We start from the raw sequence: 54,153 nt of genomic DNA, 5'->3' as shown, positions 1-54,153 counted from the left end.
GCTTCTTCCAGTTCAGCGGCTTCCTCGCGGATCTTGGCAAAGACCGGTGTGGCATCCGGCCAGTCAAAGCCGACACGAGCGGCCTTTTTTTGCAGTTTTTGCGCACGCATGAGCGCGGGCAGACCATTGCCGGTGCCATGCAGCAGCCCCTCGTGCTCGGTGCCTTTTTCCACACGTTTGATGGCATCCCACTGCTTGAGCACCGCATCAGAAGTGGCGGCGCTCTTGTCTCCAAATACATGCGGATGACGGCGGATGAGCTTTTCCGTCAGGCCGTGCGCCATTTTGTCGAGATCAAAAGCCCCGGTCTCGCTGGCGATCTCCGCATGCAGCACGGGCTGCAGTAGGATGTCACCCAGTTCATCACAGATCTGCTCCGGATCTCCGCCCCGGATGGCGTCCGCCACTTCGTAGGCCTCCTCAATCACATGCGGGATGAGAGATGTGTGAGTCTGCTCCATGTCCCAGGGGCAGCCGCCAGGGGCGCGCAGGCGGTGCACCACGTAGCGCAGCCGGGTCATGGGATCGGGATGATTGAGCATGTCTTCCATGCTGGCAGGTAGTGCTTTGCATCAGCAAGGTCAAGGCTGCGCCGGTCAAGATCGACACAGGACGGGGCCTTTTTTCGTCCCCCCCTGTATGAGTGCTTGGCAAAACCGGCGTTTTCCCTGAATATCCTTGCAACAACCAACGCAAATCATGCCGCGTCAAATCAGCCACATCGCACCTGAGTGGTGGGACTACACCACGTTGGACAACGAACTGATCGAGGACGCCGCACGGCTGACCGAGCGCGACCTGCGGCAGCTATCCCGCCCCGGATTCAAGGTGGTGATGTATGACGCGCTGGAAGATTTTTACCTGGCTGAGGCCCTGGAGTACATCCACGCGTGGCGACAGGCCACACCGGACAATCCCGCTGGCATCTGCGGCCCCGTGGGTCCCACCGAGCAGCTGCCCATGGTGGCGCGCCTCATCAATGATCTAGGCATCTCCATCAAAGACGGCCACTTCTGGGGCATGAGCGAGTGGTATGACGAGCACACCAAGAAGGAGGTGACTCTGGAGCATCCTCTCTCCTTTGAGAAGGTGAACCGCGACCTGTGCTTTGACCGCCTGCAGCGCAAGCTCTGCATGCCGGACACCCAGCTGCATTTCCCCAAAGCAGACACCGCCGCCTACATCAAGAGCTGGCAGAGCGGCGTACGCTGCGTGGTGATGCAAGGTGGCCAGGGCGAGAGCAAACACTGGGCTTTTAATGAACCGCCAAGACGCGCCGGCAAATTCAAGAACGAACCGCCCGTACCCGCTGAATACCGCAAACTGACGACACGCCTTGTAGATCTGCACCCTGTCAGCCTGATGCAGACGGCCCGTACCTCTGCGGGCGGCAATATCAACCTGGTGCCACAGAAGGCGCTGACCGTAGGGCCCAAGGAAACCTGGATGGCTGAAAAAGTGAGCATCTGGCTGGCCGGGCAGCACGACAACGCCCTGGGCCAGCGCCTCAGCGCGCTCATGATTTCCAAGCGAATCACCGACGCCGCCGTGCCCATGTCGCTGCTGGCTGATCATCCGAACGTACAATTCAACTACTACCGCGGCGCCCTCGGCGAATGCGTGGTGGAAGAACACTAATAGACCTGTTCCAAGCTTCAACTCCGTGCTGATTCTTGCAGGATCACAGGTTCTGCTCTCTCCATTATTCCAAACTATGGTTTGCTATTCTCGCTGCGGAGCAGATAGTGGCACTGCAAGTTAACCTGATAAAGGCGAAGCTAAGCCGTTCATCAGGTTGTTTCTTTGGTGTTCTTAAATCCGATTTCGGAGCTTGGTGAGGCCTCATGCAGGCTGGCTGTAACCAAGACAACGATATGAATACCAAAATGTATGTGGGCAACCTGCCCTTCTCCGCCACCACTGACGACGTGAGTGTGCTTTTCTCTGAATTCGGTACTGTGACCGACGTCCATCTGCCCATGGACCGTGACTCCGGCCGCCCTCGTGGCTTTGCTTTTGTGACGATGGACACCCCTGAAGCCATGAATGCAGCCATGACCGCCCTCAACGGCCACGAATACGGTGGCCGCAATCTGGCCATCAATGAAGCCCGTCCGAAGGAAGAACGTCCTTCCGGCGGCTATGGTGGCGGCGGCGGTGGCCGTGGTGGTTACGGCGGCAAAGGCGGTGGCCGTGGCGGTTACGGTGGCGGTGGCGGCGGCGGTGGTCGCTACTAAATAGCCCTGGCATCCAAGCCATTTTCAGCGGCATCCTGGCAGCGGGATGCCGCTTTTTTCGTATCATGGCACGCGTCATTAGCCGCAGCACCCACCACCACCGCAGCAGCCACCTTTGTCATTGCCCCCCTTGCCCTTGCCGATGGTGTTGATGCCCAACGGGCAGTAGAGCGGACAGAAACGCACGAAGGCGGTGAGCAGCGGCACGGCACCAATGGCGCCGACCCAGCTGTGATTGACGATGCCGTAGGCGATGAGGCCGAGGCCGAAAAGGACGCGCAGGATGCGGTCTGCTGTTCCCATGTTTGGTTTCATAGTCGTTTAGTTTTGGGTTGGAGATTCAGGATGTGAATGCTTGTTGGCCATGAAGTAGAGTACCGGCACGGCCATGCGGCTGATGAAGAGGCTGGCTATCTCCCCAGCCATGAGTGCGATGGCGAGGCCCTGGAAGATGGGGTCTGCCAGAATGACCGCCGCGCCCACCACGACCGCCATGGCGGTGAGCAGCATGGGGCGGAAACGCACGGCACCGGCGTCGATCACGGCCTCGCTCAGTGGCATGCCCTCCTGGATGCGGAGCTCGATGAAATCGACGAGGATGATGGAATTGCGCACCACGATACCACCTCCTGCCATGAAGCCGATCATGCTGGTGGCGGTGAAGAAGGCATCCATGAGCCCGTGCGCAGGCAGGATGCCCACGAGAGAGAAAGGGATGGCCACCATGACGATGGCGGGCGTGATGAAGCTGCGGAACCAGCCCACCATGAGCACGTAGATAAGAATCAGGCAGGCGCCGAAGGCAGCACCGAGATCGCGAAAAACCTCGATGGTGATGTGCCACTCGCCATCCCATTTCATGGCAGGCTCGGCATCGCTGAAGGGCATGGTGGCATTGAGAATCTTGAGATCTGCGCCGCTGCCTCCGAACTCACGCGTGTCGAGCTTCTTCAGTGCCTCGTTCATCTGGAAGATGGCGTACACGGGGCTCTCCACCACTCCGGCCACATCGCCGATGACGTAGGTCACGGGCATGAGGTTCTTGTGATAGCGGCTCTTTTCCACGGTGACGTGCTCCACCTTCACCAATTCGCGCAGCGGCACCAGCGGTGCGCCGCTGGCTCCGGGCTCGGGCAGCGCATTGGCATCGCCGGAGCGCACGCGCAGCGCCAGCAAGTCTTCCGCTGTGGTCTTGGCGGAGCGTGGCAGCTCCAGGCGAATATTGACGTCCTCCTTCTCCTGCGGCTGGTGCAGCAGGTCCACGGACTCACCATCCACGGCGATCTTGAGGGTCTGTGAAATGGTGGCGGCGCTGATGCCGTGGAGAGCGGCCTTTTCCTTGTCGATGATGAAGCGCGCCTTCTGCTGGTCGGCCTCCACATACCAATCCACATCCACGACGCCGGGCGTGGCCTTGAAGATGTCCTTCACCGCACGCGCCATCTTGAGGCGGCTTTCTTCATCCGGGCCGTAGATTTCCGCCACCAGCGTCTGCAGCACGGGCGGGCCGGGCGGCACTTCGGCGATGGCCACTCGTGCGTCGTAGCGCGCGGCAATCTCCGCCACGGCAGGGCGCACACGTTTGGCGATATCGTGGCTCTGCGCCTTGCGCTCGTGCTTGCCCACCAGGTTCACCTGGATGTCAGCAACGTTGGCACCACGGCGCAGGAAGTAGTGGCGCACGAGGCCGTTGAAATTGTAGGGCGAGGCCACGCCGGTGTAGATCTGGTAGTCGGTCACCTCCGGCTCCTTGCGGATCACAGCGGCCATCTCGCGCGCCACGGCGGCGGTCTGCTCCAGGGAGGCTCCCTCCGGCATGTTCAGGATCACCTGAAACTCGCTTTTGTTGTCAAAGGGCAGCATCTTCACCTTCACCCAGCCGAGGCCCACCGTGGCCATGGCACCGAGCAGCAGCACGGTGATGCCAATGAGAAACATCCAGCGCGAACCGGTGTGGTGAATCAACGGGCCCATCATGCGGCGATAGAGCTTGGTGAAAAAATCCTCCTCATGCTCGGAGGCCAGGTGCTTATGGCCGTCGTCCACGGCCTTGCCTTCAGTCAGCTTGGAGTACTTGCCGCCCCAGCGCAGGATGCGGATGGAGGCCCAGGGCGTGACGATGAAGGCGATGAGCAATGACCAGAACATGGCCGCGCTGGCCCCGATGGGAATGGGCCGCATGTAGGGCCCCATGAGCCCGCCCACAAAGGCCATGGGGAGCACGGCGGCGATCACGGCAAAAGTGGCCAGGATGGTGGGATTTCCCACCTCTCCCACGGCCTCCACCGCGATGCTGGACCAGCTCCGACCCTTGTTCTGAGGCAGGTGGAAATGACGCACTATGTTTTCCACCACCACAATGGCGTCGTCCACCAAGATGCCGATGCTGAAGATCAGCGCAAAGAGCGTGATGCGGTTCAGCGTGAAGCCGTATAGGTAGAAGATGAGCAGCGTGAGCGCCAACGTGGCCGGAATAGCCACCGCCACGATGCCGCTCTCCCGCCAGCCGAGCGTGAGCCAGATGAGAATGGCCACGCTGAAAACCGCAATGCCCATGTGCAGCAGGAGCTCATTGGATTTCTCTGCCGCAGTTTCGCCATAGTTGCGAGTCACACTGACCTGCACGTCGGCGGGAATGATCGTGCCTTTGAGCAGGTCCACCTTGTGCAGCACCTCGTCGGCCACGCTGATGGCGTTGGCTCCAGGGCGCTTGGCGATGCTGAGCGTCACGGCGGGCTCGTCAGCACTCTTGCTGCCGTGAAAGACATACTGCGTGGGCTCCTCGCCGCCGTCGATGATCTCGGCCACCTCCCGCAAATACACGGGGCGTCCACTGAAGACGCCGATGACCACATCTCCCACCTCATGCGCGGTGCGCAGGAAAGCTCCGGTCTCCACCAGCACCTCGTTGTTTCCTGTGGTCAGGCCACCTGCGCGGAACTGGCGGTTGGCCTGCTGCAGCATGGGCACGAGACCTGCGGGGCTGAGATTGCGTGAGGCCAGTTTGACGGGGTCCAGCATCACACGCACGGCACGGCGGGAGCCGCCCAGCAGCGTGGTCTCCGCCACCAGCGGCACCTGCTTCACCGACTCCTCCACCTGCGCGGCCAGACGGCGAAGTGTGAGGTGATCATACCGCGCGCTGTGGAAGGTCAGCGCGAGAATCGGCACGTCGTCAATGCTCTTCGGTTTGATCAGCGGCGGGGAGACACCCATCGGGATGCGGTCATAGTTTGAGCGCAGCTTTTCCGTGATCTTCACCAGACTGCGCTCGGGATCCTCGCCCACCTTGAAGCGCACGATGACGAGGCTCTCGCTGTCGCGTGAGGTGCTGTAGAGATACTCCACGCCGGGCACCTCCCAGAGCAGCTTTTCCATCGGGCGCGTGGCGCGCTCCTCGATCTCATTGGCCGAGGAGCCGGGCATGGACACCAGCACATCTACCATGGGAACCTTGATCTGCGGCTCCTCCTCGCGAGGCAGCAACACCACGGCGGCGGCACCGAGGATGACTGAGGCGATGACGACCAGCGGGGTCAGCTTGGAGTCCACAAACGCAGCGGCAATGCGGCCCGCGATGCCAAGGTGGGAGGAGTTTTCGGCAGGAGTGCTCATGGCTGGATCGTCACGGGTTGGCCATCGGTGAGTTTGGCGGCGTCGTTGATCACGACCTGCGCCCCTTCCTCAAGACCAGAGAGGATCTCGATGCCGTCAGAGAGCACCTTGCCCGTCTTGACTAGGCGCAGCAGTGCATGGCCGTCTTTGGCCACAAAGAGCAGCTCCATCTGGCCGCGCCTGATCACGCTGGCGGCGGGCACCAGCAGCAGCTTTGTCTCTGCCACGGGTACAGCCACGCGGCCAAACTGGCCGGTGCGAAGACCCTCGGCACTTGGGAGATCCAGCTTGACCAGAAATGTTCGGCTCACAGGATCGGCCACCGGGGCGATCTCGCTCACCACGGCCTCCAGCGGCTGTGGCAGCGTGGCGATGCGCACCTGCATTTTTGCGCCCATGCTTACGCGGTCCAGCATGGCCTCTGGCAGGTCGGCTTCAAAACGCAGCGAGGTGGGAGCCTCGATCTCCAGCAGCGGCTTGCCCGGCATGGCCAAGTCGCCCACGTCTGCCAGCTTGCGTGTGATGACACCGTCAAACGGGGCCGTCACGCGGGCGTATCCGGCCATGGTCTCGGCCTCGCTCACGCTGGCGGTGGCCACCTTCACGCGAGCATCGGCGGCGTCAAAGTCCTGCCTCGCAGTGGCCTTGCTCTCGATGAGCTGCTTCTGGCGGGAGAAGTCGCTCTGCGCCTGCTCCAGCATGGCCTTGGCCTGATCCACCTTGGCCTGGATCTCCTGATTCTCCAGGCGTGCCAGCAGATCGCCCTTCTTCACCTTGGTGCCGGGGATGGCGGTGTACTCCAAGAGACGGCCGCTGATCTTGGCCTCCACCATGGCGCGGAGTTTGGAGCGCACGGTGCCCACCACCTCCTCGGCGGCGGTGTGCGGCTGCAGGCGAGCCCCCTGCACCTTCACTTTGGCTTCAGACAGTGCTGCGGCCTTGTGGCTGGCTGCTTCATGCCTGCCACAGGAGACCAGAAGCAATAGTGTGGAGAGGAGAATCCAAGGTTTCATGAGGGTCATAGGTCAGATGGGTCTGTCGTGTCATATTGAATGCAGCAGAAGAAACGGCGCTCTGCAGGTTTAGCGTTTTGCTGTGCAGGAATCTTTAAAGCCCAGCTTTTTGAAGATGGTTTCAGCCGGACAAAAGCCCGTGAAGGCGGACTGCAGGAGATTGGCCCCCACAAAAACGGCCAACCAGATCCAGTTTGGGTGCACGTAGTGGCTGAGAGCCAGACTGAGGAGGATCAGGGTGCCGGCGAGGGCGCGGATGGCGTTTTCGAGCTTCATAAGGATGCCTTGATTCGGGTTTGACTTCGGAGAGGGCTCAGCGGATAATCCATTATCAACTATATGAGTCTATACGCATATAGCAGATGCCTGCAAACCCTTTTTCAACTCATGCCTGCCGCACGCAAAAAAAACCTGCCGCCGGTTTCGGAGGAGGCCCTCGTCTTGATCGCCTCCTGGTTCCGGACCCTGGCCGAACCCAGCCGCCTGAAAATCCTGCGCGCCCTGGAGGAGGGCGAAAAGAACATCACCGAACTCGTGGAGGCAACGGGCCTGACCCAGGCCAACGTCTCGCGCCATGTGCAGTCGCTGGTGGAGGCTGGCATGGTGGGCCGCCGCCGTGAGGGGCTGACCGCCATCTGCTTCATCGCCGATCCCACGATCACCGAGCTGTGCGACAACGTCTGCACCAATCTGCTCAAGCGCCTCTCCCAGCAAATGAAGAAGCTGGGCGGAGTCTGAGACAGTCGTAACAACCACCCACCCATGATTCTGCGCAGCATGATGTGGACACTCATCACCCTCGCTGTCGTCGCGGCCCTGTGGTTCTGGTATGAGGGGAGCTGGGACCGCCGGCTCTTCTCAGCCACCCCGGGCTGCACCTGCGCCAACCTCAACGCCGGGCAGGCCAATAGCTGGCTGCAGGCGCATCCTGAGACCCAGGTGCTGGACGTGCGCTCTTCCGGCGAATACGCCGATGGAGCCCTGCCTGGAGCCGTGAACATCTCGATCGGCGATCCTGCTTTTGAAACCAAGGCCGGTGCGCTGGATAAAACCAAGCCTGTGCTGGTGTACTGTGCTGGCGGCTATCGCAGCCGCAAGGCCGTGGCCATGCTCAAAGAGCTTGGCTTCCGCAACATCCAGCACATCCACCGCGGCTACATGTCGTGGAAACCCGATGCCCAGCCATAAACCCACCGATGAAATTTCCCCGCCTTCTTCTCATTCCAGTTCTTGCCACCTTTGCCATCGCTCAAGAAGCGAGCGTGAAGCCGGGCATCAATGACAAGTTTCTCGATCCCAACCTCAAGGCCGACGAGTGGGCGCAGAAGTTTGAAACTGAAAGCCGCGAGATCTTTCATCAGCGCGAGAAGATTGTGGCCGCGCTGCGGCTGCGTCCCGGCCTGAGCGTGGCGGACATCGGCGCAGGCACGGGACTATTCACCCTTCCCTTTGCTCAGGGGGTCGGGCCCAAGGGCCATGTGTACGCCGTGGACATTGCCAAAAACTTTCTCTCTCACATCCAGGCCCGTGCCATTCAGGCTCAGGCGGCCAACGTCACCACCGTGCAGTGTACACCGCGCAGCGTGGGACTGCCGGAGGCCAGCATCGATCTCGCCTTCATCTGCGACGTGTACCACCACTTTGAGTATCCGCAGGACAGCCTGGCCAGCCTGCACAAGGCGCTGAAGCCCGGCGGCCAGCTCGTGCTCATCGACTTCAAGCGGATCCCCGGCGTGAGCAGCGACTTCGTCATGGGCCACGTGCGTGCCGGGCAGGAGGTCTTTGAAGCCGAAGTCACCGCCGCCGGTTTCGAAAAGCTGACTGAGACGACCGATGTGCTGAAGGAAAACTACTTCGTGCGTTTCAAGCGGAAGTGAGGCATCAGCCCTGCCGCGCCCACGCCAGCAGGCGCTCGGCAGGCTGAAAGCCGGATGTTTGTGAGACCAGCTTTCCGCCCTTGATTAGTGCAAAGGCGGGAATGCCCTGGATGCGGAACTGGCGGGCGATGTCCTGCTGTTCGTCGGTGTTCACTTTGACCAGGATGGCTGCGCCTGCGGCCTGCGCTGCGGCTTTGGCAAACTCCGGCGCCATCATCTGGCAGGGACCGCACCAAGGAGCCCAGAAGTCGATGACGATCGGCAGCGTGCTGCCAGACACCAGCGCGGCAAAGCTGACCGGGCCATCGATCTCCACAGGCATGGAGATGTGGGGCAGGTCCGCCTTGCAGGAGCCACAGCGGCCCTGCTGGGCAGCCTTGGTGTAGGCGATGCGGTTGGCGGTACCGCAGGCGGGACAGGGAAGAATGATGCCGCGCTCGTCGGCGGAAAGGGTGGAGCTCATGGATGACAAAATCGAGTTGGTGTTTGTTATTGCATATACGCATACACGCATATAGACGTATTTCAAGACAACATAACACATCCTCATGAGCAGACATCTTCTCATCCTCGGCGGCGGCACGGCGGGCACCATCATGGCCAACAGCCTGCGCAGGCGGCTGCCCGCCCAGGAGTGGAGCATCACGGTCGTGGACCGCTCCGAGAAGCACCTCTACCAGCCTGGGCTGCTCTTCCTGCCCTTTGGCAAGTATGAGGAGGGCGACATCATCCGCAGCACACGCGACTTCATTCCCCAGGGGGTCGAGTTTATGCAGGCGGAAGTGGATCGCATTATTCCCGAAGAGCATGCAGTCACGATCAAAGACGGGCGCACACTCAAGTACGACCTGCTCATCATCGCCACAGGCTGCCGCACCGCGCCGGAGGAGACCGCCGGCATGCTCGGCCCGAAATGGCGCGTGAACGTGCACGATTTCTACACGCTGGATGGCGCACGCGCGCTACGCGAGAAATTGAAAACCTTCCCCGGCGGCCGCGTGGTGGTGCACATCAATGAGATGCCTATCAAATGCCCTGTGGCCCCGCTGGAGTTCACCTTCCTGGCGGACACCTTTTTCCGCGAGCGCGGCATGCGCGACAAGGTCATGCTCACCTACGTGACACCACTGTCCGGTGCCTTCACCAAGCCCAAGGCCTCCAAGAAGTTGAGCCACCTGCTGGGAGACAAAGGCATCGAACTGGTGACCGAATTCGTGGCCGAAAAGGTGGATCAGGAAAACAACAAGCTCGTGTGCTTTGACGGCCGCGAGGTGCCCTACGACCTCCTCGTGACCACGCCCACCAACATGGGAGACGAAGCCGTGCGCCGCTCCGCGCTGGGGGATGATCTCGACTTCATCGCCACGAACAAGCACACGCTGCAATCCATCGAGTACAAGGACGTGTTTGTGATCGGAGACGCCACCAATCTCCCGGCCTCGAAGGCGGGCTCGGTGGCCCACTTTGAAAGCGAGACGCTGGCGGACAACATCATTCGACACATCGCCGGAGAGCCGCTCAAGGAGGAGTTTGACGGCCACTCGAACTGCTTCATCGAGTCCGGCAACGGCAAGGCGCTGCTGATCGACTTCAACCACGAGTACGAGCCGCACGAAGGCGGCTTCCCCTTCGCCTTTGGCCCCATGCGCCTGCTGGAGGAGAGCCGCCTCAACCACTGGGGCAAGCTGGCCTTCCGCCACATCTACTGGAACGTGCTGCTGCGCGCCTGGCCGCTGCCGGGCATCAGCCGGCAGAAAAAGAAACCCGTCGAATCTTGAAAACCATCCCGTACAACGATCATGAAAAAGAACATCGCAGGAACTGAAGTGGACGTGAATGAGGAGGGCTACCTCACCGACATGTCCCAATGGAACGAAGCCATCGCCGCCGCCATTGCCGCGGAGGAAGGAGTGGGCGCGCTGACAGACGCGCATATGAAAGTGGTGCGCTACCTGCGAGAGCAGCAAGCCAAAGGTGCCGCGCTGACCATCCGCAGCATGGGCAAGAGCGGCGTGGTCACCACCAAGGAGCTCTACGATCTCTTTCCCGGCGGCCCGCTGAAGAAGTCCTCCAAGATTGCCGGCATCCCCAAACCCGTCGGCTGCATTTAACCCCTCACATACTCCGCACTTATGAGCACCCCTGACGACAAACAACCGGTGAAGAAGATCTGCATCATCGTGAGCCGTGGCTCGCTGGATGGCATCTACCCGGCGCTGATCATGGCCAATGGCGCACGCATGGAGGGCATCGAGGCCTCCTTGTTCTTCACCTTCTTTGGACTCAACGGCTTGGCCAACAAGACGCTGGATCACATGAAGGTCTCCACCGTGGGCAATGCCGCGCTGAACATGGCCATGCCCATGCTGGGCATGCCGATGACGATGCCCTTCCCCACCTGGATGGGCGCGCTGCCGGGTGTCTCCGCCTTTGCCACAAGCCTGATGAACAGGGAGATGGAGAAACTGGACATCCCGCCCGTGCGCGAATTCCTGGAGCTCATCTCCGACTCCGGCGGCAAGATCTTCGCCTGCAAGCTGGCCATGGACATGTTCAAGCTCAAAAAGGAAGACCTGATGGACCGCGTAGACGGCGTGCTGACCGTGGGGCAGTTCTACGAAGAGTCAGCGGGCGCAGGCACGCACATTTTGTTTACGTGATCAGCATCAGGCTTTGGGGGCAGCTGTCATTTTGTGACAGGTGCAGTTGCCCCAGCGATAGAGGCGCAGCCTGTGCAGCAGCGCTTTGATCTCCGCCTTGCCGCCGCCGATCAAAACCTCTGGCAGCGTAAGTCCGAAGACCGCGAGGCTCACGGACGGCTCCAGCGCCACGACGCAGTGCCAGGTCTGCTTGGGCACAAAAAGCGCATCCCCTGCCTCCACGCGTGCATAGAGGCCTTTCGTCTTGGCAAAATCCTCCCGCATTTGCGGCTGCTCCGCGAGCTTAGAAATGTTGATATCACTGAGAGTGGCACCCCAGTCGAACTTCTTCGAAGGGTGCATATGCGGCGTGTTCTCCGGCGGGAAGAGCAGGAACTCCTTCACCCCCGCCACCTGGCAAAACCAGTTGTCTGGAAAATCGTAATGCAGGCCGGTGACGGTGTTTGAGGGACCGATGAAAACATACTTCCAGGTCATGCGCCAGCCGGGCCAGAGAGTGCGGATGGCAAAGTCCTTTTTCATTTCCGGGAACTCCCGCAAAATGTCCCACTGAGCGAGATAGATGCGGTTCGGGGTGAAGCTCCGCAAATGGTCCCAGTTCAGGTGAAAGCGATCGCCTGGTTTGAGTCCTTTCCAAATACGATCCGGACACAATCCGGTGCCACCATCCCACTCCGCACGAATTTTGCGCGCCAGGTCATCCAGCTCTCGCAGGTAGGGAGCCACGGGAAGATCGAGCGGCTCTTTGGTCACCCCCTGCTCGACCAGACCATTTTGGAAACTTGAGATGACTTCAGAGCCATCGGGCCGCTTGAGTTCTGCCAGTCTGGCAAAGGTCCACTTATCCCAGGCAGGCCAGGATTTCACCGCCCCCTTCACCAGCAGAGGAGTCTTGCGCGGCTGAAATCCGCCCTGCCGCGCCAAGTCTGCCGCAGAGATGGTTTCAACCAGTTGGAATTCGGGACCTTGATAGTTGGTCATGGCATTGCGAGTCAATAGTTCCACAGCACCACGGGAAAGCTGTCTTTCACCTTCACATCCGCCTTGGTGCGGAGAAGTTCCTCCAGCTGTTTGGCCCACTCAGTGATGGCAAAGTGCGCCTGCCCTGAGGGAAAGAACTCCTGAATGGGCAGGATCAAAACGGTCTTTCCGATCTCCTTGTCAGCAAACTCGAAAAAAGACTTCCCTGACTTTGGCTCAATCATGCGCCCTTCAATGGCAATGACGCCCCGCGTTCCTTTCAGAGTTACGGCAGCCACTCCGTCAAACGTGACCCAGTCCACGACTTCGCGCACGGCGAAGCCCGTGTAGGTGTTTGGCACCCATTCCAGCAGTGAAAGCTCTAGGGTCACGGCCTCCTTGCCAGGCTCGTCCACCACAGTAAAGCGCGGGTTTTTTGAATCCTTGAACACCTGAATGAATTTTTTGCGCGTGTACTTGGCGAGCGTGGGCAGGTTGCGGTCGCGGCGCCATGATCCGTATTCGATCTTCGGAATGATCCCCTCCATTGGCCGCACGTGACTGTGCTGCACGGGAGCGATGTAGATTTTTTTGACCTTTTCGAGAGTGGCGACCATCTTTTTGTCCGGGTCCCACCAGTTTCCGAGAAACGGAGAACGTTCGCGCACTTCCCTCAGATTCCCGGCGTGCTCTAGGAAGGTCGAAGGCTTGACCTCGACGGCTGCCACCACGCTTTTGGCGGTGCGGCAGGATGCAAGTGCCAGTGCCAGCAGCATCATCGTGCCTTTGCAAAGGCGACATAGGTCGGCGCTCACAGTCCGTCCTCCTTGGTCTCCACGTCCCTTGCGGCACAAACCGCGCGCCAGTGGAACAGCAGCAGGATGAGGCAGGCCAGACCGCCCAACAACCAGCCGCTGTAGTCATGGAATTTTTCCAGCAGGGGCTGGATGGACATGCCAAACAAATAACCCGCGCAGAGGAGAGTCCCGGCCCACAGCCCGGCAGACAGCACATCCAGCACCAGAAAGCGCAGGGCCAGCAGCTTTGTCATGCCCAGGGTGAAGGGCACGATCATGCTCAGGCCAGGAAAATACTGGAAGCTGAAGATGATCGCCGTCTGGTGTCCTTCCACTCGTCTGCGCACCGATTCAAAACGCGCTCGCATTCCCGGGAAGCGTTGCAGCACCCTGCCACCCATCAGCCGGCCTAAGTAGAAACAGAACTGGTCCGAAATGACGGTGCCAAGCAGAGCGGCGAGCAAAGCCGCCACCGGCGGCAGCAGGCCCTGGCGGATGGCCAGACCCGCCACGAGCACGACTCCTTCTCCTTCAAAAATGGTACCGATGACCAGAGCCAGCAGGCCATAGTCCTGGATGAAGCCTGAAGTGTTCATGCCGCCTCAGACAAAATCGATCATCGCCTGGGCGTAGATGTTTACTTCTTTGCAGGTCTCCAGGCACACCGCCAGATAGTCTGAAAACTTTGGTGGTGGCGGGGCTCCTTCCTTGAGCAGTCGTTCATTGTCAAAGGTGGCGTTCAGCGCCGCAAATCCGCCGTAGAGCCGGATGGCCATCTGCATGAAGCGGCGATTACATTCCCCGAAGATTTCATGGAAGCTTGCTTTGCGGGCAACCGCCTCTTCCACGGTGCCACTGTAGAACTCCTTGTCCGCTCCGGTGCCCGCCGCTTTGACAAAGGCAGCGTCGATTTCCGCGAAGGTCGAGCTGTGGGAGGGGCCTGAACCCACGTGATAAATGGAATGCTTCAGCTTTCGTGCGGCCACTAGATGCAGCACTGCACGTGCGGCATAGTCCACCGGCACCACATCGATCATGCCATCCAGAGGCGAAGTCGTCATCCGGAGCGCGTGGCTCATACGAAAGGCCCAGAAGATGCTTCCGGAGGGGCGGCAGCCGAGCTTGGTATGTCCAGCGATGATGGTCGGCCGGACGATGACGAAAGGCAGGCCTTCCATCTCCTTCATCAGCCGCCGTTCGGCCTCGGCCTTGCTCTCGGTATAAGGCACAAGGTGCTGACCGTTGATGCTCAGGCTCACATCCTCCTCCACCACGCTTGGCGGCTTGTCTCCGCAGATCATTGCCGTGCTGATGTGCATGAAGCGCTTCAAGCCCGAAGCACGCTTCAGATGGCGTGCGAATTCCAGCGTGCCGTCCACGTTCACCCGCCAGACGTTGGGATCTTTTCCAAAGGAGGTGATGCCAGCGCAGTTCACCACATGTGTCACGTGCTTCAGCCTTTCGTCATCTGCAAAGGCGTGCACATTGGCAAGATCTCCGCAGAGAACGTTCTTGATCGTCAACTGCTGGAGGCGCGTGGAAGGCACATCAAACCGCTCCAAGGAGCGCCGGACACGCGCAAGACCTTCCTCAGGACTGCACGCGCGCGCCATGAGGAGGAGCTTCCCAGGAAAAGCCGTGTTCAAGAGTTCTGCCACGACAGCACCACCCAAAAAGCCCGTCACGCCGGTGATCAAAAACACATCCGAGTTCACAACAGAGGCAAGATTTGGAAAAGGCACGGTAGCGGCGGGTTTTTCCACCCGTCCCGCGGATTCCATGACGACTTCTTCCGCGAATGGAGTCTTGCGCCCCTCTGAATTGCTCATCCTCGGGTTCACCGAAAACTGGGTCCGGAAACGGTTGGAGGCCACGGCGAGACCCAGGGAATCTTTGTTAAAAAGGGTATCAGGAATCATGAAAGAACCGCTGGAGTTGGAAGTGCGCGCTTGGGTTAAAGCACTCTAAAGGAATCGAAGGGATGGTTGCAGAGGTCGGCTGTTTGTGGGTTAAGCAGGCCTTGGGTATTCAAAGAAAAAGAACGAGCTGCGCGCAAGCTTAAACATCTCTATTTCAATGAATTACAACCTGTCTAGCGCCTATTTTTCAACAGCCCCTAGCCGACCGCAGATTCACAATACCCCATCCAAATTAAGCACGATCACTCAATTTAAATAGTATATAATCTTATTCAATCAGGACATTAGCCCCAACAAGAGTCATGCCTAACATGAAGGAACAGCCATCACTTACCACTGTAGGCTAGAGACCGATGCACGCTCAGCGTTGCGGCTCTCTTTGACGATGTGGCCGTCTGAAAGATGGAGGACTCGATCAGCCATGGCGGACATGGCCGCATTATGGGTGATGACGATGGTCAGGGTACCGAGTTCGCGGTTGATGCGCTCGATGGCCTCCAGCACGGTGATGCCGGTGTTCACATCCAGAGCGCCGGTGGGTTCGTCGCACAGGAGCACCTCGGGCTTTTTGGCGATGGCGCGGGCGATGGCTACGCGCTGCTGCTCACCGCCGCTGAGCTGGGAGGGGAAATGGTCCAAGCGGTGGCTCAGGCCCACACGGTCCAGCGCGTCCTCTGGCTTCATGGGGTCTGGGGCGATGTCTGTGATGAGGGCCACGTTTTCCCGCGCGGTAAGGCTGGGGATGAGATTGTAAAATTGGAAGACGAAGCCTACGCAGTTACGGCGAAACTGGGTCAGCGTGCGCTCCCCGCCGCCTGAGAGGTCCCAGCCCTTGTAGTGCAGGCTGCCGGAAGTGGGGATGTCCAGCCCGCCGAGGATGTTGAGCAGTGTGGACTTGCCACTGCCAGAAGCACCCAGCAGCACAGCCAGCTCCCCAGTGTGAAAGTCCAGGTCCACCCCCTGCAGTGCCACCACGTTGAGGTCTCCGGTGTGGTACACCTTGCGCAGTCCACGGGCCGCAAAGATGGGCGGCGGGCTGGCTGGGCTTAGGCTGGGCTTCTGGGGGGAGGGTGACATCCAGAGCACCTTGCACCGGCTCAGGGATTCTGCCAACACGATGATCGGTGGTTGCGTCTGGCGCTCATCGCGCAAGATTGGCCGATGCCCATTCTGGTCAGCGATGAAGCCCCCGACATTCACACGTCGAGGGTCAAGCTCCCCACCCGCGAACGCAAAAGCGGGCGGACTCTCGTCATTGGAGATATCCACGGCTGCTCCACCGCGCTAGACCTGCTGCTCCAGGAACTGGCCCCCCGGAGCGATGACACCATTGTGACTCTGGGAGACTACGTGGACCGCGGACCGGACACCCGAGGCGTTTTGCACACCCTGCTGGACCTGGAAAGCCACTGCCAGCTCATTCCCATCCTGGGAAATCATGAGATCCTCATGCTGGATGCCCGCCAGAGCTTGGTGGACTCCGGATCCTGGTATGGCGTAGGCGGCCGGCAGACGATGCAGTCCTACGGCTGCATGGACACGCCGGACTGGAGCGCCATCCCTGAGGAGCACTGGGAATTCCTCAGCAAGCGCCTGCAGCGCTGGCACATGAATGACACCCACATCTTTGCCCATGCCAATGTGAACGCCATGCTGCCCATGCCTGACCAGAGCGACGACTGGCTCTTCTGGCGGCGGTTTGACGACTCCCATCCGCATTTTTCCGGCAAGACCATGATCTGCGGCCACACCGCGCAGAAAAACGGGCTGCCTCTCATCCTGCCCGGCCGCATCTGCATCGACACCTGGGCCTACGGCGAAGGCTGGCTCACCTGCCTGGAGACTGAGACTGGTGCGATCCTCCAGACCAATCAGCGCGGTGAGGCACGGCGCTACAGCACCGAAGAGGTGCGCATGCTCACCGAGAAGGAGTGACCATCCCCCGCCATGACACGCGCGCGCTGGATTCTCTCTGCTGCCTCCCTCTTCGCGCTCTGGCTGCTAGGAGCACTGGTCTTGCTACCCGTCATGCAGCGCACGCTTGAGGCCGCTGCAAAGGATACACTTTCCAAGCAGACTGAGCTGAAAGACCGTCTGGGAGCGCTGCAAGTGACCTTTGACGGCCAGCAGGCACACCTGCGCGGCAGCGTGCGCACCGCACAAGACCGCAACCGCATCGAGGCCGCAGTGAGAGACTTGGTGCGTGCCCCTGCACCGCTTTCCGGTGGCCTGGGCCTGCACCTTAATCCCGTGGGCGGCGTGCGCAGCGAGATCGAGATCGTGCCCTATGCGCCCGGCTGGCTGCTGCTGGCCGCCAACGGACCCCGTGCCCGCCTGCTGGGCACCGCCGCGAACGCCTACGAGGCCCGGGATCTGGCACGGAGCGTGCAGGACCAGTGGGACACCCGGGGCGGCTCCACTGAAGGCATGCCCGGCACCGATGCCGAGGTCCATGACGAGGCGGCCAGCGTCTCCACTACGCTGCGAGGCATCCCTGCACCGTCCACAGGTGCACAGGCCTGGCTGGCACGCATCGGCCAAGGCTGGCGCCAGCTGGCGCTGCAAAGCGCAGACGCCACCCTGCTGTCCCAAGCCCGTGATGCGGGGGTGAGCGAGGAGGAGTGGAAGAAGCAAGTGCTGCCCGCCCTGGAGGAACTGCGCGCCCTGCACCTCAAAGAGCAGCGTGCCGAATTGGATGCCGAACGCTTTGTGCGTCTGCCTCCGGGCCATCTTTTTCTGGCAGCACGAGGCCAGGAGATCATTCTACGGGGGGAAGTGGGCAGCGAGGCCATGAAGCGCACTGTTTTGGAGGAAGCACTGCAGGCTTTCTCCCCACGTCGTCTGCATGACCAGATCCGTGTCACCACAGATCGGCGGCCCAGCGGTGAGTTTGGCCCCATCACGACGGCCCTGCTGCCAGAGAAGGACAAGCCCGGTGGCAAGACCTGCTTTCTGGGCCTGGCAGGCGACGCCTGGAAGCCAGTGGAATGGCAGATCGCCGTGAAGGAACAGACCTGGAAAAATGACCTGCCAGGCATGCTGGATCTTCGGGAGTTACAAGCCGACAGCGCCGTGGTCAGCAGCTGGCTGGATGGCACTGGCGGCACCTCTCCCAGCCAGCCTCAGGCGATGCAGCCCGCCTTTCTGAGCCTGGCAGTGTTTGGCAGCCGCGTCATTCTCTCCGGTCAAGTGGCCGAGGCAGCAGCCCAAGCCCTGTGCGTGGATGCCGTGCGCCGCGCCTACAGCCCGCCGTTTCTGGTGATGAGCGACTCCTTCCGCGTGCATGGCGACTGTGCGGCCTCCAGAGGCATCCTGAACACGCTGAAGAGCCTGCCGCCAGCACCCAAAGCCGGAAGCGCAGGCATTTTTGCCATCGCGCGTCCGGGTGGAGACTGGGAGATTATGCTGGTGACGCAGGATCTGGTGGAGGCGGGCGGCATCGCGCGCGCTGGCAAAGTCCCCGCTGGCATTCCTGCTGCCGTCGTTGAAGAACTCTCCGCCGAGGCCGTAGAAGAGCTGCGCCTGCACCTGGCCCACCCTGAATTTCCCTGATGTCCTCCTTCCTCTGGCTGCTGCTCTACCTCGCCCCGCTGCTCGGTCTCACCGCCGCGCTCTTCGGGTGGTTTGGCTGGCATTGGCGTGGCAGCGATCTGCTCAAGAGCATCCAAGATCTCACCGCCAAGCTCGAAGAGGCCCAGAAAGCCCTGCGCACAGCGGAGGCAGAAGCCCAGGCTGCTACCGCCGCTGAGCCGACGCCGCAGCAGGCTCCAAACACCACCGAGCAGCAGGCCCTGCACGATGATCTCAAGGCAGCTCAGAATGAAATCCGGCTGCAGCAGGACGCTGCCGCCAAGGCCCGCGAAGCTGCACGCGCACTGGAAACCGAAAGCGCACGCCTGCTCTCTGATCTGGAGCATCTGCGTGCAGCCCAGAGCAGCACACAATCAGAGCTGGCCACAGCCAAAGTGGAACTGGCGGCCAGCAGGGCGGAGCACACAGCCGCGCAGCAAGCGCTCGCTACGGCCGAGGCAGAGCTGACGCAGTTGCGGAGCGTACCACCTGCAGCGGCCCCAGAGCCCCAGGCCAAGCGCAAACGCAGCCCTGCGGCCAAACCGAAAGCCGCAGCGCCTGCCGCCAATCTTGGAGAAAAAATCGCCGCGCTGGAAAACCAGCTCTCAGCGCAGCAAGCCAGCCTGACAACGCTGACTCAGGAGCGCGACGATTGCCAGCACCGCATTCGTTCGCTTGAGGAAAAGACACCGCCAGATGCCGCCGGCCTACGCCAGGCACGCCGCAGTCTGGCAGACAGCGAGAAGCGTCTGGCCGCAGCCACCGCCGAGGTTGACAGCCTTCAGACTCAGACCCGCGTGCTGCGCCGTATCGAGGAAAGCGCCGCTGTCAGCAGTTCCGTGCCTGACGACGACCTCACCCAGATCAAGGGCATCAAAAAAGTCATCAGCGAGCAGCTCTACTCCCACGGCATCCGCACCTGGAGGCAGATCGCGCTTTGGAATGAAGAAGAACTGCGTGCCTTCAGCGAGCTGCTGGCCTTTAAAAATCGCGCCACCCGCGAACAATGGCAGGAGCAGGCCCGCGCACTTCACGAGGCCGCATACGGCCCTCTGACCTGATCTGCCTTTCCGAGCAATGTCCCACGTCTTTCGTCTCTCCGCGCTGCTGCTTTTATTCACCCTGGCCTCCTGCGTGAACGTCGGCACGCCTGCCCAGCGGCAGCAGAGGGCTCACGAACTCAGCACCGCGCTGCAGCAGCTCTCCCCCACCGTCAGTGCCCGGGAGGCCGACAGGTTGGCCAGCACCGCCATCGAGGAATCAGCCAAACTTTCCGCCGACTTCAACCCGCTGTGCTACCCCTGGCTGAACAACGGCCTGGTGAACACCGGTCTGCGCAAGCGCGGGCTCTGCTACCAGTGGCGGGACGATCTCTTCCCGCATCTGTTTCTCCTCCACCCCAAGACCATGGAGCTGCATCTCACGGCATCCAAGCGCGACACCTGGATGGAGCATCATGGCATCATCGTCACCGCCAAGGGGCAGCGTTTTGAAGACGGTCTTGTCATCGACCCGTGGCGTCACGGCGGCCGCCTGTGGTGGGGCCGCGTAGCCGCCGACAAAAAGCACCCCTGGAAGCCCCTGCCCTACGAGCTCACGCCCATGGTGCTGCGCCCGCTGCTGATGCCAGATCTGTATCCGACCAAGGAGTCCGCCCAAGTCGCACCAACGAAGCGCTGAGCGCCTTTTTCAGACTCGTGCCAGATTGCAGGCCACGGTGTAGGAACGCGACACGAAGTTCCAGTTCACCACATTCCACCAGGCGTCGATGTATTTGCGGCGGTCGTTGCGGAATTTCAGGTAGTAGGAGTGCTCCCACAGGTCCAGGCAGAGGATGAAGCGGCCGCTGTGCTCTGCGGGCACGATCTCGGACATGAGAGGATTGTCCTCATTGCGCAGGGTGGTGATGACCAGCCTGCCGCCGGGGCGGAAAACCACAAAGGCCCAGCCCGAGCCAAAGTGCTTCATGGCCGCCTCGGTAAAAGCCGTCTTGAATTCACCAATGCCGCCAAAGTCTCTCACGATGGCCTCAGCCACTCGTCCCTGCGGCCCGTCAGGGCCGCTACCAGGAGGTGCCAGAAAGCGCCAGAAGGCGGTGTGATTGATGTGCGCGCCGCCATACAGGCGCAGTGCATGCTGCGTGTCCGCAGAGAGCATCTGCGGCGGGCCGCCCATGCGCACCATGCTGCGGCGCGGATCCGTGGGCACGACCAGCCGGCTGAGGTTGGGCATGAGCGTGCTCACGTTTGGCACGTTCAGGTTCAGCGGCTGCAGCGTCTCCTGCAGTTTGTCGAGGATGTCCGTGTGGTGCCTGCCGTGGTGAAGCTTCAGCGTGGCGGCATCCAGATGCGGCTCCAGCGCGTCAAAGTCAAACGCCAGCGGTTCCTGCTTCAGCGGCACGCCCAGAGGTGCTAGCACCTGCTCCTCCGCCGCGAGAAACGCCCCCGTCACAGCGGTCATGCCGGTGGAGAGAAAGGCGCGTCGGGTGACTCCGGATTTTTTCATGCAATTGCCAGTGGAATACTTCATTGAAGCCTCTAGCAGCAAGCAAGTTCCGCACCCTATGGATGCAAAATTCAGCTTACGGCTTTGTCTTCTTTGCCACTGTAGCCACGGGCTTCACTGTGATGCCTGCCGCCTCCATGACAAGATGCTGAAAGGCATCCTTAGGCTTGCCGCTATCTGGCACCAAAACGTTCTGCACCATGTAAACCGTGACGATGCCGCTCTGCGGATCGATGCAGCCATTCGTGGCAAAGGCGCCGCCGTGGCCAAAGCTGCCCACCGGCATCTGGGAGTTCACACGCTGTGTCTCAATGTTCACCTGCCAGCCGCAGGCGTAGTTCAGCATCTTGCCGCTGGCACTCACAGGCGCGGTCATGTCTTTGACGGATTTTTCCGAGAGCACGCGCACGCCGTCCAGCTCGCCGCCGTTGGCGATCATGGAATAAAAGCGCCCCATGTCCGCAGCGGTGGAAAAGAGACCGCCCGAGGGCTCCACCATGTGCGTCACGCTGGCATCGCTGGTCACAAAGGGGTTGTAGCCCGGCACCAGCTCATGCGTCTCGTCATCCATCTTGTAGGTGCGGGCGATGCGTGCGCGGTGTGCGTCGTCGGGATTGAACATCGTGTCCTTCATGCCCAGCGGTGCGAAGATTTTTGCCTGCAAAAAGGCGTCATACTTCATGCCCGAAACCAGCTCGATGATGCGTCCGGCCACGGTGGGCCCAAAGCCGTACTCGTAGGCACTGCCGGGCTGAAAGGCCAGCGGGGTCTTGAGCAGAGAGGCCACATAGGCCTTCAGCGAGATGGCTCCGTCTGACGGTGCACGGCGTGGAAAGGCGATGCCTGCCGTGTGGCTGAGCAGCATGCGCAGGGTGATGGGCTTTTCCGGTGCGCTGCCATCGGCCAGCTTTACCTTTCCCAGTTCCGGCAGCCACTTTGAGGCGGGCTCATCGAGCGAGAGTTTGCCCTCGTCCACCAGCACCATCACAGCGGAGCCATTAATGGATTTCGTCATCGACGCGATCCAGAAGAGCGCGTCTTTTTCCATCGCGCGACCTTTGGCCACATCGGCCATGCCTGCAGCATCGTGGTGCACCACTTTGCCCTTTTCCATCACCAGCGTGACGATGCCTGCCGCCTGCTTCGCCTTTACCGCAGCCTCCATCGCCGGATGAATGGCGGCCAGCTTGGCTGCGTCCAGCGCAGGGAGCAGGGCGGGAAACAGCAGGAGGGAGGAAAGCGCGGTGCAGAAGAATCGGTGCATCGCAAAACAACGCGCCAGCCGCGCCACATCTACCCGTGATTTAAAAAACGAAACCTCGGATGCGGCCCGCGCTTTTATCTTCTCCTTCGTGTGCCCAGCAGCATCGCACCACCCAGCAGCACCAGCACGGCGCCTGCGGGCTCGGGCACGAGGGCAAAGTTGTTGCCCATCACGTAGTTGGCCACATTGGCACCGATGGCCTGGCCATCGGTCACGGAGGTCATGAACTGAGTGCCGCCATACACGCCCGCCATTCCAGCTTCAGTGGCTGCCTGACTGAAGCTGGTGAAGTGGCGTGTCAGGTCGATGTGGCCGTCTCCATTGATGTCGCTGCCCAGGCTGAAGGACACACTGTCTCCCAGATAGGAGGCCAGCACGGTGGCAGCGGCCTGGCTGATGGTGGCCCCGAGGGACACATACTCCGGCAGCGAGGGCGAGGCGATGAGCGGTGCCCAGGAGGAATCCACATTCGTGCTCGAGTTGCCATCGATGTCCCCGTTGGCGATCGCTGTTTCTGGCCGCCAGAACTGCTGATCATAGCTCGTGGCCATGGCTGCGGTGCTGGCATCTGCCATGGCCACATTCAGCGTGGCCATGAGGCGCACGGTGTCTGCGGTGTTGAGCCCGGCAGTGCTGGCCACCGTCTGCGCGATCTGGTTCCACATGCCCGTGATCTTCACGGTGTTGTCCCCGGCGGCCCAGAAGTAGGCCTGATTCGTCTGGTCGGAGGTGCGTGTGGCGCTGAAGTTTGAGCCCAGGGCCTGCACCTGGTTGTAGTCTGCCGCATACTGGCTGGACTGCAGGTAGGCAGTGAGTGTGCCGCCCGGCAGCGTCGTCATGTAGGAGGCGGTGTTGGGGATGGCAAAGGCACCCACGCTGCCCCAGCCCGGCAGCACCGGAGCCGCAGCGGAGGTCTGCTGCCAGTAGCCGATGAGGCCCACCGGCGAGTAGGGCGTGCTGCTCGCAGCCGAGGAGCCGTCCGTAGCACGCCAGCTCAGGAGATTGTTTCCAATGGAAACGCCCCAGCCGATGCCGTCCGTCTTGGCATTGCCGTCTGCGATGGCACTGAGGCCGTTGTTGTAGAGGGTGGTGAAGCTGCTGCTGGAGCCCGGGTAGAGATTCTGCATCACCGTATTGGCCGCAGAAATCATCGCCGCCTGGTAATCCGCCCCCGTGGGCCCTGCGCCGGGATCTGCGTAGCCGCCGTAGCTGTAAGGCACGTAGTTGGTCTGCAGGCTCTCGATCGCGTTGTACATCGCCAGATCGAGGATCGCGAGATCATGCGCCACCTGGGGGGCCTCCATGCCGGTCATCTGGCTCAGCGCCAGGGAGTTCCAGTCCGAAACAATGTCCCCACGCACCGTCGGGACCGCCATCAATAGCAGTCCCACGGCTGCCATCGCGCTGGTAACTGGGGGGCGGAAACGCAACATCGGCTGATAGAACACCTAAGTTTACTATAATTTTTATAACCTAACAACGACTTTCTAGCCTTTTCCTCCTCAGTAATTTCAGTCCGTGGGGGGACTCATGCACCCAGAGGAAGGGTATGAGATTGAAGATCAGAGCCAAAGATTATCTCCAGTCGCGTGTCGCTGCGCACGGGTCATGCGCGATTCCCTGGCGGGTGCAGCTTTGGAGGATCGAGGAGGCCCCGGCGGCCCACCGCAAACTCCCCCGCCCCGCCACTTCCCCTTGACCTTCGGCCTGCCACCCCGACAATCCCCCCACATCACGACAGGGGCGTCCCACCGCAGGGACTGAGACAGGCCTTCCTCGGCCCGAACCCTCCGAACCTGATGCGGGTCATGCCGCCGAAGGGAGTTCGCTCGGAGGTTCATCTCAGTTCCGGCTTTTCCGCCGCCCCACCCAAGAACAAAGAACCAGGAACCAAGAACTTTCCCTATGATCGCCTCCACCGCCTCCTTCGAGCCCCATTCCTCCGAGCAACTCCCCGCCTCCACCCGCGTCTATGTCCAAGGCGAGATCCACAAGGACGTGCAGGTGCCCATGCGCGAGATCGCCCTCTCCCCCACCAAGGACTTCAATGGGCGCATCATCCAGAATGAACCCGTGCGCGTCTATGACACCTCCGGCCCCTGGGGCGACCCCGCCTACAAAGGCACCGTGGAGGAAGGCCTCCCTGCCCTGCGCAAAAACTGGATCCTCGCCCGCAACGACGTGGAAGCCTACGAAGGCCGCGCCATCGAGCCACGCGACAACGGCTACCTCACCGCGAACCACGCCGAATACGCCGCCGCCAAGCGCGAAGGCATCCTCAGCCCGCTGAAGGCCCCCATCAATGCGCAGCGCCAGCCCCTGAAGGCGAAGGCGGGCAAGGTGGTGACGCAGCTCGCCTATGCACGTGCCGGCATCATCACGCCAGAGATGGAGTTCATCGCCATCCGCGAAAACATGAAGCGCGCGAAGATCGCCGACTTCACCAACGACATCGTGCGCAACGACCTCGACAAGCAGCACGTGGGCTCCGCCCAGGTGCAGAACGAGTACACGCCGGGCATTTTCAAGCGCTTCCCGCAGCGCATCCCGAACGAGATCACGCCCGAGTTTGTGCGCAGCGAAGTGGCCGCCGGACGCGCCATCATTCCCGCGAACATCAACCACCCCGAGCTGGAGCCGATGATCATCGGCCGCAATTTCCTGGTGAAGATCAATGCCAACATCGGCAACAGCGCCGTCGCTTCCAGCATCGAGGAAGAGGTGGAGAAAATGCGCTGGGCCACCAAGTGGGGCGGCGACACCGTCATGGACCTTTCCACCGGCAAGAACATCCACGCCACGCGCGAGTGGATCCTGCGCAACAGCCCCGTGCCCATCGGCACCGTGCCCATCTATCAGGCCCTGGAAAAAGTGAACGGCAAGGCCGAGGACCTCACCTGGGAGCTCTTCCGCGACACGCTCATCGAGCAGGCGGAGCAGGGCGTCGACTACTTCACCATCCACGCCGGCGTGCTACTGCGCTTTGTGCCCATGACGGCGTCCCGCATGACCGGCATCGTCTCCCGTGGCGGCAGCATCATGGCCAAGTGGTGCCTGGCCCACCACAAGGAAAACTTCCTCTACACCCACTGGGACGACATCTGCGACATCATGGCCGCCTACGACGTCTCGTTCTCCATCGGCGACGGCCTCCGCCCCGGCTCCGTGGCCGATGCCAATGACAAGGCGCAGTTTGGCGAGCTCGAAGTGCAGGGCGAGCTGACCGAGCGCGCCTGGGCCAAGGGCGTGCAGGTCATGAACGAAGGCCCCGGCCACGTGCCCATGCACATGATCGAGGAAAACATGGCCAAGCAGCTCGAGTGGTGCCACGAGGCCCCCTTCTACACCCTCGGGCCCCTCACCACCGACATCGCCCCCGGCTACGACCACATCACCAGCGGCATCGGTGCCGCCATGATCGGCTGGTACGGCTGCGCCATGCTCTGCTACGTCACCCCCAAGGAACACCTCGGCCTGCCCAACAAGGAAGACGTCAAAGCCGGTGTCATCACCTACAAACTCGCCGCCCACGCCGCCGACCTCGCCAAAGGCCACCCCGGCGCCCAATACCGCGACAACGCCCTCAGCAAAGCGAGATTCGAGTTCCGCTGGGAAGACCAGTTCAACTTGAGCCTCGACCCCGTCACCGCCCGCTCCTTCCACGACGAAACCCTCCCCCAAGACGGCGCCAAATCCGCCCACTTCTGCAGCATGTGCGGCCCACACTTCTGCAGCATGAAGATCACCGAAGACGTCCGCAAGTACGCGGCAGAGCAGGCGATCAGCGAAGAAGAAGCCCTCGCCAAAGGGATGGCGGAGAAGAGCAAGGAGTTCGTGGAGGCGGGGGCGGAGGTTTACACCAAGGCTTAACACGCAAGGAAATATACCCCTGTAGAATTATGGCTACCAAGAAGGCAAAACTCACGCCAAAGCAGATAGAGGACATCTACGACTCAGGCCAATACAGACTCACGCAGGAGCGAAGCGATTTTCTGTTGCCCCAGATCATTGATTTCGTAAGGCAAAAAAAATGGATTAACTTGCGCCCCGAGTATCAAAGGCGTCTGGTCTGGGATCGAAGAAAGAAATCATTGTTCATTGAGTCACTGCTCATGAACATTCCGGTGCCACCAGTGTTTTTATACGAGACGGACCTCAGTCGATATGAGGTCATGGACGGACAGCAGAGATTGAATGCTATTGTCGAGTTCTATGAGAACCAACTCAAGCTGACTGGCCTCGAGACTTGGTCTGCATTAAACGGCTACACTTATCAACAATGCCCACCGAGAATTAGGAGCGGCTTGGACCGCCGCCGCATCTCGGCGAATGTTTTGCTCGCAGAAAGCGCTTCGAGTGCGAGTGAGGTGAACTTTATCAGGAGAACTGTCTTCGAACGTCTGAATACAGGAGGTCAACAGTTGAATGCACAAGAACTGCGAAACTCGCTCTACTCAGGTCCCTTCAACGAAATGTTAATCGAGTTAGCTGGAAATCGGCTATTTGATCAGATATGGGAAATTCCGCCTTACGACGAGCATTACAAGAAAGACGATGGCTTCATCAATACTGACTTGGCTGAGAACAAGCTTTTCAAGCGGATGACAGACTGTGAAATCGTTCTGCGCTTTTTCGCATTCCGTCGTCCATCAGCAATTAAAGGTTCTGTGCGCAGCATGCTGGATGACTGCATGGCGTCACACCGCGAAGCATCGAGTTCGGAGATCGACGCCATGAAATCATCGTTCATTAGCAGCCTAGATCTCGCGCACCACATTTTTGGAACGCGAACCTTTCAGGCCAAAGACATTCAAAGTGGCAAGTGGCGGCTATCCCAGCCACTTTTTGATGCGGTTATGGTCGCCTCCGAACGGCATTTAGAATCAAAAAGCCGACTTGTTTCCAATCGGACAAAAATCGTCAAGAACTTGGAAGCAGCCCTCTCCGATCCAGAGACCTATGAAATAGTTGTCGGAAGGCCAAACACGGCAGCGGCAATCAAAGAACGCCTCTCTATAGTCGACGACATATTCACAAATCATTGCTAAATGGCCTCTTCATTAGCGAGCGCTGCCATTCGCGAATTTGAGCTCACTCTCGATGAGATCGATTCCTCAGTTCGATTCGCGGCTTTGGCCAGCAAGCTTCGCCCACGGCTCAGCCCAGTTGTAAATCGCGAATATCTGCACGGCGATCTAGAGCAGTTGGTCAAAGCTTTTACCGAATTCAAGGATGTCAATACTGCGCACCTTTGTCGAGGGCTGATAGTTGTAATCTCAGGTGCTTTCGAGAAACTTGTCAGACGAATTGTCGAAGAATCTGTGATTCACATCAATTCTTCGGCTCCGAAGTTCGATGAGCTTTCTCAGAGCATCCGAGTTCAGAACATCTTTTTTACGGGGCGTGCATTGTGCTCGTTTAAGGAACCGCCGGATCATTTGTCGATCGACACCCAAAAACTCTCGGCACAGCTCGCTTCATGCAACTTGGGCGCAAGCACATTTACCCTAAACGCCGAGGCATTTGCGATGTTTATCACCAATTTGACACCTGCACATCTGAGCGAGGTTTTTCGCTCTATCGGAATCACGTTAGATTGGGATTATTTTGGCCGGATAAAGACTTTTGAGGCCATGTTTGGAACTAAAGGACCAAGAGCCACTGGGACCGCTGCATCAAATAAACTCGGAGAACTTATACGAATTCGGAATCGCATCTCCCATACAGGCGAGAACAGCTCTGGAGTTGATGAAAATACTGTAAACTCATACGTAGCCTTCTTTCGAATATTTAGTCCAAACTTGATCGATTTAGTGGAAGCCAAACTACCAAAAGTCAAACCAATTGGCCCCAAGAAAAGCTGACCTCTGGAATCATTCTACTCTGACCCGTCGACAGTTCTATCCGCAGCCCCCTTGCCTTCTCGTCACCATGACCATTTGCTGCGCCTTCGATGGGCAACAAATAAAATGACTCGCAGAGCATCGGATATCGAAATTGTTTGGACCGTCATGACGAAACGAATAGGATAATCCCATGACGCCCCCAGACTTCGAACACACCAGCATTAATCCAATAGTTTGGGAATGCCTAAAGTCACAGGGCATCGATGAAAGAATAGTCGATGCCATGAAACGAACACCCATCCAAAAGTTCTTGAGTGAACAGTCACGATTTCGACAGCCTCCAAATTCACTGAATAGTCCCAACAAATTACCAAGGTTTTATCATCCGGCTCGCGCGCTGCAAGCTCTACAAGCTCAACCGAAAAGTCGTATTCTTGAAATAGGAACATTTTTGGGATGCAATGCCGCAGTCCTGAGTGAACTGGAAGCGATAGTCTATACTGTAGAGATCGATGAGAATCTAGCAGCCACAGCACGCGAATTGCTTCACCGATTTGGTTACGGAAGCGTCTCCGTGATCAATGCAAACGGCCTGTTTGGGTTGCCTCAATTTGCGTTATATGACAGAATAATCTTCACTTGCTCTATGACTCAGCGAATCCCATTGGTTGAGAAGCAGCTAGTGGCAGGCGGTCGAATTGTTTATGCTTTACAACATCAATTCGAGCAAAGGTTGATTAGTATCGATAAAGATTTGAGTGGCAAAATGCTAAGCCCAGTTGACCACGGACCCACAGCTTTCGAACCGATAAGGGGCAACGAGAGTGCTACATGAAACCTTTGAAGCCGAGAGGTCCTCTACATTCGCAGCGTCTGCAATGGCGCGGGAAGACCACGCTCCGCACGCGAACTGTTCCCACGCCTGGGCCTAATGCGCTGACAAAAGGCCAAAGGAATTGTATTATATCCCCCCATGAACCTCCGCCTCCTCACCTTGGCCAGCCTTCTCACCGCCTCCACCTAGGCCGCGGATGCGCCGAAGTTGCCTGCCGTTACCGCTGCCAAAGAGAAGCAGATGAGCGGCGAGCTTCGCAAGCCCGCAGAGCCGACGGCGAAGAAGAAGGAGCTGCTCTTTTCCGATGACTTTGAGCGGGCGGAGCTGGGCAAGGACAAGGGGTTGGCCATTGGGGCGCCGACGTTTTCGGTGGAGAATGGCACGTGGACTCTCTCCGCACTGCGGAGACAATTCACCTTTCCCGAAGCCGCCTGACCGCGCTACTCTGACGGAGCCCTGCCCGCCAAGCCCAAGCCTCGCACGCTCGCTCCCAAACCCGCCGCCCCTGCCGCGCCGCTGCTTGCGGTGGTGCGCGATCTCATCCTCACGGCCCGCGAAGCCGTTGCCCGGACCGTCAACGCAGGTCTGACGCTCCTGTATTGGGAGATCGGCACTCGCATTCGCACAGATGTGCTGAAGGAAAAGCGTGCTGATTACGGAAAAGAGATTTTGCACACACTGAGTGCACAATTGGAGAAGGAGTTTGGCCGAGGGTTCAGTGAACGGAACCTGGCGCACATGGTCAAGCTCGCTGAGGCATTCCCGGATCGCGATATTTTGCACACGCTGTGTGCAAAATTGGGATGGAGCCACTTTCGCTCGATCATTTACCTCGACGATGAACTGAAGCGGGACTTCTACGCCGAGATGTGCCGCATGGAAAACTGGAGTGTGCGCACGTTGGTGAAAAAAATCGGCTCCATGCTCTACGAGCGCACGGCGATCTCGAAGAAGCCGGACAAGCTCATCAAGCAGGAGCTCGCCGCCCTGCGCAGCGAGGACAAGCTGACGCCCGACCTCGTCTTTCGCGATCCCTACATCCTCGACTTCCTCGGGCTGAAAGACACCTATGCCGAGAAGGACGTGGAGACGGCGATCTTGCGCGAGGTGGAGAGCTTCATCCTCGAACTCGGCATCGGCTTTGCCTTTCTGGAGCGGCAGAAGCGGATGCAGATTGATTCCAAGGACTACTACCTCGATCTGCTGTTCTACCATCGGAAACTCAAGCGGCTGGTGGCTATTGAATTGAAACTCGGCGACTTCGAGGCGGCGGACAAAGGGCAGATGGAGCTGTATCTCGGCTGGCTGAAACGCCACGCCGTCGAGCCGGGCGAAGAAGAGCCGCTGGGCATGATCCTCTGCGCGGGCAAGAACGATGAGCACGTCGAGCTGCTCGAACTCGCCAGCAGCGGCATCCACGTGGCGACTTACTGGACCCAACTGCTGCCGAAGAAGCAGCTCGAACGAAAGCTCCACCAAGCCGTCGTCCGCGCCCGGCAGCGACTCACTTTAAGCGATGGCAAAGCTGGTAAGAAGACGACCCGCAAGACTCAATAAGCTGACAAACCGCCGCGTGCCGGCGGAGAGCATTCCCATCGGCCCGGCTTTTTGCGTGTAAAGATGCTATAACCTGCTTTGGCGGGAGCGATACACGCAATAAGCCTACGATTTTTCATTCGCTTGCAGATGCGATTCATTGATAATGCAACATGAACTCATTCATCGCTGAATTCCGCCTGGTGGTGTCCGCCCTGCTTCTAATCTTGTTCACGAGTTGCACCGCGTTTCATCAGACCGTGCAGGTGTCCAGCTCGGATGCCCTGCCCGTCTCCCAGGCGGAGTCCGTAGTTCGTCAGGCGTATTCTCAAATGAAAGGGCGCCAACACGACAATCTAATCGTGTATGTCCACGGTCGTGGCGATGGCAGGACGATGGCAAAGTCCAACACCAAGATCATCCCACGACTGGAGAGCGACTACACGGCTGAGGTAGTCTCTTTCCACTGGAATGCAGCCAAAGGCTTTGCTGGATTGGGATATCCCGAAGACAACGCAAGAGCTGCAGCGCCTGACTTTGCCCGCCTCGTGGCCGCGGTCCGGAAGGTCTCACAAGAAAACGAGGCATGGAAAAAAGTACGCATCACCCTGCTTTTCCATAGCCTCGGCGCAGTGGTGGCCGAGGAATTTGCCCGCACAACCCAAGGACTGCCCGACAGCCTCTTCAGCAACGTGGTTTTGAGCTCGCCTTCGGTGACAGCCCGTGAGCACGCCACGTGGGTTTCCAAACTCGCCCCAAATCGTCTTTATGTGCTCCTAAACCCTAACGATCCTGTTCTCCGCTGGGCGGCCAAGGAAAAGTTGAGCGCCATGCTGGGGCAGCGACTGGCAGACATCACCGGAAAGCATTTCAAAACTGATCCAAGGGTGACTTACATCGATCTAGACAACCTCAAGGAAGGCCATCGATCCTTCCAGCCCAAAAGCAAGCGTGGCCACGAGCTATGGCTGTCGTTGCTGAACGGTCTTCCTCCTGCTTTGCGCAGCACTGAACGAGAACCGGCATTGGGAGCGAAGGTGTACAAGGTTGAGAACGACAGGTGACCGTCTGAGTTGATGGCCAAGGGATCGGAGCGTCAAAAGCCGCGACGTAGCGGACCAAGAACAACGGCGAATAGGCTGGCTGGGTGCCCCGGAATCTTTTGTGAAAAGCCGCAACCATCAGCAAACACTGGCGTTTACAAAAATCTCCATGCACTGCGCTTCGTAGAGTGAGAGCCATGAACGCCCCTTAGACATTGATTCATAGTCACCTGCATGAGTCCGTCCTTGTGCAGCGCCTATTCCATGCTTCTTAAGCGTCGACAGCCATGAATGGACCCGCCCCTCAATCTCCCTCTGAATACTTTTTTGAAAGGTATCCATGGAATAACAAGGGGGTGCTGTTTTTCATCGCGCTGCTGATGTCGTGCAGCGATTTCCTGGCAGGGCCGGTGGTGTTCTTTCCCTTCCTGTTTGTGATCCCCGTGACGCTGATGGCGTGGAACTGCGGCCTGCGCACGGCGCTGTGGCTGGGGGCCCTGCTGTGTCTCATCCGCTTCTGCATCCAGTATGCCTGGGGCATCCCCTACGCCTTCCATGTCGCCGTCATCAATGCCCTCCTGCGTCTGGCGATCCTTTTCTTCATCACCTATCTCTGCGGCAAGCTCTCGGAGCAGACCAAGGCCCTGCGCGCCCGCGTGCGCACGTTGGAGGGACTGCTGCCGACGTGCTCATACTGCAAAGACATCCGGGATGAGAATGGCGAGTGGCAGCAGATCGAAGAATACGTTACCTCGCGCTCGGAAGTGCAGTTTACCCATGGCATCTGCCCCAAATGCGTGCAGAAGCACTTCAGCGGGGTCATGCACCACGATGGGGCGAAGAAAGAAGCTGAGTCCCATGATGGACAAAGCTCCGAGTGAGAAAGGCTGCAGCCACAGGCTGCCCACTGCCAACGAGTGATCTAGATGGCCGCAGCGATAGGCGCGATGAAGGCATCCTTTAATCCTGGGTAAAGCCCGTCTTCGAATTGGTCGGATGAGTCCAACATAACCGAACAAGACGATAGCATGAGTGTCTCTCTGAAAAGACGAGTTACCCCACACTCTCATCCAACAATCAGCTCTAAAAAACCATGAAAACTAGCCTCATGTCTTTTGCCCTGGCCTCCATGGTCATCGGCCTGTCCAGCTGCTCCATGCCCTCTGGCATCCAGCTGGTGAGCACAACACGTGTGATCGATTCCCAGCCGGGCGTGATCGGCCCGGTCACCACCGTCAACGGAGTCGCCATTCATCAGTACAGCCCGAAGCTCTACTCGCCCTTCCTCTATGCCCACGAAAGCCTGGCGGACAACGAGTACCAGCGCGAACGCAACCTGCGCTATGAACGCAAGGGCAGTGTGCATGTGGGCCCCCTCATGGCCGCCAGCCACAGCAGAGCCTCAGCCTTGTATGAGACCAGGCAGGCCATCCCCATGCGCAAGAAATAACCCGGTGCCTGTCAGAGCAGACAGCCTCGGCAGCGGGAATCCAGCGCCGGCCAGCACCATGGCCGGCGCTTTTTTGTCAGTCGAATAAGATCGCTTCAGGCTGGCTGGCGGGCAGAGATGGGCGGTTTCAAATCGTCCTTTTCCTTCGGTTGCGCCCGCGTGCATTCGCCGCCACATCTGCACTACCATGAAGCCCATCGCCACCGCCTTGATCACCTCTGCAGCGCTGCTGCTCCTCGCCACCGGCTGCCAGAGCGGCGGAAAGTCCGAGTCAGCCCAGAAATCTGCCGCAGCCAAGGGCAATGCTGATGCCAACGGCGTGGTGACCACCGCGAGCGGCCTGCGCTACAAGATGCTCACCTCCGGCCCTGCAGGCGGCAAGTCGCCCACGCTCACCGATTCCGTGACGGTGCACTACCGCGGCACACTGACGAACGGCAGCGTCTTTGACAGCTCCTACGACCGCGGCCAGCCCGCCACCTTTGGTGTGAACCAGGTGATCCCCGGCTGGACGGAGGCGCTGCAGCTCATGAAGCCGGGCGATGTCTTCGCTCTCTACATTCCCTCCTACCTCGGCTATGGCCCCCAGTCCATGGGCACCATACCCGCCAACAGCGATCTCGTCTTCCAGGTGCAGCTGATCCAGGTGAATGGCGCGCCGTGAGATGGAGCGGGCAGTCGCCGCACTGCATGCTGCCACCTTTTACATCCCTTCCCAAAGCTTGATCGAATCGATCTGGCAGGTGCCGAAATCGACGGCCTTGAAGTCGATCTGCGCCTGACCGGTCATGTCGATGTGGCTGCTTTCAAAGAGGTGCTTTTTGCCGTCGATGCTGAGGAGAATCCTGCCTTTCTTCAGCTCAATGACGACATCGTGCCACTGGTTCAGTGCAAAGAGCGGCTGCTCCACGGGCAGGGTCTGCACGTTCTTTTTGATGGCGAGCGTGGTGGCCTTTTCCGCAAAGCTGAGTGTGTGGATGTGGTGGCCCAGATCGAAGAGCGGAAAGCCTTTCTGGTAGGCGGTGGCATCGTAGCGCACACGCATGACGCAGACGAAATTTTCCGGCACTTTCTTGAGCCAGATCACGGGCTTGAGCCCGGCGTGGGAGGGATCGCTGCTGGCCTTCTTCTTGTCCTGAAAATCCTTGGATGACGGGCTGCCAAAGAGCACGCCGTCCTTCACCACCCAGGTGGTGTTTTGCCGAACCTCCCAGAACTCCGCATTCAGCGTGCCGCTGTCAAAGGTGTCTGCATACACCGGCTTCAGCGTCTGAAACAGCTCCGGCTTGTATTCCGCATCTGCGGCATGGGCATGCGGCGAGGAGAAGGTGATGGCACAGGCAAGGGAGAGAGCGGCAAAGCGGAGGGGCGGGATCATGACAACGCTGAAACGCCGCAGGCAGCGTGGAGTTTTCTTCAAGCTGCCGGGTTGCGGTGCCGCAAGACGACTTTATGTCTGTGCCTGCACATGCCTCCTTCTACGACCGCACGCCCGCTGACCGATCTCTCCCCCGAGGAGCTGGGTGCATGGATGCAGAGCCAGGGCTTCAACACTGCGCACACGCCGCGTGTGATCCGCGGCCTGCTGGCTGCGGAGCCGCCGAAGAGCCGCGCGGGTTTCCTCCTGCCTGAAAAGCTCGATGAGCAGCTGCAATCCGCCTTTCCCATGACTGCGGCAAACCTGGCCATGCGCCAGGTGTCTGAAGACGGCACCACCAAGCTGCTGCTGCGCCTGCACGATGGCCGCACAGTGGAGTCTGTGCTGATGCCGGATTACCATGCGGACCGCGCCGCGGGCTGCATCTCCAGCCAGGTGGGCTGCGCGATGGGCTGTGATTTCTGCGCGACCACGCAGACCGGCTTTGAGCGCAATCTGAGCTCCGGAGAGATCGTGGAGCAGTTCATCCATCTGCGCCGTGAGGCACACGCCGCGGGCCGCGCGCTGCGCACCATCGTTTTCATGGGCATGGGCGAGCCGATGCTGAATCTGAAGAACGTGCTGGCTGCGTTGCGGCGCATTGCGGATCCCAAGCTGGGCGCCTTTGGCTGGCGGCAGATCACCGTCTCCACCGTAGGGATCGTGCCCGGCATCGACGAGCTGCGGCAGGCGAATCTAGGCGTGCATCTCGCGCTTTCATTGCACGCGCCGGATGATGCCACGCGCGCCGACCTGCTGCCGATGGGAAAACGCTTTGATGTGCAGGAGGTGCTGGCTGCGGTGGACCGCTATCAGCAGACCAGCGGCCGCATCACCACCATTCAATACTGCCTGCTGGATGGCGTGAATGATTCTCTGGCGCAGGCGCGGGATCTCTCGCGTCTGCTGCAAGGGCGCCGCATGCATGTAAACCTGCTGCGCTACAATGCCACTGGCCTGAGCCTGCGCGGCCGCACCTACGCGCCGAGCAGCCTGGAGCAGACGGAGGCTTTTCTCACAGAACTCCGCGCGCACGGCACCGTGGCGCACCTGCGCCGTGCGCGCGGGCCGGACATCGATGCCGCATGCGGACAGTTGCGCAAACGCGAGGCGGCGCATTCTTCTGCTAACTCATGAATCCCGTGCAAGGCTACCACCTCATCACGCCGGCTGATCTCACCTGGCGTCTGTCCAATCTCATGCGCATCCCAAACGCGGATTTTCTGGAGCGCACCGGCAGCGAGAACATGGGTGCGCGCCTCTGGCGCATGCCACCGATGAGCGCCAACACGCTGCACAAGCACATCCGCGCGGAAGAATTCTATTTTGTGCTGGAAGGCACCGGCCGCCTGCGTGTGGGGGAGGAGACGCTGACCGTGCCAAAACACGGCGGCGTGCTGGTAGGCCCAGATCAGCTGCGCCAGGTGTTTAACGACACCGCAGAGGAAGTACTCTGGCTCATCATCGGTGCGCCCGAGGAGACAGAGCTGCTGCCGGGCGCCACCAACAAGCCAGACATGAAGTTGATTTATCCAACTGATCCAACCCAGCTGCCAAAGGAGCTCGCGGGTGCTGTATGGCCGCCAAAGGATTGAGTCAAAACAGCTCGCCCTGCGCCGATGGCCTGGGCGGAGGAGCGGCAAGCGGTGAAAGCCTGCGGATGCTGCGGCCCGGCTTCATCGTGCCAAAGAGTGCGCTGCGCGGCTCTTTGAAATAAGCGGCTTCGGCTTTGGTCGCCTCACGCGTCACCATCTTGGCGATGCGGTAGGGGGCGCCGTTTTTCCCTGTGACGGGAGCTTCCAGCACAAACAAAAGATGTGCGCCATCAGGTGCCTGAGCCCAGGCGATATCATCGGTCTTCGTATCCTTCACCCCCACCTCGGCCACTTCGTCGGTCTGCGTGAGCTCATTCCCGGGCTTCTTGAGCCACCAGTCGAGCTTCTCCTCCGTGGCTGAGCCACCCCACACGCCCTCCGTTTTAGAGCCATCGGCCAGGGACAAATCCACCGGCTTGCCGGCCTTGCAGACCTTGCCTTTTTTGGTGCGGTAGATGTTGCACATAGCGGCATTGATTTACCGCCATTCCTCGCCGGGAGGAAAGAGAATTTCATCGCTGGCGAAGCCCCGTTGATTGCAGGCACATCCTGCTGCAAGCATGCCTGCGTGAATCCTCCTGCTCGTACTCCCGCCTCCGCCACGCCCATGGTCTGGATGACTCCTGCCCTGTGCAAGACCATTGAATCTGCAGGCACCACGGCGCACCGGCTGGCATCGGGCCCCGGCGGCTGGGTGGAGCGACTAGGAGATGACGTGATCATTTCCTACAAGCAGGACGCCGCGCGCGATGAGATGGCAGCCGGATTGGACGCCTGGTGCCAGAAGGCCGCATGGCAGCCTGTGCGCGTGTTTCACCGCCACATGCCGGTCAAAAATGCTGACCGTATCAGCCCCGTGCTGCACAGTGGAGATGCCACGCTGCCGCTGACGACCGTCGTCACGGAGGCGGGCATCCGCTATGGGCTGGACATCGGTGCCAGCTACAGCCACGGACTGTTTCTGGATCAACGCGTGAACCGCGCCACGCTGCGTGAACTGAAACCGAAGCGCATGCTGAACACCTTTGCCTACACGTGCAGCTTCTCCGTGGTGGGTGCTCTGGCAGGCGCAGAGACGGTGAGCGTGGACCTCTCCCGCAAGTCCTTGGATCGCGGCAGACATAACTTCACGCTCAATGAACTCGATCCCGCCAAGCACCGTTTTCTGGCGGAGGACACCAATGAGCTGTTGCCTACACTGGCCGCGCGTGGCGAGCGCTTTGACGCCATCATTCTCGATCCGCCCACCTTTTCCCGCAGCAAGACCGGCCGTCGCTGGCAGGTGGAGGACCACTTTGAAGACCTGCTGAATGCAGCGCTGGAAGTGGCGGCACCCAAATGCGCCATCCTGCTCTCCACCAACTGCACCAAGCTGGACCCTACCACTCTGGAGCGCCATGCCCGCTGGTGCGCCAAAGTGAAACGCCGCAGCGCCGAGTACATCCGCCCAGCCATGCCGCCGGACTTTCCCGCCGGCCACGGTGCGAGCACCTTGTGGATGATGGTGCGGTGATCAGCGCAGCGCCCTCAGGCTTGGACCCATCTTTTTGGCGATGGCGGTGTTTCCCGCACCATCCGGATGCACACCGTCTTTGTGCAGCGAAGCATCAGGCACGACACCAAAGAGGCTGACAAACTCGCATTGAGTTTCTGCAGCCAGCTTTTCAAAAGCCGCGCCAAGCTCGCGCAGCTTCGCCTCCCGCTCATTGGCGATGGGTTTTGTCGGTCCCAGCGCAGACTTGTTGATATTGCTGGGGCCCACGATCAGCACGGGCAACTTGGCTCCATAAACCGCACGCGCTCTTTCGATCATCGCACGCACGTTTGCCACGGCCTTGGGCACGCACTGCGACGTGATGTCTCGGGAGTCGTTCATACCCAGCGCGATCACCAATGCGTCAGCCTTTTCATTTCGCGCCAGCATCTGCTCAAACTCCGGCAGGGAATTCGTGGGCCTGCCGCCCTTGCCTTCATTGATCAGAATGAGATCTCCTGCTGACTGAGCCTGAACCTGAGTGACCCATAGCTTGGCACGCTCTTCCTGGGGCAGCGCACCGCCTGCGGTAATGGAATCACCAAACAAGATGACTCTGCGCGCTTCGGGGCTTTGTGCGAAAACGCCAAAGCTCAAGACAAACCACACAAGGAGAACACGCGGCATACGTCAGCGGGCAGGCACGAAATACTGGCCAAAGTAGCAGAAGGCACCCACGGCCAGATGGCAGCAGCAGGTGACATAAAAAGCCCCCGGCTGATCAACACGGCGGATGAGACCGCTGCGCCCCAGCGTGGTGCCGCTGAGCAGTCCCAGTCCTCCTGCTCCCAGCATGAAGACGCCAAAGTTCGCTGCCAGATGCACATTGTCCGGATTTGCCATGAGGTACGGTCACCTATTCCTTGGCTTTGTCTCCAGTCTTTTCTGTGGCTGGCTTGACCTCAGGCGACTGCTTGGCTGGACGCACAACGGGCTTGGGTCCCGAAAAGGGAATGAATCCCTGCCCGCCGGACCAGCGATCTGCTTTCGTCTTGAAGGGACGAGGTGTGCGATTGTTGATTTTCTGACTACGCATGGAGTCCCGATATATTTAAAAATGCACGCTTTGCAAAGGCTGCTTGTGCCGCAGGTGTTGCTTGAAGAAAAGGCTTGTGCTGCCGATGCTCAGTACGTCATGCCCCTTCCCTACCCCACCCTCATTCCTGGACTCCGCAGCCCCTACGATCAGGTGAACGGCCTCGTCTATTTCGGCCGTATGCTGGACAAGATCCGCCTTATGGCCGCCGGCAAACTGCCCGAGGGCTGGCAGCCCATGCGCGGCGCGGTGAAGGGCAGCTTTGACTGGCGCTGCTGTGAGTTTTTGAAAATCGACTACGCCGCTCTCGAAGCTGAAACACAGAAAGGAGGCAGCGATGAAAGCCTGCTGTCCTGGGCCTACTCGAATGGCCTCCAGCCCACCGAGCAGGAGATCGAGGTGTGGAATGCCTTCATGACCAAGCGCGGCTGGCGCGATGCTGGCACTCAGCGTCTGAACGAGCGTCTCGAAGAAATAGGCCTGCCGCCCGGAACGGTGCAGACGATGTTTGAGTTCATCGAGATTGATGAAGGCAGGCTGATTCCCGACGCGAAGTAACCGGCAAGAATCAAGCCACCGCAACCACTGCGCTCTGCATGGTGGGCGGCAGAGGATGCAGAGTGGCCTCTTTGAAGCCTGCTTCAGCGAGCATCCTCTCATACTCTGCAAACGTGTAGGCGTCGCCCTCCGGCGTGGTGCCGAGCATGACGAGGCTGAAGCCTGCGGCTGGCGGCGGGGTGACGCGGTCATCGTTGGGCACAAATTCCACGATGAGCACTTTGCCCCCCGGGCGCAGTGCGGCATGCACTCGCTTCAGAAAACGGGTGCAGTCTTCGAGATTGAAGTGATGCAGGAAGTTCGGCACCAGCACCACATCGTAGCCGCTGCCGAGATCCACAGTGAAGGCATCCCCGACGATCTTGCTGAAACGATTCGCGATGCCGGCAGCTCGGGCGTTTTCTTCGGTGACGGCCAGCACCGCCTCCCAATCCAGCGCAACGAGATGCGTGCGCGGATTTTTTAGCACCACGGCAATGCCATACGCGCCATGACTGGAGGAGATGTCCAGCACCCGTGTATCACGAGAGTCATCCAGCGTCAGCAGAGCCGCCGCGCCTTGTGAGGTGGGCACCATCATGGGCCCCATGGCCCGGGCAAACTCCACCCATGCCGGATGATCCGGCGCGGTGGTGCCGTGTTCCGTGGTGTGCAGGCGCCCCAGCCGGATGGTGGAGGCCAGATCAGAAAAAGCTTCTGTGAGTCCCGGCGCGAGAAGGAACTTCACCGCCCCGCCCATGTAGGCCGGAGACTGTGGCAGCAGAAAGACGGCGGATGAAGGCGTGAGTGAGTAGTGTCCGTCTGCCTTGGTGAGAAAGCCGAGGATCGTCAGATTATCCGCCAGGATGCGAATGCCACGCAGCGGGCACTGGCAGCGCTCCGCGATCTCAGTGGCAGTTGCCGGGGCATCGCCGATGGCGGCGAAGAGATTCAGATCCACCGCTGCTTTCAGCGCGGCAGATTTCTGAAAGGCATTGATCGTTTCAAAGAAGAGCTGCGGAGAGGGAGCGTTGTCAGGAGCGGACATGGTGGTGGTGGGGTGGCTGATACGCCCCACTAACTGACCACTTTCTTCACAAAGCAAGCTTTCAGACCGATCGCCATGCCATCCATCTTGCAGGAGATTTCGTGATCGCCGTCCACCAGCCGGATGGGTTTGGACTTGGTCCCCACCTTCAGCACTTCGCTGGATCCCTTGAGTTTCAGATCTTTGATCATGGCCACGATGTCTCCGTCGGCGAGCACGTTGCCATAGGCGTCTTTTACCACGCGCTCAGCATCCGGCTCATCCGCTGCGGCTTCTTTCGGCCATTCGTGGCCGCAGGTCATGCACTCAAAGCGGTCGGCATGGTCCAGCACGTCATTCATCTCACACATCGGGCAGGCAGGTTGGCTCATAGGCGCAAAGCAGACACGCCGAATGGCATGAACTCAAGCGCCGGTTTGACTTCGGCAATTTCCGCGCATGATCTCACAGAATAATCTCGTTTCACTGCTCCATGAAAATCCGCCTGTTTCTTTCCTCCTGCCTCCTTATCAGCGCCGCGTCCTTTGCTGCCGATGCTCCCAAGATCCCTTCCAAACCCATCGCCGAAAAGAAAGAGCTTCTTTTTTCTGACGAGATGAACAGCAGCGAGCATGACAAACGCTGGCACCGCGTGGTGGACACTTTCGCCTTTGAAAACAATGCGCTCAAAGGCACCCAGACGCGCGTAAAGGACGAGCCCTCCAAAGATGGCAAGTCCATCATCACCGCCCACGCCGCCGTGTATGGCCTGGAACTGCCCACCAAGGACAGCGTGGTGGAGGTGAAGATGCGCTTTGACGGCTGCACGATGATGGATGTGGAATTTGACGACCGCAAATACACCGCCGCGCACTACGGCCATCTCGGCCGCGCCCAGATCCGCCTGGACAAGGTGACGATCATGGATGAGCGCGAAGGCAGCCAAAACCTGATCATCAAAGAGCTGCGCAAAGACCCCGCCAAGAAGGACGAAGTGAACAAGCTCATGGCTGGCAAGAGCGCGACCTTCCCTGTGAAGCTGGAGCAGAACAAGGAATACACCGTGACGGTGGAGACTGTGGGCGATGAAATGCGCGTGAGCATTGACGGCAAAGCCGTGGCCTTCCTCAAGTCCCCCGGCATCGGCCATGAAACAAAATCCAAGATCGAGCTGGGCGTGGCCGGCCAGAGCGGCTGGTTTGACGACATCAAGGTGTGGAACGCCGCTCCTGCCAAGAAAAAGTAAGCGGGCTTTTCAACTGAAAATTCACGAAGCGCGTGGTGCTGCGGCACTCCGCGCTTTTTTCATGCCCTCCACCACGCGATACCCCAGCAGCAGAGCCAGGATGACTGCAAAGAAGCGCGGCCAGGTCACGTCCGACTTCACGATGGCCCAGTAGTGCAGCACGCCACCGATGGCGATGTAGTAGGTGAGCCGGTGCAGCTGCGCCCAGCGCTGACCGCCGAGCTTTTTGATCATGGCATTGGTGGAGGTGACCGCCAGCGGCACCATGAGCAGGAAGCTGAACATGCCTAGTGCGATGAAGGGCCGCTTGTACACATCTCCCACCACCGTCTGCAACTGCCAGTCGCGGTCATAGGCCAAGTAGGTGATCAGATGCCCCAGGCCGTAGAAGAAGGCATACAGCCCCAGCAGGCGGCGTTGTTTCAAGAGCCAGTTCCACCCACACAGCTTGCGCAGCGGCGTGACCATGAGCGTGAGCATGAGAAAGACCAGCGTCAGCACACCTGTGGTGCGGGTGATGAATTCCGCTGGATTGGTCCCCAGCCTGCCGCGCCAGCCATCGATCAGGATGAGCAGCGCCGGCAGCAGGCCATTGAAGAAAAACAGCTGACGGTGAAACGAGGTGTCTGCGCTGAGTTTCATGCCGGTTCAGAAGTATTCCTTGAGGTCCATGCCCGCGTAGAGATGCGCCACCTGCTCCGCATAGCCGTTAAACATCAAGGTGGGACGCGAGCCCATCTCGCCGATGCGCCGCTCATGCGCCTGCGACCAGCGAGGATGATCCACGGAGGGATTCACATTGGAGTAGAAACCGTATTCACCCGGATTGGCCAGGCTCCAGGTGGTGGGCGGCTCACGGTCCATGAGGGTGATCTTCACCACAGATTTGATGCTCTTGAAGCCATACTTCCACGGCACCACCAGACGGGCTGGCGCGCCGTTTTGATTGGGAAGTGTCTTTCCATACAAGCCGGTGGCCAGAAGCGTCAGCGGATGCATGGCCTCATCGAGCCGCAGGCCTTCGACATAAGGCAGATCAATGCCTGCATATACGGAGTCAGGCATCTGCTTGATGTCATGATAAGACTCAAACGCGACATGCGTGGCAGTGCTCTGCGGCTCCACCATCTTCAAAAGTTGCGACAGCGGAAAGCCCACCCACGGGATGACCATGGACCAGCCCTCCACACAACGAAATCGGTAGATGCGCTCGACGGATTCAAATTTGAGCAACTCCGCCAGATCAAAGGTGCGAGGCTTGTGCACCAGCCCACCCACCTGCACACTCCAGGGATCGGTGACGAAGTGCCGTGCCTTTTCCGCCACGGCGTGTTTGTCCGTGGAGAACTCGTAGAAATTGTTGTAGCCCGCGATGTCGTTGAAGGCGTTCACCTTTTCATCCGCTGCCAGAGAGGTCTGCACACCTGACTCTGCCACGGTAGCGATGGCCGCCCCCGTGTTACGCACCTCCGCCTGCGGACTGAAGGCACGATAGAGCCCCGCTGTGGCCAGCGTGGAGCCCGCCCAGATGGCGGACTTCATGAAGAAGCGCCGGTTGCGAAAAGTCTCCTCAGGCGTGACCTCGCTGGAGGGAATGGGGGAGCTGTCTCTCATGGCGTGTGCAGCAGGTGATGCCAGATACGAGGCACCAAAGGCAAGATTATTCCAGCAAAGCCTGCTTCAGCATGCACATTGCAGCCACCAGCCCACAGCGCTTCCGCCTCATGTCCCTCCTCGAACGCCTCTTCTCCGTCCCCGCTGTCCGCAAGGCCATCTGGCAGCTTTGGTATCCCTTTCTCACCCGGCGGCTACGCAATGAGGATGTGCTGTTTTTAAATTACGCCTTTGAAACCGAGCCGCCCGTGGGCCTGCAACTGGAGCCAGCAGACGAGCAGAACCGCGCCTGCATCCAGCTCTACCACCACGTGGCCACGCAGGTGGACCTGTGCGGCAAAGACGTGCTGGAAGTGAGCTGCGGCCACGGGGGCGGTGCCTCGTGGCTCACGCGCACACTGCATCCAGCCAGCTACACCGGTCTGGATCTGAATCCCGAAGGCATCTCCTTCTGCCAAAAGCGCCACCAGGTGGCCAGCATCCGTTTTGTGCAGGGAGATGCGCAAAAGCTCCCCTTTCCTGATGCTTCGCTGGATGCGGTGATCAATGTGGAGGCCTCTCACTGCTACCCGAATTTCCCCGGATTTCTGGCCGAGGTGGCGCGCGTGCTGCGCCCAGGGGGGCATTTGTTGTATGCCGATTTTCGCTTCAGCGACCAGTGGGCCGAGTGGGAGCAGGCAATCGACCGTGCGCCGCTCGAGATCGTGCAAACCCGCGACATCAGCGCCGAAGTACTGCGCGGCATGGAGCACAATGCTGCACGCAGCGAGGCTCTCGTGCTTCGCTGCCTCCCAAAGATGCTGCACCCTGCGGGCCGTGACTTTGCCGGCGTGCCAGGTGCACGTGTGTATGAGGCGCTCAAATCAGGCGAACTCTCCTACCGCTCCTGGTGCTTCCGCAAGGCGTGATCAGGCACCGATGGCCAGCCATTCAAACTCCACGGAGAAGACCCGTGTGGCATCCCAGGTGGTGATGACGGCCTGAAATCCCAGTTTTGTGATTTTCTGCGCCTTGATCGAGAGCCGCGCGCTCGCGCGACGGTCCACATCAAAGCCAGTAAGCCCAAGATGCACCACAGGCGGTGCCGCAAAAGGGGAGTCAAAAACCACTTCCCCCACAAAATGCCGTGCATCCATAGAATCCGGATAGACCACATCCAGCGTCCAGCCCTCAGTGAGAATTCCGACACCGACATTGGCCGAAAGCACTTTCCAGGGAACAGGAGATGAGTTCATGATGCCGACGTAGAGCAGCATCCGGGCCGGTCACCATCATCTTTGTTGTCACCAAAGAGTTTGAATAAGCAGCTTAGGCGATCACCTCCAGCAGCGCTTTCTGGATGTTGTTGCGGCCGGACTTGGGAAACGGCCGGGGCATCGGTTGGGCGTTGCCGTTTTCATCAAGGGTGCGGCAGCGTATTTCATACTTGCCCGCAGCCAGCTTGATGGGGGCAGCCACCCAGCGGCAGAGCGTGTGACGCAGCGGCCACTGTCGTGGCGTGCGAGTGGCAGCATCAAACTGCACGGGATGCAGCGGCGCGCCTTTAAAGCCCGAAATGCCGCTGCCATCAAAGGGTACGATCTGCGCATCCTGCCACGGTGCGGTGGTGAAATGCGGATCATTGGCCGGCAGCGGCGCACCTGCATCGCGCACCCAGTACTGCACCTTCTTCAGCCCCGAGATCCCCACCTGGGCGTTGCCGTGCAGTGAGAGTTCCTCTCCGGCGCGGAGCTTGTCGGGCAGATCGCCGAAACGTGCGAAGGTCTTGAGCCACGAATTGATGTCGTTGTTGCCGTTGGCGTAGGTGTCATCGGACTGGTGCGCATTGGTGAAGCCGATGCGCTGCAGCCACTTCACCGATTTGAAGCCGTAGGCCTCCGGCACGATCATGCGCACCGGGCCGCCGCGCTCACCAGTGAGAAACTCGCCATTAAGCTTGTAGCAGAGCATTACCGGCAGCTCTCCGGGTGGGTCCTCAAAGACGCGATTCATCGGCAGGTAGCATTTGAAGATCTGCTTGGGGTCCTCGTTATGATGGCCGTGATACCAGACGTGGCGCAGATTTTCCACCGGGCCGCATTCCCACAGCACATCGCGCAGCGGCACGCCCTCCCACAGGCCGTGCCCAAGAGGATCGGCCAGGTTGTTGCAGGTGATGACCTTAAGGTAGCTGACCGCCTTCGTCTTCGCGATCTCCATCAGCCGCTCAAAAGTCAGCGCGGTGCCATCACTACGCAGCATGGGGCGCTCGATCTTGGAGTTGCTGGCTGGATCGGCCATGATTTCGAGCTGCCAGGTCTCGCGCACCATGCCGATCTCCCGCAGCTTCTCAATGGGCTGCTGATAGGGCAGCGGCTTGCCGCGCTCCACATTGTAAAAGTCTCCCGATGGAGTGATGCAGCAGCCACCTTCCTCGCAGACGGGCCCGGCCTTCTTCCCGGCAGCCTGCGCCTCGGCATGGGTCAGCACTGCAGCGCCTGCAGTACCGAGCTTGAACAAATCACGGCGGGAAAGTGCTCTGGCCTTCATGCACCGGATTTAAACCCAGACCGTCGGCGAAAGACAAGCCTTCAATCCGGCAGCTTGCTGGATGCGGGCGGCCGCGAAGCGTCTTTCACCGTCACACCATTGCCTGCGTTTTCCAGGGTAGGGTCAAAGGCAAACTCAAAGATGGCACCGTCGAGCTTGTTGAGGATGTACTCCTGCATCAGTTCAACATCATCGGAAAACATGGCCTCCAGCCAGGCGCGGCTTTCGGGATCGCCGAGCTTGCCAAATCCAATGTTCAGCGTGCCATGCTCCTGCCCTTTGGCGGCCTTGATCGCCTCCATGCGCTTCTCCATCTCGCTTTGAAACTCCGGCACATCCAGCATCTGCGTAAAGCGCTCCATCATCGAAGTCATTTCCTCGTTCTTGGTCATCTCCTGGGGAGGAGCGTCTTTGTAGCGCCGGATAAAGGCATCCACCTTGCGCCTCACGGTCTCAGACACCTGCCGGGGCCGGTAGTGTTTGGGCTCGTCTGAAAGCACCGCATCCACAGGTTCAGCAGAGGCAACAGCCTTCGAAGGGGCAGCTTGGTCAGCCATTGCAGCAGGCTTGGCCCGTGTCGGCTGCCGATTAAGCCACACCAGCGCCAGGAACAACCCGGCCACCAGCAGCAGGATGTGATTCGCTCTCATGACATGATCAGTGTGGTTACTTGGCCTGGAAATAGCCGCGCTGCTTTTCACTGATGGGCAGGCCCAGCTTTTCCATGACTTTGAGCATGTCCTCCCAGACGGCGCGCTTGGCGCGGATGCCATCACCTGTTTTCTCCTCCCTCAGGATGTAGGATGGATGGTAGGTGACCATGGTGGGAATGCCGCTGGTGTTGTGAAACCGTCCGCGCAGGCCACCCACGCTGCCGGGGATGCCAAGCCCCTCTGCCGCAGTAGCCCCTAAGGCCACGATGACTTTGGGCCGGATGAGATCGATCTCCGTCAGCACAAAGGAAACGCAGGCGCGCATCTCCTCGGCGGTGGGCTTGCGGTTGCCGCTGCCCTGGTTTTCCATCGCTGGGCGGAATTTGCAGATGTTGCTGATGTAAACCTGCGAACGCTCCAAACCCATGGCCTTGAGAATAGCGGTGAGCTTCTGCCCGGCGGGCCCCACAAAGGGCTCGCGCAGTTTTTCCTCTTCCGCTCCAGGAGCCTCTCCCACCAGCATGAGGGAGGCGCACGGATCTCCCACCGCAAAGACCATGGTCTGACGCAGGCTGTTCAGGGAGCGCGCGGGCTCCCACTTCTCCGCCAGCACACGCAGCGCGGCGAGTTTCTCTTCCAGAGTGCTTCCGTCCACCTGGATCAGTCCGGCGGCGCGCCGGGGCTCTGGCGCAGGATTATCTGGAACAAGACGCTTGGCAGGCGCAGGCGTCGCTGCGGTCGCTGGCGTGGGCACGCTCTCCTGCCTGCGGGCGGCAGGCATCATGTCACTCAGCTTCGGCGCAGGCTCCTGCCCGAGCAGACGCTCCATCGTCCCTGGTCGCAGCGCGATATGCGTGCCCCCCTTGAGCTGGCGCTGCAGAAGGTGTTGTTTGAGGAGATCGGAGGCGGCGGACATGGATGGGGAATGCCCCATGAATGGCGAAACACCAGCAAATGTCGAATGAGTAAATCAGCCGCGCTTTCAGCCCCGCCCGCGGCTCAGCCGCATGTCCATCCACACCGCAAGGATGAGCACCACCCCGCGCGCGATGAATTTGCGCTCCGGCGGCACAGACATGAGCGTCATGCCATTGAGCAGGCAGGCGATGATGAGCGCGCCGAGCAGCACACCTAGCACGGTGCCCCGCCCGCCGCGCAAGCTCACGCCACCAATCACGCAGGCGGCCACCGCATCCAGCTCCATCAGATCTCCCACCGTGGTGGTGGATGAACCTGCATACGCCGTCTGCATAAAGCCCGTGATGGCCACGATGGCCCCCATGCCGCTATAGGCGGCGATCACCGTTCGCTGCATCGGCACGCCGGAGACAAAGGCAGCCTCCGAGCTGCCGCCGATGGCGTACAAGTGTCTGCCAAGCGCCGTGTGCTGCGTGACGGCATACACCACCAGCGTGACCCCGCCCAGGATGAGCGAGGGCAGCGGAATGCCGCGAAACTGACCGGTGACGAGCACAAAGAGCGCGATGGCCTGCGCGGCAATGAACAGGCGCAGAAACATCATCTCCCGGCTGTCCACGGCAAAACCATGCTCCAGCCTGCGCTTGCGTGCACTCAGCGTGGTAAAGACCAGCGCCATCACCAGACCTGCCGCCAGCAGCCATCCCAGCTGCACCGGCAGATAGTAGGTGGTGAGCAGAGAGTACAGATTGCTCTGCCCTCCGGGAGCCACGGGCACGGTGGCATTGTCAATCACCCGCCAGAAGAGCCCTTTAAAAATGAGCAGCGCCCCGAGCGTGACAATGAAAGACGGCATGCGCTCATGCACAATGAAGGCCCCCATGCCCATCCAGATGATGACACCACAGAGAAAGCCTAGCCCCAGCGCGGCAGGTGCAGGCAGGTGAAAATGAAACACCAGCACGCTGGCAATGCCGCCCAGCAGTCCCACGCCGCTGCCTGCGGAGAGATCAATGTGCCCCGGCAGGAGAATGAGCAGCATGCCCATGGCCAGCGTGGCCGTGATGGAAAGCTCCGTCACGAGCATGGATAGATTTCGCGCCCCTAGAAAGGCAGGCTCCTGCACGGCAAAGAAGACACAGATCGCGAGCAACGCGATGACGATGGGCAGTTCTCGAAAGCGGAGGTTCACGCAGGCTTAGTTTTGCTGTGACATGAAGATGCCGAGAATGATCAGCAAGATGATAATGGCGATGGTGATCTTGATCCAGCTCAGCGGATACTCGCCGGAAATCTTGCCGGTGGCTCCGTTCACAGCCACCTGATACGTCTTGGAGCCGTAGGTGTAAGTCAGCAGCCAGACCGGCAGCAGCACGTGTTTAAAGGTCAGCCCGCTGTATTCTGGAAAGATCTGCAGGTTGCGACTGGTATCTCCCGGGATCTCGGAGGTGCACTGGCTGCGCAGAATGGCATCCATGCGCTGGCGCGAGTCCTGCGCCGCCTGCACGAGATCGATCTGGTACTGCTCCACCACCCAGCCGGAGAGGTAGCCGGGATCATAGGGCAGCAAATCCGTCGTGGTGGGAAAGGGCTGCAGCTTTTCCAGCAGCGCGGGATGCACGCCTTTCGAGGCCGGGACGAGCACATCGTCAAAATCACTGCTTACATGTCCGGAAGCATACTCCCAGCGGGTATAGCGGGTGCGGTTGCCCTTGCTGTCTGTCTCATAATAATAGTAGCCCGCCTCCGCCTCCCAGGGGCACTCGGCATGGGCATCAAAGGTCCAGAACGGCAGGTAGAGGCCGTGCAGTGTATCCGTCATGGCCTTCTGACCGAGGGCGTTCGGTGCCCAGAAGTGGCTGCCATACCAGCGGCGGATGTCCTCCCGCACACGTCCCTGATCCACCTTGAAAGGAAGCTGGCTGCCGGGCCGGATGGGCGCACCCACATCATCCACAGCGATGATGGAGGGAGACCCGCAAAAGTCACAGCTCTGCGCCACCCTCTTTTCATCAAAGACGGAGATGGCATGGCAGCTCTGGCATTTCACGGTCTTGCGCACCGCCGCCCAGCCGCGCTGTTCGTCCGGGATGGAGCGCAGCGCGCTGACGAGATCGTTTTCCTCCACCAAGCTGCCGTCCTGTTTCAGTTCGGCGGGGGACACGGTGCCGCAGTAGGGACACACGAGCGACTGCTTGGCGGGCGTCCACACCGCCTCGGCACCGCAGGCCGGGCAGGCAAACTTGGAAATGGCGGTGACTTCAGGCATGGCTGCGCGTGGGGAGGGAAGCTGGCGCGATTAACCGGAAGAAACCGAAAGCTGTCCATTCCAAAAAAGCGGGTTGTTCGTTTTGGCTTGTCTTCCACCAGCCGCCCTGAAGACAATGCGCGGGCATGAAAGTTCCCCTGCTTATTCTGACCCTGGCTGCCATCACCTCCGCACAGGCCGAGGCCGTGAAAGACCGGGAAGGCGCCGTGCGCGGCGACAAGGCCCGCATGGAAAATGACCCGCGCTGGAATTGGAACGACCTGGATGGCGGCTTCCGCCTGGCCAAGACCACAGGCAAACCGCTCCTCGTGGTGCTCCGCTGTCTGCCCTGCATGTCATGCGCCGGCATTGATGCCAGCGTGCTGGAGGAGGCGTCTCTCAGCCCGCTACTTGACCAGTTTGTTTGTGTCCGCGTCATCAATGCCAACGCACTGGACCTCCACCGCTTCCAGTTTGACTACGACCTCTCCTTTTCCGCCATCATGTTTAATGGCGATGGCACCGTGTATGGCCGCTACGGCTCCTGGCAGCACCAGAAAGACCCAATGGACAAGACCACCACCGGCTTCAAAAAAGCCCTGGAGGCAGGTCTGGCCATCCACCAGGGCTACCCCGCCAACAAAAGCTCCCTGAGTGGCAAGCAGGGTGGCCCCACCCCCTATCAGACCCCAATCGAGTTCCCAGCCCTGGCCGGCAAGTACCAGAGCAAGCTCGACTGGAACGGCAAAGTGGTCGCCAGCTGTGTGCACTGCCACATGATCGGAGATGCCTACCGCGCCTATTATCGTAGCCAGAGCAAGACCGTGCCGGTGGAATGGATCTACCCCCAGCCCTCCATCGAGACGCTCGGGATCACCCTCGCCACCGATGAAGTCGCCAAAGTGGAGGCTGTGGCCGCGGACTCCCCAGCCGCCAAGGCCGGATTTCAGGCAGGAGACACCATCACCCACCTCAGCGGCCAGCCCCTTGTTTCCATCGCCGATGTGAGCTGGGTGCTGCACCGCTCTCCCGATTCAGGCCCTCTGACCGCCAAAGTCCTGCGCGCCAACAAGGAAACTGCCCTCACCCTAGACCTCCCCGCCGGATGGCGCCTACACTCGGATATTGGCAGACGAGTGGGCACCTGGCCCATGCGCGCCATGGCCTTTGGCGGCATGAAAATGGACGACATCCCCGATGAAGAGCGCGCCACCCTCGGCCTGGACAAGAGCCAGATGGCCCTGCGCGTTTTCTATGTCGGCGAGTTCGGCGAGCATGCGGCGGCCAAGAAGGAGGGCTTTAAAAAAGACGACATCATCATTCAGGTAGGCGACCTGAAACAGCGCCTGACCGAAAGCGCCCTCATCGGCGATCTCCTCCTGCACCACCTCCCCGGAGAGAAAATCCCCGCCACCGTGCTGCGCGGCCAGGAGCGCCTGGTGCTGAAACTGCCGCAGCAGTAGCCTTTTTGCCCCAGCGGACAGGCCTGCACGCCCCTAAAATCCCGGTTGCATTCCCAGGGCGGGCCTGCATTATGCCCGCCCCCTGCGAGCTGCCACATAGATCGCCGTTGGTCTCCGCGCCTGCCTCTCTTCGAGATGTGCAGGGTTCTCGCCCGGAGGTAACCCGGCACTTACCTAAACTCAAATACATGTCAGTACGTCTTGCCCGATTCGAGATGCCCAACCGCCTGGTGAAAAACGAGGCCACGGCTACCGAAACCTACGCCCAGTTCAGTGCCGAGCCCTTCGACAAAGGCTACGGTCACACCATTGGCAACTCCCTCCGCCGCGTGCTCCTCTCCTCCCTGGAAGGCGCCGCCATCACCTCCGTGAAAATCCGCGGTGCTGAGCACGAATTCACCACCCTTCCGGGTGTCCTCGAAGACGTGGTCCAGATCATCCTGAACCTCAAGAAGGTCCGCTTCAAGCACCACAGCGATGCCAAGGAGCCCCGCCTACTCTCCATCCTGGTGGAAAAAGAAGGCCCCGTGACCGCCGGAGACATCAAGGACGACAACCACTACGAAGTCATCAACAAGGACCTCGTGATCTGCACCCTCGACCGCAAGACCAAGTTTGAGTGCGAATTTGAAGTTCGCGTCGGTCGCGGCTTCTCCACCTGGGAAGAAAACAAGCGCCCCGACACCCCCATCGGCGTCATCCCGATCGACTCCATCTACAGCCCTGTCACCCGCGTGAAGTACGCTGTGGAAAACACCCGTGTGGGCCAGAACACCGACTACGACAAGCTGGTGCTCGACATCTGGACGGACGGACGCATCACACCGCAGGATGCCCTCCTGCAGTCTGCCGCCATCCTGCGCCACCACCTGGACGTGTTCGTCAACTACGACGACAAGGCCATCGAGTTCGAAGCTGCGCCGGAAGCCCAGAGCGAGGAAAACAGCGAGTTGCGCAAGCTCCTGAACATGAGCGTCAACGAGATCGAACTCTCTGTCCGCGCCGCCAACTGCCTGAACAACGCCAACATCACGAGCGTGGGCCAGCTGGCCATGAAGACCGAGGGCGAAATGCTCCGCTACCGCAACTTCGGCAAGAAGTCCCTCACCGAGATCAAGGAAAAGCTCGCCGAGCTGGGCCTGTCTCTCGGCATGAAGTTCGACCCTGCGCTGCTTGAGGCCACCCCTGGCGGTGTCTCCCTCCTGGCCCGCAGCAGCATGATCAGCGACGACGATGAAGAAGCCGATTCCCTCGACTTCAGCAAGCTGGTGGACAGCCACCTGCCCGACGCCGACGACGAAGACGAGTAATCACACACAACAGCAAGAATTTTTAGAAGTAAATTTAGGACATGAAACACGGAAGAAAAATCGTCAAACTTCAGCGCAAGCAGGACCACCGCGACGCGCTGCTCATGAATCTCACCTGCTCCCTCATCGAGCATCGCCGCATCCGCACCACGCTCGCCAAGGCCAAGGCTCTCCGCCCCTACGCGGAGAAGCTCGTCACCCTCGGCAAGCGCGGCACCCTGCATGCCCGCCGCACCGCCCTCTCCTCACTGCGTCACAAAGACATGGTGAAGAAGCTCTTCGAAGAGATCGCCGTGGCCTCCAAGGACCGCGTCGGTGGCTACACCCGCATCACCAAGCTCGGCCAGCGCCGCACCGACTCCGCCCCGATGGCCTACATCGAGTGGGTGGACGCCTACGCGCCCAAGGCTGCCGAAGCCCCCGCCCCTGAAGCCGCCGCCGAACCCGCTCCTGCGGAAGAAGCTGCCGCTCCGGCCAAGAAAAAGGCCCCTGCCAAAAAGAAGGCCGCCTCCAAGAAAAAGGAAGCCGCCGCTGAATAAGCAGCCAGAGATCCAGATCACACCCTGATCTACCCAGCGCGGGAGTCGCAAGACTCCCGCGCTTTTTTGTGTCCTGGCCCGCTCCCTGCAAACAAGAAAGCCCGAACCGACGACCACTCCCCGCACCAAATTTCTCAAATGTGATAAATTCAGCCTCTTTTTAAGAACTGAACGCCTCATGGAAAACTTTGTCACACATTTCCTGTAACGCCTGTGCGTCCCGTGGGTATAAGCAGTTGTTCCCATCGCACAGCCTCGCCAAAAAATTGATTTTTTTGCTATCCCCCGACGCGCCTTTTGATTATACATGCCTAATATTGCCATGAAGAAGCTTCACATTTCCCTACTCGCCCTTTCACTCGCGGCAGGAGCACTGCAGGCACAGGTATCGACAGATCCTGTCGGATTCACAACCATTAGCGTAGCTGGCAATGGCGGCTCTGGGCAGCCCGCATACACGTTTGCAACTTTGGGAATGTATAACGCGGTGGCTTATCAGTCCACAACCTCATCTGTGGGAGGATCTTCAACTCTCGTTGATGCAAGCGCCACTTGGGCAGACAATGCTTACAACGGAGCAAGTGGCCAAATCACGCACTACGTAGAAATCACCTCTGGCACCGGTGCAGGAACCACCTACGACATCATTGGCACAACTGCCGCCACTCAGTCCCTGACATTGAGCCAGCCTCTGCTTGCTGGGATATCAGCCGGTGCGACGTATAGAATCCGCCCACATTGGACTATCGCAGGTGTTTTCGGTGCTACCAATCAGAATGGACTCACCGGAGGCACTTCCACCACGGCAGACCAAGTGCTTGTTTGGAACTCATCCACTCAAGGCTACACAACTTATTACTACAAGACAGCAGGCTTAGGCGGAACAGGCTGGAGGTCATTCAATTCCACATCTACCGATGCCAGTGGCACTGTTCTCTACCCAGATGACGGTTTCATTATTGTTCGCAATCAATCCAACGCAACATCGATCACAATTACTGGATCTGTCAAAACAGGTCAGAGCGTTATTCCTGTGCCTTCAGGTTACACCCTCCTCGGAAATGTTTACGCAACTTCAATGACCTTGGCTAGCTCAGGATTGTACACTGGCAACTCATCAACCGGAGTCGCTGGCGGCACATCCACTACAGCAGATCAAATCCTGATTTGGAACCCAGGTGCCTCTGGCTACGACACATACTACTATAAGACATCTGGCTTGGGTGGCACCGGATGGCGCTCGTTCTCTTCCGCATCCGCAGACGCTAGCTCTACTCCCATTCCTGCGGGGGCGGCAATTTTTGTGAATCGCATTGGTGGCAGCGGCACTGGATTCAACTGGGTCGCCCCGCAACATCCA

Annotated in this window: 61 protein-coding genes and 1 riboswitch (2 of these 62 running past the window's edge); of the genes, 32 read left to right on the top strand and 29 right to left on the bottom strand. The window is 59.8% G+C overall.

Annotation, left to right across the window (positions count from 1 at the left end):
* On the bottom strand, positions 1-551 hold the 5' portion of the coding sequence (mazG, locus tag HNQ65_RS14870; protein ID WP_184340365.1) for a nucleoside triphosphate pyrophosphohydrolase. It extends 241 nt beyond the left edge of the window; the window shows 551 of its 792 coding nt (coding positions 1-551); its start codon is at positions 549-551; its stop codon lies off the left edge, out of view.
* Positions 552-699: 148 nt separating this feature from the next.
* Here mazG and HNQ65_RS14865 point away from each other — a divergent pair, with 148 nt between their 5' ends.
* Positions 700-1,638, top strand: a complete 939-nt coding sequence (locus tag HNQ65_RS14865; protein ID WP_184340364.1) for a sugar phosphate isomerase family — start codon at positions 700-702, stop codon at positions 1,636-1,638.
* Positions 1,639-1,874: 236 nt separating this feature from the next.
* Complete coding sequence (locus HNQ65_RS14860; protein WP_184340363.1) at positions 1,875-2,237, top strand: RNA recognition motif domain-containing protein; 363 nt, start codon at positions 1,875-1,877, stop codon at positions 2,235-2,237.
* A 78-nt stretch (positions 2,238-2,315) separates the two neighbouring features.
* Here the strand turns inward: HNQ65_RS14860 and HNQ65_RS14855 are convergent, their stop codons facing one another.
* From HNQ65_RS14855 to HNQ65_RS14840, 4 genes are all read right to left on the bottom strand, one after another.
* Positions 2,316-2,552 (bottom strand): YgaP family membrane protein, encoded by a 237-nt coding sequence (locus tag HNQ65_RS14855; protein ID WP_184340362.1) that lies wholly within the window; start codon positions 2,550-2,552, stop codon positions 2,316-2,318.
* A 6-nt stretch (positions 2,553-2,558) separates the two neighbouring features.
* Entirely contained in the window at positions 2,559-5,852 is a 3,294-nt protein-coding gene (locus tag HNQ65_RS14850) for an efflux RND transporter permease subunit (RefSeq protein ID WP_184340361.1), read from the bottom strand.
* The gene (locus HNQ65_RS14845) at positions 5,849-6,865 is read right to left on the bottom strand and encodes an efflux RND transporter periplasmic adaptor subunit (RefSeq protein ID WP_184340360.1); all 1,017 of its coding nucleotides are present in this window, start codon (positions 6,863-6,865) and stop codon (positions 5,849-5,851) included. The genes HNQ65_RS14850 and HNQ65_RS14845 overlap by 4 nt, the downstream gene beginning before the upstream one ends.
* A gap of 69 nt (positions 6,866-6,934) precedes the next feature.
* Positions 6,935-7,141 carry a YgaP family membrane protein gene (locus HNQ65_RS14840; protein WP_184340359.1) on the bottom strand — a complete coding sequence of 69 codons (207 nt, stop codon included), beginning with the start codon at positions 7,139-7,141 and terminating at the stop codon, positions 6,935-6,937.
* 111 nt (positions 7,142-7,252) lie between these two features.
* On the opposite strand from HNQ65_RS14840, the gene HNQ65_RS14835 reads away from it, so the two are divergent.
* From HNQ65_RS14835 to HNQ65_RS14825, 3 genes are read left to right on the top strand one after another with little or no spacing between them, the layout of a single operon-like run.
* Positions 7,253-7,603 (top strand): ArsR/SmtB family transcription factor, encoded by a 351-nt coding sequence (locus tag HNQ65_RS14835; protein ID WP_184340358.1) that lies wholly within the window; start codon positions 7,253-7,255, stop codon positions 7,601-7,603.
* A gap of 24 nt (positions 7,604-7,627) precedes the next feature.
* Positions 7,628-8,053 (top strand): rhodanese-like domain-containing protein, encoded by a 426-nt coding sequence (locus HNQ65_RS14830; protein WP_184340357.1) that lies wholly within the window; start codon positions 7,628-7,630, stop codon positions 8,051-8,053.
* Between the two features lie 8 nt (positions 8,054-8,061).
* The gene (locus HNQ65_RS14825) at positions 8,062-8,742 is read left to right on the top strand and encodes a class I SAM-dependent methyltransferase (RefSeq protein WP_184340356.1); all 681 of its coding nucleotides are present in this window, start codon (positions 8,062-8,064) and stop codon (positions 8,740-8,742) included.
* Positions 8,743-8,746: 4 nt separating this feature from the next.
* Here HNQ65_RS14825 and trxA read toward each other — a convergent pair whose 3' ends face one another.
* Positions 8,747-9,205 (bottom strand): thioredoxin, encoded by a 459-nt coding sequence (gene trxA, locus HNQ65_RS14820; protein WP_184340355.1) that lies wholly within the window; start codon positions 9,203-9,205, stop codon positions 8,747-8,749.
* 85 nt (positions 9,206-9,290) lie between these two features.
* On the opposite strand from trxA, the gene sqr reads away from it, so the two are divergent.
* Genes sqr through HNQ65_RS14805 form a run of 3 tightly spaced genes read left to right on the top strand, consistent with a single transcriptional unit; the run spans position 9,291 to position 11,402 of the window.
* Positions 9,291-10,520, top strand: a complete 1,230-nt coding sequence (gene sqr, locus HNQ65_RS14815) for a type III sulfide quinone reductase, selenoprotein subtype (RefSeq protein WP_184340354.1) — start codon at positions 9,291-9,293, stop codon at positions 10,518-10,520.
* A 21-nt stretch (positions 10,521-10,541) separates the two neighbouring features.
* Entirely contained in the window at positions 10,542-10,853 is a 312-nt protein-coding gene (locus tag HNQ65_RS14810) for a TusE/DsrC/DsvC family sulfur relay protein (protein ID WP_184340353.1), read from the top strand.
* A gap of 21 nt (positions 10,854-10,874) precedes the next feature.
* Positions 10,875-11,402, top strand: a complete 528-nt coding sequence (locus tag HNQ65_RS14805) for a DsrE/DsrF/DrsH-like family protein (protein ID WP_184340352.1) — start codon at positions 10,875-10,877, stop codon at positions 11,400-11,402.
* A gap of 6 nt (positions 11,403-11,408) precedes the next feature.
* Here HNQ65_RS14805 and HNQ65_RS14800 read toward each other — a convergent pair whose 3' ends face one another.
* The 5 genes from HNQ65_RS14800 to HNQ65_RS14780 form a co-directional block, all read right to left on the bottom strand.
* On the bottom strand, positions 11,409-12,383 hold the full coding sequence (locus HNQ65_RS14800) for a cupin-like domain-containing protein (RefSeq protein WP_184340351.1): 975 nt from the start codon (positions 12,381-12,383) through the stop codon (positions 11,409-11,411).
* A gap of 11 nt (positions 12,384-12,394) precedes the next feature.
* Positions 12,395-13,177 (bottom strand): DUF3313 family protein, encoded by a 783-nt coding sequence (locus tag HNQ65_RS14795; protein WP_184340350.1) that lies wholly within the window; start codon positions 13,175-13,177, stop codon positions 12,395-12,397.
* Positions 13,174-13,755: a DedA family protein gene (locus HNQ65_RS14790; RefSeq protein ID WP_184340349.1), complete on the bottom strand. Its 582-nt coding sequence runs from the start codon at positions 13,753-13,755 to the stop codon at positions 13,174-13,176. Before HNQ65_RS14790 ends, HNQ65_RS14795 begins: the two co-directional genes overlap by 4 nt.
* A 6-nt stretch (positions 13,756-13,761) precedes the next feature.
* Positions 13,762-15,078 (bottom strand): SDR family oxidoreductase, encoded by a 1,317-nt coding sequence (locus HNQ65_RS14785; protein ID WP_184340348.1) that lies wholly within the window; start codon positions 15,076-15,078, stop codon positions 13,762-13,764.
* Between the two features lie 330 nt (positions 15,079-15,408).
* Positions 15,409-16,155 (bottom strand): ABC transporter ATP-binding protein, encoded by a 747-nt coding sequence (locus HNQ65_RS14780; protein ID WP_184340347.1) that lies wholly within the window; start codon positions 16,153-16,155, stop codon positions 15,409-15,411.
* Between the two features lie 84 nt (positions 16,156-16,239).
* Here HNQ65_RS14780 and HNQ65_RS14775 point away from each other — a divergent pair, with 84 nt between their 5' ends.
* The 4 genes from HNQ65_RS14775 to HNQ65_RS14760 are packed head-to-tail and all read left to right on the top strand — an operon-like array spanning position 16,240 to position 20,328.
* On the top strand, positions 16,240-17,013 hold the full coding sequence (locus HNQ65_RS14775) for a metallophosphoesterase family protein (RefSeq protein WP_184340346.1): 774 nt from the start codon (positions 16,240-16,242) through the stop codon (positions 17,011-17,013).
* A 12-nt stretch (positions 17,014-17,025) separates the two neighbouring features.
* A complete protein-coding gene (locus HNQ65_RS14770; RefSeq protein ID WP_184340345.1) occupies positions 17,026-18,630 on the top strand; it encodes a BON domain-containing protein in 1,605 nt (534 codons plus the stop codon).
* The gene (locus HNQ65_RS14765; protein WP_184340344.1) at positions 18,630-19,709 is read left to right on the top strand and encodes a hypothetical protein; all 1,080 of its coding nucleotides are present in this window, start codon (positions 18,630-18,632) and stop codon (positions 19,707-19,709) included. Before HNQ65_RS14770 ends, HNQ65_RS14765 begins: the two co-directional genes overlap by 1 nt.
* A gap of 16 nt (positions 19,710-19,725) precedes the next feature.
* The gene (locus HNQ65_RS14760) at positions 19,726-20,328 is read left to right on the top strand and encodes a hypothetical protein (protein ID WP_184340343.1); all 603 of its coding nucleotides are present in this window, start codon (positions 19,726-19,728) and stop codon (positions 20,326-20,328) included.
* Positions 20,329-20,337: 9 nt separating this feature from the next.
* Here the strand turns inward: HNQ65_RS14760 and HNQ65_RS14755 are convergent, their stop codons facing one another.
* From HNQ65_RS14755 to HNQ65_RS14745, 3 genes are all read right to left on the bottom strand, one after another.
* The gene (locus tag HNQ65_RS14755) at positions 20,338-21,153 is read right to left on the bottom strand and encodes a superoxide dismutase (protein WP_184340342.1); all 816 of its coding nucleotides are present in this window, start codon (positions 21,151-21,153) and stop codon (positions 20,338-20,340) included.
* Between the two features lie 76 nt (positions 21,154-21,229).
* Positions 21,230-22,417: a serine hydrolase domain-containing protein gene (locus HNQ65_RS14750; RefSeq protein ID WP_184340341.1), complete on the bottom strand. Its 1,188-nt coding sequence runs from the start codon at positions 22,415-22,417 to the stop codon at positions 21,230-21,232.
* A 74-nt stretch (positions 22,418-22,491) separates the two neighbouring features.
* Positions 22,492-23,793: a vanadium-dependent haloperoxidase gene (locus HNQ65_RS14745; RefSeq protein WP_221306173.1), complete on the bottom strand. Its 1,302-nt coding sequence runs from the start codon at positions 23,791-23,793 to the stop codon at positions 22,492-22,494.
* Between the two features lie 353 nt (positions 23,794-24,146).
* Positions 24,147-24,258, top strand: a riboswitch (TPP riboswitch).
* Between the two features lie 64 nt (positions 24,259-24,322).
* On the opposite strand from HNQ65_RS14745, the gene thiC reads away from it, so the two are divergent.
* The 10 genes from thiC to HNQ65_RS14695 all read left to right on the top strand — a co-directional run bounded on the left by thiC (position 24,323) and on the right by HNQ65_RS14695 (position 33,791).
* The gene (gene thiC / locus HNQ65_RS14740; RefSeq protein WP_184340339.1) at positions 24,323-26,287 is read left to right on the top strand and encodes a phosphomethylpyrimidine synthase ThiC; all 1,965 of its coding nucleotides are present in this window, start codon (positions 24,323-24,325) and stop codon (positions 26,285-26,287) included.
* A gap of 29 nt (positions 26,288-26,316) precedes the next feature.
* Positions 26,317-27,465, top strand: coding sequence for a DUF262 domain-containing protein (locus HNQ65_RS14735; RefSeq protein ID WP_184340338.1), 1,149 nt, complete (start codon positions 26,317-26,319; stop codon positions 27,463-27,465).
* Entirely contained in the window at positions 27,466-28,281 is an 816-nt protein-coding gene (locus tag HNQ65_RS14730) for a HEPN domain-containing protein (RefSeq protein WP_184340337.1), read from the top strand.
* A gap of 172 nt (positions 28,282-28,453) precedes the next feature.
* Positions 28,454-29,098, top strand: coding sequence for a protein-L-isoaspartate O-methyltransferase family protein (locus tag HNQ65_RS14725; protein WP_184340336.1), 645 nt, complete (start codon positions 28,454-28,456; stop codon positions 29,096-29,098).
* 207 nt (positions 29,099-29,305) lie between these two features.
* Entirely contained in the window at positions 29,306-29,533 is a 228-nt protein-coding gene (locus tag HNQ65_RS14720) for a hypothetical protein (RefSeq protein ID WP_184340335.1), read from the top strand.
* A gap of 21 nt (positions 29,534-29,554) precedes the next feature.
* Positions 29,555-30,655, top strand: a complete 1,101-nt coding sequence (locus tag HNQ65_RS14715; protein ID WP_184340706.1) for a PDDEXK nuclease domain-containing protein — start codon at positions 29,555-29,557, stop codon at positions 30,653-30,655.
* Positions 30,656-30,807: 152 nt separating this feature from the next.
* Positions 30,808-31,698 (top strand): alpha/beta hydrolase, encoded by an 891-nt coding sequence (locus HNQ65_RS14710; RefSeq protein WP_184340334.1) that lies wholly within the window; start codon positions 30,808-30,810, stop codon positions 31,696-31,698.
* A gap of 266 nt (positions 31,699-31,964) precedes the next feature.
* Positions 31,965-32,558 (top strand): DUF4118 domain-containing protein, encoded by a 594-nt coding sequence (locus HNQ65_RS14705; protein WP_184340333.1) that lies wholly within the window; start codon positions 31,965-31,967, stop codon positions 32,556-32,558.
* A 212-nt stretch (positions 32,559-32,770) separates the two neighbouring features.
* Positions 32,771-33,127 carry a hypothetical protein gene (locus HNQ65_RS14700; protein WP_184340332.1) on the top strand — a complete coding sequence of 119 codons (357 nt, stop codon included), beginning with the start codon at positions 32,771-32,773 and terminating at the stop codon, positions 33,125-33,127.
* A gap of 187 nt (positions 33,128-33,314) precedes the next feature.
* Positions 33,315-33,791, top strand: a complete 477-nt coding sequence (locus tag HNQ65_RS14695; RefSeq protein ID WP_184340331.1) for an FKBP-type peptidyl-prolyl cis-trans isomerase — start codon at positions 33,315-33,317, stop codon at positions 33,789-33,791.
* Between the two features lie 39 nt (positions 33,792-33,830).
* On the opposite strand, the gene HNQ65_RS14690 is transcribed toward HNQ65_RS14695, so the two are convergent.
* Positions 33,831-34,505: a LamG domain-containing protein gene (locus tag HNQ65_RS14690; protein ID WP_184340330.1), complete on the bottom strand. Its 675-nt coding sequence runs from the start codon at positions 34,503-34,505 to the stop codon at positions 33,831-33,833.
* 90 nt (positions 34,506-34,595) lie between these two features.
* On the opposite strand from HNQ65_RS14690, the gene rlmN reads away from it, so the two are divergent.
* Positions 34,596-35,681, top strand: coding sequence for a 23S rRNA (adenine(2503)-C(2))-methyltransferase RlmN (rlmN, locus tag HNQ65_RS14685; protein WP_184340329.1), 1,086 nt, complete (start codon positions 34,596-34,598; stop codon positions 35,679-35,681).
* Positions 35,678-36,139, top strand: a complete 462-nt coding sequence (locus HNQ65_RS14680; RefSeq protein ID WP_184340328.1) for a cupin domain-containing protein — start codon at positions 35,678-35,680, stop codon at positions 36,137-36,139. The genes rlmN and HNQ65_RS14680 overlap by 4 nt, the downstream gene beginning before the upstream one ends.
* 1 nt (position 36,140) lies before the next feature.
* Here the strand turns inward: HNQ65_RS14680 and HNQ65_RS14675 are convergent, their stop codons facing one another.
* Positions 36,141-36,605 carry a hypothetical protein gene (locus HNQ65_RS14675; RefSeq protein ID WP_184340327.1) on the bottom strand — a complete coding sequence of 155 codons (465 nt, stop codon included), beginning with the start codon at positions 36,603-36,605 and terminating at the stop codon, positions 36,141-36,143.
* Positions 36,606-36,707: 102 nt separating this feature from the next.
* On the opposite strand from HNQ65_RS14675, the gene HNQ65_RS14670 reads away from it, so the two are divergent.
* Positions 36,708-37,652: a class I SAM-dependent methyltransferase gene (locus tag HNQ65_RS14670; protein WP_184340326.1), complete on the top strand. Its 945-nt coding sequence runs from the start codon at positions 36,708-36,710 to the stop codon at positions 37,650-37,652.
* On the opposite strand, the gene HNQ65_RS14665 is transcribed toward HNQ65_RS14670, so the two are convergent.
* From HNQ65_RS14665 to HNQ65_RS14655, 3 genes are read right to left on the bottom strand one after another with little or no spacing between them, the layout of a single operon-like run.
* A complete protein-coding gene (locus HNQ65_RS14665; RefSeq protein ID WP_184340325.1) occupies positions 37,653-38,300 on the bottom strand; it encodes an SGNH/GDSL hydrolase family protein in 648 nt (215 codons plus the stop codon). It lies immediately after the preceding gene.
* Positions 38,301-38,303: 3 nt separating this feature from the next.
* A complete protein-coding gene (locus tag HNQ65_RS14660) occupies positions 38,304-38,516 on the bottom strand; it encodes a hypothetical protein (protein ID WP_184340324.1) in 213 nt (70 codons plus the stop codon).
* 13 nt (positions 38,517-38,529) lie between these two features.
* A complete protein-coding gene (locus tag HNQ65_RS14655; RefSeq protein ID WP_184340323.1) occupies positions 38,530-38,709 on the bottom strand; it encodes a hypothetical protein in 180 nt (59 codons plus the stop codon).
* Between the two features lie 99 nt (positions 38,710-38,808).
* On the opposite strand from HNQ65_RS14655, the gene HNQ65_RS14650 reads away from it, so the two are divergent.
* Positions 38,809-39,267, top strand: a complete 459-nt coding sequence (locus HNQ65_RS14650) for a DUF5069 domain-containing protein (protein WP_221306171.1) — start codon at positions 38,809-38,811, stop codon at positions 39,265-39,267.
* A gap of 10 nt (positions 39,268-39,277) precedes the next feature.
* On the opposite strand, the gene HNQ65_RS14645 is transcribed toward HNQ65_RS14650, so the two are convergent.
* Positions 39,278-40,294, bottom strand: coding sequence for a methyltransferase (locus tag HNQ65_RS14645; protein WP_184340321.1), 1,017 nt, complete (start codon positions 40,292-40,294; stop codon positions 39,278-39,280).
* Between the two features lie 29 nt (positions 40,295-40,323).
* Entirely contained in the window at positions 40,324-40,665 is a 342-nt protein-coding gene (locus HNQ65_RS14640) for a zinc ribbon domain-containing protein YjdM (protein WP_184340320.1), read from the bottom strand.
* A gap of 101 nt (positions 40,666-40,766) precedes the next feature.
* On the opposite strand from HNQ65_RS14640, the gene HNQ65_RS14635 reads away from it, so the two are divergent.
* Positions 40,767-41,519 (top strand): hypothetical protein, encoded by a 753-nt coding sequence (locus HNQ65_RS14635; protein WP_184340319.1) that lies wholly within the window; start codon positions 40,767-40,769, stop codon positions 41,517-41,519.
* A gap of 21 nt (positions 41,520-41,540) precedes the next feature.
* Here the strand turns inward: HNQ65_RS14635 and HNQ65_RS14630 are convergent, their stop codons facing one another.
* Positions 41,541-42,161 carry a protein-methionine-sulfoxide reductase heme-binding subunit MsrQ gene (locus tag HNQ65_RS14630; RefSeq protein WP_184340318.1) on the bottom strand — a complete coding sequence of 207 codons (621 nt, stop codon included), beginning with the start codon at positions 42,159-42,161 and terminating at the stop codon, positions 41,541-41,543.
* A 6-nt stretch (positions 42,162-42,167) separates the two neighbouring features.
* Positions 42,168-43,133, bottom strand: a complete 966-nt coding sequence (msrP, locus tag HNQ65_RS14625) for a protein-methionine-sulfoxide reductase catalytic subunit MsrP (protein ID WP_184340317.1) — start codon at positions 43,131-43,133, stop codon at positions 42,168-42,170.
* 110 nt (positions 43,134-43,243) lie between these two features.
* On the opposite strand from msrP, the gene HNQ65_RS14620 reads away from it, so the two are divergent.
* On the top strand, positions 43,244-44,041 hold the full coding sequence (locus tag HNQ65_RS14620; RefSeq protein WP_184340704.1) for a phthiotriol/phenolphthiotriol dimycocerosates methyltransferase: 798 nt from the start codon (positions 43,244-43,246) through the stop codon (positions 44,039-44,041).
* Here HNQ65_RS14620 and HNQ65_RS14615 read toward each other — a convergent pair whose 3' ends face one another.
* From HNQ65_RS14615 to HNQ65_RS14590, 6 genes are all read right to left on the bottom strand, one after another.
* Positions 44,042-44,368 carry an H-type lectin domain-containing protein gene (locus HNQ65_RS14615; RefSeq protein ID WP_184340316.1) on the bottom strand — a complete coding sequence of 109 codons (327 nt, stop codon included), beginning with the start codon at positions 44,366-44,368 and terminating at the stop codon, positions 44,042-44,044.
* A gap of 73 nt (positions 44,369-44,441) precedes the next feature.
* Entirely contained in the window at positions 44,442-45,662 is a 1,221-nt protein-coding gene (locus tag HNQ65_RS14610) for a molybdopterin-dependent oxidoreductase (protein WP_184340315.1), read from the bottom strand.
* Between the two features lie 41 nt (positions 45,663-45,703).
* Positions 45,704-46,312 carry a hypothetical protein gene (locus HNQ65_RS14605; protein ID WP_184340314.1) on the bottom strand — a complete coding sequence of 203 codons (609 nt, stop codon included), beginning with the start codon at positions 46,310-46,312 and terminating at the stop codon, positions 45,704-45,706.
* A 16-nt stretch (positions 46,313-46,328) separates the two neighbouring features.
* Positions 46,329-47,231 (bottom strand): uracil-DNA glycosylase, encoded by a 903-nt coding sequence (locus HNQ65_RS14600; RefSeq protein ID WP_184340313.1) that lies wholly within the window; start codon positions 47,229-47,231, stop codon positions 46,329-46,331.
* A gap of 66 nt (positions 47,232-47,297) precedes the next feature.
* A complete protein-coding gene (locus HNQ65_RS14595; protein WP_221306170.1) occupies positions 47,298-48,425 on the bottom strand; it encodes an ABC transporter permease subunit in 1,128 nt (375 codons plus the stop codon).
* Between the two features lie 6 nt (positions 48,426-48,431).
* Positions 48,432-49,502, bottom strand: coding sequence for a zinc ribbon domain-containing protein (locus tag HNQ65_RS14590; protein WP_221306169.1), 1,071 nt, complete (start codon positions 49,500-49,502; stop codon positions 48,432-48,434).
* A gap of 125 nt (positions 49,503-49,627) precedes the next feature.
* Between HNQ65_RS14590 and HNQ65_RS14585 the strand changes: the two genes are divergently transcribed.
* From HNQ65_RS14585 to HNQ65_RS14570, 4 genes are all read left to right on the top strand, one after another.
* The gene (locus HNQ65_RS14585; RefSeq protein ID WP_184340312.1) at positions 49,628-50,944 is read left to right on the top strand and encodes a Trx7/PDZ domain-containing (seleno)protein; all 1,317 of its coding nucleotides are present in this window, start codon (positions 49,628-49,630) and stop codon (positions 50,942-50,944) included.
* A 188-nt stretch (positions 50,945-51,132) separates the two neighbouring features.
* A complete protein-coding gene (locus HNQ65_RS14580) occupies positions 51,133-52,254 on the top strand; it encodes a DNA-directed RNA polymerase subunit alpha (protein WP_184340311.1) in 1,122 nt (373 codons plus the stop codon).
* A 41-nt stretch (positions 52,255-52,295) separates the two neighbouring features.
* On the top strand, positions 52,296-52,793 hold the full coding sequence (rplQ, locus tag HNQ65_RS14575; protein WP_184340310.1) for a 50S ribosomal protein L17: 498 nt from the start codon (positions 52,296-52,298) through the stop codon (positions 52,791-52,793).
* Positions 52,794-53,115: 322 nt separating this feature from the next.
* Positions 53,116-54,153: the 5' portion of a TIGR02597 family protein gene (locus tag HNQ65_RS14570; protein ID WP_184340309.1), read on the top strand. Its footprint extends 15 nt past the window's final position; 1,038 of the gene's 1,053 nt are visible here — the first part of the coding sequence; the start codon lies at positions 53,116-53,118; the stop codon falls past the right edge of the window.

Source organism: Prosthecobacter vanneervenii (assembly GCF_014203095.1).
GTDB classification, from domain to species: Bacteria; Verrucomicrobiota; Verrucomicrobiia; order Verrucomicrobiales; family Verrucomicrobiaceae; genus Prosthecobacter; species Prosthecobacter vanneervenii.
Note: the sequence above shows the minus strand (reverse complement) of the source record. Positions and strands in the feature narration are given on the sequence as shown.

What these genes read in the sequence shown, in the direction of transcription:
- HNQ65_RS14635 (WP_184340319.1), top strand. Translation starts at nt 40,767, where the DNA reads ATGAAAATCCGCCTGTTTCTTTCCTCCTGCCTCCTTATCAGCGCCGCG.
- HNQ65_RS14650 (WP_221306171.1), top strand. Translation starts at nt 38,809, where the DNA reads ATGCCCCTTCCCTACCCCACCCTCATTCCTGGACTCCGCAGCCCCTAC.
- HNQ65_RS14835 (WP_184340358.1), top strand. Translation starts at nt 7,253, where the DNA reads ATGCCTGCCGCACGCAAAAAAAACCTGCCGCCGGTTTCGGAGGAGGCC.
- HNQ65_RS14765 (WP_184340344.1), top strand. Translation starts at nt 18,630, where the DNA reads ATGTCCTCCTTCCTCTGGCTGCTGCTCTACCTCGCCCCGCTGCTCGGT.
- HNQ65_RS14850 (WP_184340361.1), bottom strand. Translation starts at nt 5,852, where the DNA reads ATGAGCACTCCTGCCGAAAACTCCTCCCACCTTGGCATCGCGGGCCGC.
- HNQ65_RS14640 (WP_184340320.1), bottom strand. Translation starts at nt 40,665, where the DNA reads ATGAGCCAACCTGCCTGCCCGATGTGTGAGATGAATGACGTGCTGGAC.
- HNQ65_RS14600 (WP_184340313.1), bottom strand. Translation starts at nt 47,231, where the DNA reads ATGTCCGCCGCCTCCGATCTCCTCAAACAACACCTTCTGCAGCGCCAG.
- HNQ65_RS14745 (WP_221306173.1), bottom strand. Translation starts at nt 23,793, where the DNA reads ATGGCGGTCCCGACGGTGCGTGGGGACATTGTTTCGGACTGGAACTCC.
- HNQ65_RS14855 (WP_184340362.1), bottom strand. Translation starts at nt 2,552, where the DNA reads ATGAAACCAAACATGGGAACAGCAGACCGCATCCTGCGCGTCCTTTTC.
- HNQ65_RS14665 (WP_184340325.1), bottom strand. Translation starts at nt 38,300, where the DNA reads ATGCCGCGTGTTCTCCTTGTGTGGTTTGTCTTGAGCTTTGGCGTTTTC.
- HNQ65_RS14700 (WP_184340332.1), top strand. Translation starts at nt 32,771, where the DNA reads ATGAAAACTAGCCTCATGTCTTTTGCCCTGGCCTCCATGGTCATCGGC.
- HNQ65_RS14710 (WP_184340334.1), top strand. Translation starts at nt 30,808, where the DNA reads ATGAACTCATTCATCGCTGAATTCCGCCTGGTGGTGTCCGCCCTGCTT.
- HNQ65_RS14645 (WP_184340321.1), bottom strand. Translation starts at nt 40,294, where the DNA reads ATGTCCGCTCCTGACAACGCTCCCTCTCCGCAGCTCTTCTTTGAAACG.
- rplQ (WP_184340310.1), top strand. Translation starts at nt 52,296, where the DNA reads ATGAAACACGGAAGAAAAATCGTCAAACTTCAGCGCAAGCAGGACCAC.
- HNQ65_RS14680 (WP_184340328.1), top strand. Translation starts at nt 35,678, where the DNA reads ATGAATCCCGTGCAAGGCTACCACCTCATCACGCCGGCTGATCTCACC.
- HNQ65_RS14675 (WP_184340327.1), bottom strand. Translation starts at nt 36,605, where the DNA reads ATGTGCAACATCTACCGCACCAAAAAAGGCAAGGTCTGCAAGGCCGGC.
- HNQ65_RS14705 (WP_184340333.1), top strand. Translation starts at nt 31,965, where the DNA reads ATGAATGGACCCGCCCCTCAATCTCCCTCTGAATACTTTTTTGAAAGG.
- HNQ65_RS14630 (WP_184340318.1), bottom strand. Translation starts at nt 42,161, where the DNA reads ATGAAACTCAGCGCAGACACCTCGTTTCACCGTCAGCTGTTTTTCTTC.
- HNQ65_RS14800 (WP_184340351.1), bottom strand. Translation starts at nt 12,383, where the DNA reads ATGACCAACTATCAAGGTCCCGAATTCCAACTGGTTGAAACCATCTCT.
- msrP (WP_184340317.1), bottom strand. Translation starts at nt 43,133, where the DNA reads ATGAGAGACAGCTCCCCCATTCCCTCCAGCGAGGTCACGCCTGAGGAG.
- HNQ65_RS14785 (WP_184340348.1), bottom strand. Translation starts at nt 15,078, where the DNA reads ATGATTCCTGATACCCTTTTTAACAAAGATTCCCTGGGTCTCGCCGTG.
- HNQ65_RS14615 (WP_184340316.1), bottom strand. Translation starts at nt 44,368, where the DNA reads ATGAACTCATCTCCTGTTCCCTGGAAAGTGCTTTCGGCCAATGTCGGT.
- HNQ65_RS14865 (WP_184340364.1), top strand. Translation starts at nt 700, where the DNA reads ATGCCGCGTCAAATCAGCCACATCGCACCTGAGTGGTGGGACTACACC.
- HNQ65_RS14755 (WP_184340342.1), bottom strand. Translation starts at nt 21,153, where the DNA reads ATGAAAAAATCCGGAGTCACCCGACGCGCCTTTCTCTCCACCGGCATG.
- HNQ65_RS14840 (WP_184340359.1), bottom strand. Translation starts at nt 7,141, where the DNA reads ATGAAGCTCGAAAACGCCATCCGCGCCCTCGCCGGCACCCTGATCCTC.
- HNQ65_RS14605 (WP_184340314.1), bottom strand. Translation starts at nt 46,312, where the DNA reads ATGAGAGCGAATCACATCCTGCTGCTGGTGGCCGGGTTGTTCCTGGCG.
- HNQ65_RS14780 (WP_184340347.1), bottom strand. Translation starts at nt 16,155, where the DNA reads ATGTCACCCTCCCCCCAGAAGCCCAGCCTAAGCCCAGCCAGCCCGCCG.
- HNQ65_RS14655 (WP_184340323.1), bottom strand. Translation starts at nt 38,709, where the DNA reads ATGCGTAGTCAGAAAATCAACAATCGCACACCTCGTCCCTTCAAGACG.
- HNQ65_RS14695 (WP_184340331.1), top strand. Translation starts at nt 33,315, where the DNA reads ATGAAGCCCATCGCCACCGCCTTGATCACCTCTGCAGCGCTGCTGCTC.
- thiC (WP_184340339.1), top strand. Translation starts at nt 24,323, where the DNA reads ATGATCGCCTCCACCGCCTCCTTCGAGCCCCATTCCTCCGAGCAACTC.
- HNQ65_RS14585 (WP_184340312.1), top strand. Translation starts at nt 49,628, where the DNA reads ATGAAAGTTCCCCTGCTTATTCTGACCCTGGCTGCCATCACCTCCGCA.
- trxA (WP_184340355.1), bottom strand. Translation starts at nt 9,205, where the DNA reads ATGAGCTCCACCCTTTCCGCCGACGAGCGCGGCATCATTCTTCCCTGT.
- HNQ65_RS14735 (WP_184340338.1), top strand. Translation starts at nt 26,317, where the DNA reads ATGGCTACCAAGAAGGCAAAACTCACGCCAAAGCAGATAGAGGACATC.
- HNQ65_RS14810 (WP_184340353.1), top strand. Translation starts at nt 10,542, where the DNA reads ATGAAAAAGAACATCGCAGGAACTGAAGTGGACGTGAATGAGGAGGGC.
- HNQ65_RS14660 (WP_184340324.1), bottom strand. Translation starts at nt 38,516, where the DNA reads ATGGCAAATCCGGACAATGTGCATCTGGCAGCGAACTTTGGCGTCTTC.
- HNQ65_RS14790 (WP_184340349.1), bottom strand. Translation starts at nt 13,755, where the DNA reads ATGAACACTTCAGGCTTCATCCAGGACTATGGCCTGCTGGCTCTGGTC.
- HNQ65_RS14690 (WP_184340330.1), bottom strand. Translation starts at nt 34,505, where the DNA reads ATGATCCCGCCCCTCCGCTTTGCCGCTCTCTCCCTTGCCTGTGCCATC.
- HNQ65_RS14825 (WP_184340356.1), top strand. Translation starts at nt 8,062, where the DNA reads ATGAAATTTCCCCGCCTTCTTCTCATTCCAGTTCTTGCCACCTTTGCC.
- rlmN (WP_184340329.1), top strand. Translation starts at nt 34,596, where the DNA reads ATGCCTCCTTCTACGACCGCACGCCCGCTGACCGATCTCTCCCCCGAG.
- HNQ65_RS14620 (WP_184340704.1), top strand. Translation starts at nt 43,244, where the DNA reads ATGTCCCTCCTCGAACGCCTCTTCTCCGTCCCCGCTGTCCGCAAGGCC.
- HNQ65_RS14580 (WP_184340311.1), top strand. Translation starts at nt 51,133, where the DNA reads ATGTCAGTACGTCTTGCCCGATTCGAGATGCCCAACCGCCTGGTGAAA.
- HNQ65_RS14760 (WP_184340343.1), top strand. Translation starts at nt 19,726, where the DNA reads ATGTCCCACGTCTTTCGTCTCTCCGCGCTGCTGCTTTTATTCACCCTG.
- HNQ65_RS14845 (WP_184340360.1), bottom strand. Translation starts at nt 6,865, where the DNA reads ATGAAACCTTGGATTCTCCTCTCCACACTATTGCTTCTGGTCTCCTGT.
- HNQ65_RS14730 (WP_184340337.1), top strand. Translation starts at nt 27,466, where the DNA reads ATGGCCTCTTCATTAGCGAGCGCTGCCATTCGCGAATTTGAGCTCACT.
- HNQ65_RS14725 (WP_184340336.1), top strand. Translation starts at nt 28,454, where the DNA reads ATGACGCCCCCAGACTTCGAACACACCAGCATTAATCCAATAGTTTGG.
- HNQ65_RS14775 (WP_184340346.1), top strand. Translation starts at nt 16,240, where the DNA reads ATGCCCATTCTGGTCAGCGATGAAGCCCCCGACATTCACACGTCGAGG.
- HNQ65_RS14860 (WP_184340363.1), top strand. Translation starts at nt 1,875, where the DNA reads ATGAATACCAAAATGTATGTGGGCAACCTGCCCTTCTCCGCCACCACT.
- HNQ65_RS14830 (WP_184340357.1), top strand. Translation starts at nt 7,628, where the DNA reads ATGATTCTGCGCAGCATGATGTGGACACTCATCACCCTCGCTGTCGTC.
- HNQ65_RS14805 (WP_184340352.1), top strand. Translation starts at nt 10,875, where the DNA reads ATGAGCACCCCTGACGACAAACAACCGGTGAAGAAGATCTGCATCATC.
- HNQ65_RS14770 (WP_184340345.1), top strand. Translation starts at nt 17,026, where the DNA reads ATGACACGCGCGCGCTGGATTCTCTCTGCTGCCTCCCTCTTCGCGCTC.
- HNQ65_RS14610 (WP_184340315.1), bottom strand. Translation starts at nt 45,662, where the DNA reads ATGAAGGCCAGAGCACTTTCCCGCCGTGATTTGTTCAAGCTCGGTACT.
- sqr (WP_184340354.1), top strand. Translation starts at nt 9,291, where the DNA reads ATGAGCAGACATCTTCTCATCCTCGGCGGCGGCACGGCGGGCACCATC.
- HNQ65_RS14750 (WP_184340341.1), bottom strand. Translation starts at nt 22,417, where the DNA reads ATGCACCGATTCTTCTGCACCGCGCTTTCCTCCCTCCTGCTGTTTCCC.
- HNQ65_RS14590 (WP_221306169.1), bottom strand. Translation starts at nt 49,502, where the DNA reads ATGCCTGAAGTCACCGCCATTTCCAAGTTTGCCTGCCCGGCCTGCGGT.